A 57,671-nucleotide genomic window follows, 5' to 3' on the forward strand; every position below is an offset into this window, starting at 1 on the left:
CCCTGCTGCTCGCACGTTGCGGCTTTACCTGCGAAGCGTTGTCCGTGGGGCATTACGAATCGCCGGTCTACTCGGACTCGGTGCGCCTCGTCGCCCGCCTGCAGCCTGCGGCTGAGCAACGCGAGCAGCGTCTGCTGCAGCGTTTTCGTGAACAAACCGGCGGCCCGTTCCTGGTGTACGGCATTGGCGGCGACTACCTCAACTATCTGGCACCGATTGCCGAGTCGCTGGATATCCACGCCCTGCTGGACTCATCAGAAACCAAATGGGGGCAGCGCCTGGGTAAACACGTGGTGTGTGCCTACGATCCGCAAGCGCACGCGGAGTTGCCCATCCTCATCTGCTCCATTCGCTTCGCCACGGACATCCGTCAGCACCTGCTTGACCTTGGGATTGCAGCGCAGCGCATCATCGGCCTGGATAGCATCTATGAAAACGCCTGATCCCGTTCTCGCTGCGGATTTGAGCGGGATGCTCACAGCCCCGCTGCCCTGGGAAGCCCTGCACGGCCGTCATATTCTGGTCACTGGCGCTTCGGGCTTCATTGGTGGGCATGTCGTCGAAGCCCTCGTCTGGCTCAATCGGCGTCAGCCTCAGGCGAAGGTGCATGTGTACGCCCTGGCGCGGGACCTGGCAAAACTGCGTCAGCGCATGCCCTGGCTGGATATTCCAGGCGAAGTGACGCCTCTGATCCAGGATGTCACCCAGCCCTGCGGCCTTGCTGCACCGCTGGATTTCATCGTCCATGCCGCCAGCCCTGCCAGCCCCAAGGACTATCTGCGACGGCCGGTCGATACGATCCGTGCCAATACCGATGGCACCCGGGCACTGCTTGAGCTGGCCCGGGACAAGCAGGCACGTTTTCTGTTTCTCAGCAGTGGTGCGGTGTACGGCGACAACCCTTGGCAAACCGATGCGATCGCGGAAGGTGATTTTGGCCGGGAAGACCCGTTGGCTCCACGGGCCTGCTACGGCGAGAGCAAGCGCTTGGCCGAAACGCTGTGCCAGGCCTACCACACCCAATACGGCGTGGATGCCAGGATTGCGCGGATTTCCCATTGCTATGGGCCGGGTATGCGGCTGGACGATGGCCGGGCGATCTCCGATCTGCTTGCCGATGTCCTTCACAACCGGGATATCCAGCTGGATTCCGATGGAAGCGCCTCGCGTCCGTTCTGCTATGTCTCCGATACCGTGCTCGGGCTGTTCCACATCCTGTTCCGGGGCGAAGCGGGCCATGCCTACAACGTCGGTGAAACGCAGGAAACCAGCATCCTGGAATTGGCCGAAAAGTTGATTGCCTCAGCCGGTAAGGCAGGGCAGCTCACGGTCAGGCCGCAGGCGCGCAGTGGCCCGGCACCTGCCGTGAGAAACGCCGGGCATTTCAATATCGACAAAATTCGCGCTTTAGGGTGGGCGCCACAAACCAGTTTGGATGTTGGTTTGTCCAGGCTATTGCAGGCAAATAAATGAACTCTCCCGATTAGCGTCCGACACTCGTGGGTTACTTCCCTCGGCATGAGGGTATTAAGAAGGCGCGGCTGAATGATGGAACACTGTGGAAAGCGATATGAGAGCGTGTGAAATTTGTAGCGGTACCCGCCTGGAGCAACTGCACCTTCAGCATTTTCTGTTCCCAGGGCTTCCCCAGCCAGTCCATTACGATGTGGTGGCCTGTCGCAACTGCGGTTTTGCCTACGCCAGCGACATTCCGGATCAGTCGGCGCTCGATCAGTTCTATCAGAACGTCGAGCATCACCTGCATACCGACCTGCCGCCCGGGTTGGCGCGTATTCATGGGGATTTCTTCCACTTCGTCCAGCAACATGCAGACCTGGCAAGCGACGCTCGCATTCTCGATATCGGTTCGGGCATGGGGCATTTCCTTGCACATTTCAAACAGGCAGGCTTCCAGCGCTTGCTCGGTATGGAGCCCAGCCCGGCTGCAGCCAAGCTGGCGCACGAAATCTACGGGGTGGAGATCAGAAGCGCGACCGTGGATGCTTTCGTTACTGAAGAGCGCTTCCAACTGATCAGCCTTTGCGGCGTGCTGGAGCACATTGCCGACCTGCGCAACAGCATGGCCAAGATTGCGGCGCTGCTGGCGGACGATGGTTATCTGTTCATCGCGGTTCCCGATGCCGAGGCCTTCGGCAAGACGCCGCCGGCTGAGCCCTTCCTCGAGTTTGCGCTGGAGCACATCAACTTCTTCAGTGCCGTCAGCCTGGACAACCTGCTGGCTGCCAGCGGCTTCGAGAAAGTGACGGTCATCTCCCAGCACAACGATTTCTACGACAACCATTACCTGCTGGCCATGTACCGCAAGACGACCAAGGCAGCGAAGCGTTTCACGCTTGATGCTGTGGCGGCTGCCAGCCTGCTCAGTTATGTCGAGCTGTCGCGACAGGTATTGCGCCCGGTGGAAGCGCTGGCCGAGCAACTGGAGGCCAGTGCCGAGCCGGTGCTGATCTGGGGCGCTGGCGCGCTTACCAGCCGGTTGCTCTGCGATACCCGGTTGGGCAAGGCCAATATCTGCGGCATCGTCGACCGGAACAGGAACCTGCAGGGCAAACCCCTGCTCGGTGTGACCATTACCGGCCCCGATGAGCTGGCGCAGCACCAGGGGGCCACGGTGTTCATTGCCAGTACCACTTACGCTGCAGAGATCCGCGACACACTGATCCAGCAACATGACTGGCGCGGCAGAATCCTCAGCCTCGCCACCGGAGCCCGGTAATGCCGATGAACACGCTTAACCACATCCGTGCGGCCTACGAGGCCGGGGAATCTGCCAAGCAGGATTACATCGAGGCCATCCACGCACGGCACGCCAGCCTGTTCGAGTACCCCGAGTTCCTCGCCGGTACCGACGTGGAGTCTCTGCGTATCCTGCCGGAGGGCGTCTTCGTGCGTTCCCGTTCGCAGCAGATCGAGTTGTTTCTCGACCCCCAGGACCAGCACCTGGTGCCCTGCACCCTGATGAACTTCCGTGCCTATGAAACACTGGAGACCGAGTTCCTCAAAGCCATCACCCCGGAAAACGGGGTGGTTCTGGACATCGGCGCCAACTGCGGCTGGTATGCCCTGGCGCTGGCTCGGCACTGCCCCTCGGCGCGGATTCACGCCTTCGAACCGATTCCGCATACCCATGAGATTCTAGAGCGCAACATCCGCCACAACGGCTTGTTAAACATAGAGGCGCACCGGCTGGCCTTTTCGAACCAGCAGGCGACGCTGGAGTTTCTCTACACGCCCAACTGTTCCGGCGCCACTTCCCAGGTGCTGGCCGGGCAACCGGGCAGCCAGGAAAGCCTTCAAAAGGTGTCCTGCCCGGCCACGACGCTGGATAGCTTCTGCGCGCAGCATGAGCTGGCGCCGCAGATCATCAAGTGCGATGTAGAGGGGGCGGAGTTGATGGTGATCCAGGGCGGCGAGGCGATGCTCGCTCGCCATAAGCCGGTGATTCTGATCGAGCTGTTGAGGAAGTGGGCCAGGCAGTTCGACTACCACCCCAACGAGGTGGTGGAGCGGCTTGGGCGTCTTGGCTATCAGGCCTATACCCTGAGCAATGAGGGGCTGCGTCCGTGCCGAGGCATTGACGAGCAGACCCAGGAAACCAACTTTGTCTTTCTTCACGAGCAGAAGCACCGTGAGATCCCTGATCGGGTGCGGTCCTTGTCATGAACCCAGCTATCCCGTCGTTGACAGTTGCTCTGCTGACCTATAACCGACTGCACTACCTTAAACAATCCATCGCTGCCGTCCTTGGCCAGAGCTATGAGGATTTCGAACTGCTGGTACTCGACAATGGCAGCACTGATGGGACTGCCGAGTTCATTCTGCGCCTAGACGATCCCCGAATCCGTTATGTCAGGAACTCTCGCAATATTTCCACCGTGGAGTTCAACTGCCTTTCGGGATACCACCTTGCTCTGGGGCGTCGGGTCATCGTGACCCATGACGACGACATCATGGAGCGCGACATGCTGGAGCGGCAGATGCGTTTCATGGATTCCCATCCCGACGTACGGCTCGTGTGGACTCGCGTCAGCGACATTGATCAGGATGGCCATGCGTTGGTCGACGGCGGCACCGTGCCCGACTCGGAGCGAATCTTCGCTCCCGGGGAATACATCAGCAGTTTCCTCAAGGAGCGGCTGTGGCCGATGCCTAGCGGCGTGATGCTGGAGCGGGCCGTAGTGCCTAGGTCTTATGTAGTGCATGCGTGCCTCGGCGACGCTGCTGCTCGCAAGAAAACGCAGGAGACGGCGGGCATCGAGGACGTGCTGATGCCGGCGCGTGTCAATCGACGGCATGCAATCGGTTACCTTGATCAGCCCTTGTTGCGCCGAAGGGTGCATACCAAGCAGTTCTCCCATGTGGCAAGTCTGTCGCTACCGGGGGTCGCCCTCTATCGAGGGCTGAAGCATATCGCCAGGGGCGTTTCCGGGTTGGAGGCAGAGTCTCTGCATTTCGATGCCTGCACGGCGCGCTTTGAGATTCAGGAGGCAATTACAACCCAGGCTGGCAGGTCGGTCAGCAAAGGTGTTCTGAGAAAGACTGGTAACGCGGCCGTCGCCCTGCAAGCCAGCATGGAGCAAGCCCCTGACGCCTTTCTGGCGGGCTTGCCTGTGTTCTTGCTTGCCCAGCTTCTGTCGTTGGGTCTAAAAGCGAGTCAGCTGGACAAGCTGTCGGTCTCCGGACACGCCAGCGCTACTCAGAAGCTTCTTGCCTGGGCGCGGATAACTGTTGAAAAGCCGTCGTCCAGCATCCTGGCCAGCCTGGAGGGGCGCAGGATCATCATCTTTGGTAGTGCCTTCATCGCCGCGCTACTAATTCTTGAAGCTGAGAAAAGCGGTGCTCAGGTCGCTGCCTGTATCGACTCCAACCTCAATCGCCAGGGTAAAGAAATGCTGGGCGTACCCATTCAGCCCTTGGCCTGGATAAGTGAGCATGTCGGGCCAGAGGATGTCGTGATCATCAGTTCCGAGCGGGATCATGAGCATTACATCGAAGCACTTATTCGCCAACATCTCATGACACCGGCACAGGTCGTGTCCTGGAAAGAGCTGACGCAATCTTCGTGATTCAGGGCATACAGTCTGTGTGCGGAACAGGCGCCGTGTCGCCTGAGGCAAGCGAGCAACAATTTTGGGGAGGGACAGCATGACGAATTGGGCTTTGATCGCTGGTGGTCGATGTGACGGGCAACCTTGGCGAGTACGGGTCGCCGGTTTTTGTCTGGACGATCAGCAGGCATTCCTGTTGTCCGATGCTGATTGGGAGGCATTGCAGGGGCAATTACCGCTGCAGCCCTTGGCAGCCTACGGCTTGGGCAATGGAATGCTGTTCGAGCGGGCTACCGATGCCGTGGGGCAGGCCGATGGCGTTCTGCTAATTGCCCACTCTCGTCAAGCCCAAGCGGTGCTCAAGTTGGAATTACATGCGCAACGATATCTGCTGCTACGTACTTCCGAGCAAGCGGACGCACTGCGAGAAGACGCGTCCTTCAGCAAAGTTCTTGTCCCAGCATGGGAAGGGCGTCTCAGTAAGTCGCGGGTCTACATGGGTTGCGTGGAGCTTTCGGATTCTGACGGATCCGATTCGCAAGAATGGCCAATATCTCGAGGCCCGGAAGATCGTGATTATTCCCGCAATTATCATTGTTCGGCAGACTATTGGCTTTATCAGGTAACTGCCGCAATCGCTGATGATGCGGCTGAAGTACGGAAACTCGAGCCTCTGCTGAGTGTTGCTATCCCGACCTACAACTACGGGCATTATCTTGCCCAGTGTGTCCAGTCGGTACTCGACCAGGGTGTGGACGATATCGAGATCCTGGTGCTGGACAACGCCTCCACGGACGATACGGCCACGGTAATGGCGGCATTCGCGGGCAACCCGAGTGTGCGTTATATCCGTAACCGATACAATTTCGGGCCAGGCTACAACTGGCGCAATGGCCTGCGTATCGCACAGGGGCGGTACTTCACGTTCCTTTCCGCCGACGATTATTTCAACCCAGGCCACCTGTCGCGCCTGTTGCCTACGCTGGAGAGCCAGCCCCACGTGGCGGTTGGTTATACCGGCATTCGCTGGGTCAATGGCGCTGGGCAGGCGTTGAACCAGCCTCGTCATCCCGGTTACCGCAACGGCGATTATGTCGGTGGGCGCAATGAAGTCGCTGACCTGCTGATCTTCGACAGTTACATGACACCGTCGGCAGTGATCTACCGGCGTGAGGCATTTTGTCAGGTCTGGAGTCCAGGCAAGACGTACGGTGCCGGTGACTGGGAAATGGTCGTGCAGATGGCGGAGCGTTACCCCGATTTCGCCTATGTCGATATGCCCGGTGTCAGCTATCGCTGGCACGGTGCGCAGGAGTCGAACCAGTTCTACGCCTCCGTTGAGCCATTGATCGGGCACCTTGCCATTGTCGAAGGCGTATTCGAGCGCAATGCGCAGCATCACCTCTACGGGCGTGAGCGCGAGGTGGCGGCGCACCTCGAGCGGCGTCTGGAGCAATACCCTGGCGAGCAGCATTGCGAGTTGGGTGCCCGAGCGCGCCAGCTCTGCGAGCGCTTGGAAGAACAGGCGCGGCAGCAAGAGACGACGTTGTTCTCGATTATTGTGACGACCTACAACCGCCCGCAATTGCTCAGCGATGCGCTGAACAGCATTGGCCACCAGTCTTTCAAGGACTTCGAGGTCATTCTGGTCAATGACAACGGCGACCCGGTCGAGTCGCTGCTGGCTGATTACGATTTCCCTGTCACGTACATCCGCCAAGGCCGTAATTGCGGCCCCGCCGCTGCCCGTAACACCGCTTTGCACCTGGCCCGTGGTCGGTATGTTGTTTATCTGGACGACGACGACCTGTTCCTGCCTGGCCATCTCGAAACATTGGCCAACGCGCTGGCGGCTCACCCCGACAGCGTGGTGTACACGGATGCGGTGTTCATTCAGGAAACGATCACGGCGGGCGAGAGGGCCGAGGTGGCGCGTGAGCAGCGCTACCCCCACGAGGCATACTCCCGCGAACGGTTGCTGGTCAACAACTACATCCCGGTCAACACCTTTGCCTGCCCACGCGCGCTTGCGCTGGCCGTAGGGGGCTTCGACCAATCACTGAAAGGTCTGGAGGATTGGGACTTCCTCATGCACTTATGTGCTCGAAGCGCTTTCCACCATGTTCGTGCTGAGACGGTGCAAGTGCGCATGCGCCGGGATGACAATGCCCCTGCACGACGTTCGGAGCAGGCACTGCAAGACTACCCTGCGCTGTATCGCGAGTTGTATGCGCGCCACGCCGACTGTGGCAGCGATGAAGTCAAGCGCGGGCGCCAGCAAATGCTGGAGCATCTGGGCGAAAGGCCCAAGTCATTGACACTGCAAGACTGGCTGGCCGAACGCGTTCCGGATGCCATGCAGAGCCGTCTGATCGAACAGCGTCTGCAAGCCCACCAGGGTGGGCCTGTGATCGGGGTCATCGTGGTGGATGCTGATGGCCATGCGGATGCCTTGAAAGCATCGCTGCAAAGCCTGAGCAGCGATAGCTGCCTTTACCCCACAGTGAAAATCATCGCGCTGACGCCGGGGGAGGCACCCGCAACTTCGGCTCAGGGCAAACTGCAGTGCCTGCGTTTGACCGATGCCAGCCTCAGCGACCAGCTCAACCAGGCAGTTCTGGCGGGTGAGTTCGACTGGTTCATGCTGGTAGAGGCGGGCGCTGAGTTCACTGCCAGCGGCCTGCTGATTGCCGCGCTTGATCTGCTGGCAGCGCCTGGCTGTCGGGCCGTTTATGGGGATGAAGGTTTGCGTGGCGATGGCGCGGAAATGGGCGCTGCGCTGCGCCCTGATCTCAACCTTGATCTTCTTCTGAGTTTGCCGGCGAGCCTGTCACGCCACTGGCTGTTCAACCGTCAGGTGTGGCTGGACATGGGCGGCTTCCGTCAGGAGGCAGGCCAGGCGTTCGAGCTGGAGTACATCCTGCGCCTGATCGAGACCGCCGGTTTCGAGGGGCTTGGGCATATCAGCGAGCCGTTGCTGATCAGCGATGCGCAGACGCTGCGCGACTGCCCGGACGAGCGCGAGATCATTCAGCGCCATCTGCACGCACGCGGTTTTGCGCAGGCTCGCGTCGAGTCGCGTCTGCCTGGGCGTTATGACCTCGACTACGGCGCTCCCGGTGATTTGCCGGTCAGCATCCTGATCCTGCTCCAGGGCAACAGCACGGAGCGTGCGCAGCGTTGCATGGAAACCATCCTGGAGAAGACGCCCCATCGAAACTACGAGGTGCTTCTGCTGGCGCGCAATGATGCCGGCCCAGCAGTGAGCAGCTGGCTCGATAGCGTTGCCCAGCTCGGCACCGATGCCATTCGTTGCTTGCGTTTCCCTGCCGGCATGGCGCCTGCACACATGCGCAACCAGGCCGCCGAGCAGGCGCGTGGTGAGTTCCTGCTGTGGCTGGACGAAGGCGCTGCGGTGCTCGATAGCGACTGGTTGCAGCAGATGCTCAACCATGGCGTGCGCCAGGAAGTCGGCGTGGTGGGGGCCAAGCTGGTGGCGGGGGACGCTACCATCAGCCATGCCGGTTTCGTGCTCGGCCTGAATGGTCCGGTTGGCGAAGCCTTTGCCGGGCAGCCGCTGGATGCGCCTGGCTACCTGCAGCGCCTGCAGGTCGACCAGAACTATGTCGCAGTGAGCGGCAAGTGCTTGCTGGTGAACAAGGGCCTGTTTCTGGAGGTGGGTGGTTTCGACGAGACACCCGAGCTGCAGCGCTGGGCAGATGTCGATCTGTGCCTGCGCCTGTCCCGTGCCGGCTACCTGAACGTGTGGACGCCGCGTGTGCAATTGCTGCTCAGCGAAGATGCGGCAACGCCGGCCAGCACCGAGGAAGAAGACGCCTTGTATGCCCGCTGGCTGCCGGCACTGGCACGAGACCCGTTCTACAACCCGAACTTCTCGCTGTCGTCCACCAATGGCTTCGGCCTGGCGCCCACCCAATTGAGCTGGCGGCCGCTGTCGTCCTGGAAACCGCTGCCGACGATCCTGGCCCATGCGGCGGACAGGCAGGGTTGTGGCAACTACCGGGTCATCCAGCCGCTCGATGCGCTCAGCCGCGAGGGGCTGGCCGAGGGGCAGCTGTCGTGGAATCACCTGGCACCAGGCGAACTGGAGCGCTACCAGCCGGACAGCATTGTCCTGCAGCGCCAGGTGGGCGACGAGCAGATTGAGCACATACGCCGGATGCACGCGTTCTCCCAGGCCTTCAAGGTCTTCGAGCTGGACGACTATCTGCCCAACCTGCCGATCAAGAGCGTACACAGGGCGCACATGCCCAAGGACATTCTGCGTTCCATACGTCGCGGCCTGGCCTATGTGGACCGCTTTGTCGTCTCTTCGCAGCCGCTTGCCGAAGCCTTCGCCGGCCTGCATGACGATATCCGGGTGGTACACAACACGCTGGATCCCCGCTACTGGAAAGGCCTCAACGCCCAGCGCCGGCAGTCGCGCAAACCGCGTGTCGGCTGGGCGGGCGGCGCAAGCCACACGGGCGACCTGGAAGTGATCGCGGACGTGGTCAGGGAGCTGGCCAACGAGGTGGAGTGGGTGTTCTTCGGCATGTGCCCGGATAAGCTGCGGCCTTATGTGCATGAGTTCCACCAAGGCATTGCCTTTGAACACTACCCCGCAGCGCTGGCCAGAATGAACCTGGACCTGGCCCTGGCGCCCGTCGAGCAGAACCTGTTCAACGAGTGCAAGAGCAACCTGCGCCTGCTGGAGTACGGCGCCTGTGGTTTCCCGGTGATCGCCAGCGACGTACGTTGCTATCAGGGCTACAGCGACTTGCCGGTCACCCTGGTGAAGAACCGCTTCCGTAGCTGGGTAGAGGCCATCCGCATGCACCTTGCCGACCTGGATGCGACGGCGAAGGCGGGCGATGCACTGCGCGATGCGGTGCAGGGCGGCTGGATGCTCGAAGGCGACAACCTGAGTCACTGGCGCAAGGCCTGGCTGCCGGATTGAGCCTGGCTGGCCTCCCTTGCCCATTGCGGGCGAGGGAGGCAGCGCATCCGAAAATCCCCATCTTCGGCACGGCTATTGCTACACCGCTGGCAACATACCGTTTTTATGACGGTCAGCCACGCGAGAGAGCACGATGCCCCAGGCCGCCCACGTTTCCCGAGCCCCCGATCCGCAGGGGCATGCCCTGATCGAGCAGGAAAGCCGACAGGGTGTCGAGCAAGCCTTCGCCCTGTTCAACCAGGTCTCCAGCCAGCTGAGCCAGTCCTACAGCCTGCTTGAAGCCCGGGTCAGCGAACTGAAGGGCGAGCTGGCGGTGGTCAGTGCCCAGCGCATCGCCGAACTCAGCGAAAAGGAACGCCTGGCCAACCGCCTGCAGAACCTGCTGGACCTGCTGCCCGGCGGGGTGATCGTGATCGATGGTCAGGGCCTGGTGCGCGAAGCCAACCCGGCCGCCTGCGAGCTGCTCGGCGAGCCGCTGATCGGTGAGCTGTGGCGCCAGGTGATTGCCCGCAGCTTCGCCCCGCGCAAGGACGACGGCCATGAAGTCTCGCTGCGCGACGGCCGCCGCCTGTCCATCGCCACCCGCTCGCTGGATGCCGAGCCCGGCCAGTTGGTGCTGCTCAACGACCTGACAGAAACCCGTCGCCTGCAAGATCAGCTGGCTCGCCACGAGCGCTTGTCGTCGCTGGGGCGCATGGTCGCCTCGCTGGCCCATCAGATCCGCACGCCTCTGTCGGCAGCCATGCTCTACGCCAGCCACCTGGCCGATAGCGAGCAAGACCTGAGCGTGGAAACCCGCCAGCGCTTCGCCGGTACCTTGAAGGAGCGCCTGCACGAGCTGGAGCACCAGGTGCGCGACATGTTGGTGTTCGCCCGTGGCGAGCTGCCGCTCGGCGATCGGGTGAGCCCCAAAGGGCTGTTCCAGGCCTTGCAGCAGGCCGCGCAGTCACACGTGCAAGGGCATGCCGTGCGTTGGCAGTGCGACAGCCACCTGGGCGAGCTGCTGTGCAACCGCGACACCTTGGTCGGCGCCATGCTCAACCTGATCGAGAATGCCCTGCAGGCGAGCGAGGCGCCGGCGCGGCTCAAGGTGCACGTGTTCCGTCGCCAGCAGGTGTTGCACCTGTGCGTGAGTGACGCCGGCAGCGGCATCGACGCCGACTTGCTGGGCCGCCTGGGCGAGCCGTTCCTGACCACCAAGGCCACCGGTACCGGCCTGGGCCTGGCCGTGGTCAAGGCCGTGGTGCGGGCGCACCAGGGTACGCTCAGCGTGCGTTCCAAGGTTGGGCGCGGCACCTGCGTGCGGGTCGAGCTGCCGTTGATCGATGGGCAGCTGGCGGAGGCGCGCGGATGACCATCAAGGTGCTGCTGGTCGAGGATGACCGCGTGTTACGCCAGGCGCTCGGCGATACCCTGGAAATCGGCGGTTTCGCCTACCGCGCCGTGGGCAGCGCCGAAGAGGCACTGGAGGCTGTGCTGAGCGAAGCGTTCAGCCTGGTGGTCAGTGACGTGAACATGCCGGGTATGGATGGGCACCAGTTGCTGGCGCAATTGCGCCGCCAGCAGCCGCAACTGCCGGTGTTGCTGATGACCGCGCATGCTGCGGTGGAACGTGCCGTGGAAGCGATGCGCCAGGGCGCAGCCGATTACCTGGTCAAGCCGTTCGAGCCCAAGGCGCTGCTGAGCTTGGTGCAGCGCCATGCTGCCGGGCGCGTGAGTGCGGCGGACGAAGAGGGGCCGGTAGCCTGCGAGCCGGCCAGCCGACAGTTGCTGGTGCTGGCCGCGCGCGTGGCGCGCAGCGACTCGACGGTGCTGATCTCGGGTGAGTCGGGTACCGGCAAGGAAGTGCTGGCACGCTACATTCACCAGCAGTCCCCGCGGGCAGCCCAGCCCTTCGTGGCGATCAACTGCGCGGCGATCCCCGACAACATGCTCGAAGCCACCTTGTTTGGCCATGAGAAGGGCGCTTTCACCGGCGCCATCGCGGCCCAGGCCGGCAAGTTCGAGCAGGCCGAGGGCGGCACCTTGCTGCTCGACGAAATCTCCGAGATGCCGCTGACGTTGCAGGCCAAACTGTTGCGGGTGTTGCAGGAGCGTGAGGTGGAGCGGGTAGGCGGGCGCAAGCCGATCAGCCTGGACATCCGCGTGCTGGCCACCACCAACCGCGATCTGGCGGGCGAAGTGGCGGCCGGGCGGTTCCGTGAAGACCTGTATTACCGATTGTCGGTGTTCCCCCTGGCCTGGTGCCCGTTGCGCGAGCGCAAGGGCGACATCCTGCAACTGGCCGAACGCCTGCTGGCCCGCCATGTCGGCAAGATGAAGCATGCGCCGGTGCGCTTGTCTGCCGATGCGCGGGCCTGCCTGCAGGCGTATGCCTGGCCGGGTAACGTGCGCGAACTGGACAACGCCTTGCAGCGGGCGTTGATCTTGCAGCAGGGCGGGGTGATCGAGGCGGCGGATTTTTGTCTGGCCGGCGCCATTCCATTGTCGGCGGGCGCGGCGCCATCAGTGCCCGAAGTGGCGGTCGAGGGTGGCCTGGGTGATGACCTGCGTCGCCATGAGTACCAGACCATCATCGACACCTTGCGCGCCGAGCGTGGCCGCCGCAAGGAGGCTGCCGAGCGGCTGGGCATCAGCCCGCGCACCTTGCGTTACAAGCTGGCACAAATGCGCGATGCCGGGTTTGACGTCGAGGCCAGCCTCTTCGGCTGATAAGCCCCGTGTGCGTGTTATGTCGCGTGCTGCCTTTGTAGGAGCGGCCTTGTGTCGCGAAAGGGGCGCGTAGCGGCCCCGGCAATTTTTGCTGCGCCACAGAACCTGGGGCCGCTGCGCAGCCCATTCGCGACGCAAGGCCGCTCCTACAACGGCGCGTCAAATCAGAAGGGGTGGCAAGGCTGGCACCTTTGTTGCTTTACACGAGCTATCCGCCGCATGAGTGTCAAAAAAATGCGGCCGCCGGAGAGAGAAGGTCATGAGCCAAGGTGTTGAATTCAATCGTCTGATGCTGGACATGCGGGCCATGCAGGCCGACGCCATGTCGCTGCCCAAGGTGTCCGCCGCGCCTGAACTGGCGCCGGGCCAGAGCAGCTTTGCCGACATGCTCGGCCAGGCCATCGGCAAGGTGCATGAAACCCAGCAGGCCTCCACCCAGCTGGCCAACGCCTTCGAGATTGGCAAAAGCGGCGTCGACCTGACCGACGTGATGATTGCTTCGCAAAAGGCCAGCGTTTCCATGCAGGCGATGACCCAGGTGCGCAACAAGCTGGTCCAGGCGTACCAGGACATCATGCAGATGCCGGTTTGAGGACGGACGTAACCCATGGCTGAAGCAGTCGTCGACAACGCCCCCGCCAAGAGCGGCCAGCCAGCGTCCAAGCCGCCGCTGTTCGGCATGGCGTTTCTGGAAAACATCTCGCAGATGCCCATGCTGCGTCAGGTCGGCCTCATGGTCGGCTTGGCCGCGAGCGTGGCCATCGGCTTTGCCGTGGTGCTGTGGTCGCAACAGCCCGACTACCGGCCGCTGTACGGCAGCCTGTCGGGCATGGACACCAAGCAGGTCATGGAAACCCTGGCCGCTGCAGACATCCCCTACAACGTCGAGCCCAATTCCGGCGCTCTGCTGGTCAAGGCCGACGACCTCTCCCGTGCGCGCCTGAAACTGGCGGCCGCAGGTGTGGCACCGAGCGATGGCAATGTCGGTTTCGAACTGCTCGACAAGGAGCAGGGCCTGGGCACCAGCCAGTTCATGGAGGCCACCCGCTATCGCCGCAGCCTCGAAGGTGAACTGGCGCGCACGGTGTCCAGCCTGAACAACGTCAAGGGCGCACGCGTGCACCTGGCGATCCCGAAAAGCTCGGTGTTCGTGCGTGACGAACGCAAGCCCAGCGCCTCGGTACTGGTCGAGCTGTACCCGGGCCGCGCGCTGGAAGCCGGGCAGGTGATGGCGATCGTCAACCTGGTCGCCACCAGCGTGCCAGAGCTCGACAAGTCGCAGGTCACCGTCGTCGACCAGAAGGGCAACCTGCTGTCGGAGCAGTTGCAGGACACCGCCCTGACCATGGCGGGCAAGCAGTTCGACTACAGCCGCCGCATGGAAAGCATGCTCACCCAGCGCGTGCACAATATCCTGCAGCCGGTGTTGGGCAATGACCGCTACAAGGCCGAAGTGTCCGCCGACCTGGACTTCAGTGCGGTGGAATCGACGTCCGAGCAGTTCAACCCGGACCAGCCGGCGCTGCGCAGCGAGCAGTCGGTCGACGAGCAGCGCGCCAGCAGCCAGGGCCCGCAAGGCGTGCCGGGTGCACTGAGCAACCAGCCGCCGGGTGCTGCCTCCGCGCCGCAAACCACTGCCGCAGCCGCCACCCCGGCCCCTGCCATCCAGCCTGGCCAGCCGCTGGTGGATGCCAACGGCCAGCAGATCATGGACCCGGCCACCGGCCAGCCAATGCTCGCGCCGTACCCGTCGGACAAGCGTCAGCAGAGCACCAAGAACTTCGAGCTGGACCGCTCCATCAGCCACACCCGTCAGCAGCAAGGCCGCATGACCCGCCTGTCGGTAGCGGTGGTGGTCGACGACCAGCTCAAGGTCGACCCTACCAGCGGCGAAGCCACCCGTGCCCCGTGGGGCGCCGAGGACCTGGCGCGCTTTACCCGCCTGGTGCAGGACGCGGTCGGCTTCGATGCCAGCCGCGGCGACAGCGTGACGGTGATCAACGTGCCGTTCGCCGCCGACCGTGGCGAAGAGATTGCCGACATCGCCTTCTATCAGCAGCCGTGGTTCTGGGACATCGTCAAGCAAGTGCTGGGCGTGGTGTTCATCCTGGTGCTGGTGTTCGGCGTACTGCGGCCGGTGCTCAACAACATCACCGGGGGCGGCAAGCAGGCTGCCTCGGATAGCGACATGGAGCTGGGCGGCATGATCGGTCTGGATGGCGAACTGGCCAACGACCGCGTCAGTCTGGGTGGCCCGACAAGCATTCTGTTGCCAAGCCCGAGCGAGGGTTACGAGGCACAGCTCAACGCAATCAAAGGCCTGGTGGCCGAAGACCCGGGCCGCGTGGCCCAGGTCGTGAAAGACTGGATCAACGCCGATGAGTGATAACCGAGCCGTTACCGCCAAGCTGAGCCGCGTCGACAAAGCGGCGATCCTCCTGCTCTCGCTGGGCGAAACCGATGCTGCCCAGGTTCTGCGGCACATGGGGCCCAAGGAAGTGCAGCGGGTGGGTGTGGCCATGGCGCAGATGGGCAACGTGCACCGCGACCAGGTCGAGCAGGTGATGAGCGAGTTCGTCGACATCGTTGGCGACCAGACCAGCCTGGGCGTGGGCTCCGACGGTTATATCCGCAAGATGCTCAACCAGGCCCTGGGCGAAGACAAGGCCAACGGCCTGATCGACCGCATCCTGCTGGGCGGCAACACCAGCGGCCTGGACAGCCTCAAGTGGATGGAGCCGCGTGCCGTGGCCGATGTGATCCGCTACGAGCACCCGCAGATCCAGGCCATCGTGGTCGCCTACCTGGACCCTGACCAGGCCGGTGAAGTGTTGAGCAACTTCGACCACAAGGTGCGCCTGGACATCATCCTGCGCGTATCGTCGCTCAACACCGTGCAACCGGCAGCGCTCAAGGAGCTGAACCAGATTCTCGAGAAGCAGTTCTCGGGCAACTCCAATGCCGCGCGGACCACCTTGGGCGGTATCAAGCGTGCCGCCGACATCATGAACTTCCTCGACAGCTCGGTGGAAGGTGCGCTGATGGACTCGATCCGCGAGGTCGACAACGACCTGTCGGAGCAGATCGAAGACCTGATGTTCGTCTTCAACAACCTGGCCGATGTCGACGACCGCGGTATCCAGGCGCTGTTGCGCGAGGTGTCCTCCGACGTGCTGGTGGTGTCGCTCAAGGGCGCCGACGAGCGGGTCAAGGACAAGATCTTCAAGAACATGTCCAAGCGTGCCTCGGAACTGCTGCGCGACGACCTGGAGGCCAAGGGGCCGGTGCGGGTCAGCGACGTGGAAACGGCGCAGAAGGAAATCCTCACCATCGCGCGCCGCATGGCCGAGGCTGGCGAGATCGTGCTCGGTGGCAAGGGCGCCGAGGAAATGATCTGATCCATCCTCGTGTAGGAGCGGCCTTGCGTCGCGAAAGGGCTGCGAAGCAGCCCCTGGATTTCAGCGTCGCAACCTGTATCGCCGGGTCCGCTCTGCGGCCCTTTCGCGACGCAAGGCCGCTCCTACAAGGGGCCGCGTTGCTTGCAGATGGTTTTTGAGTACCTGAGAACATGTCCAGCAAAGAGCACCACCCCAGCGACCTGATTCGCGCCCGCGACCTAGAGGGCGTCGACGTCTGGACGCTTCCCAGCTTCGACCCGCAGCCTGAGCCGCAACCCGAGCCTGAGCCGGAACCGGTAGCCATCGAGGAAGAAGTCGAGGAAGTGCCGCTGGAAGAAGTCCAGCCGCTGACCCTCGAAGAACTCGAAGCGATTCGCCAGGAGGCCTACAACGAAGGCTTCGCTACCGGTGAGCGCGAGGGCTTTCACAGCACCCAGCTGAAGGTGCGTCAGGAGGCCGAACAGGCCCTGGCAGCCAAGCTGGGCAGCCTCGAACAGTTGATGGCGAACCTGATGGAGCCCATTGCCGAACAGGACACGCAGATCGAGAAAACCCTGGTGCACCTGGTCGCGCACATGACCCGCCAGGTGATCGGCCGCGAGTTGCGCAATGACTCCAGCCAGATCACCCAGGTGCTGCGCGAAGCCCTCAAGCTGCTGCCGATGGGCGCCGACAACATCCGCATCCACCTCAACCCCCAGGATTTCGAACTGGCCAAGGCCTTGCGCGAACGCCATGAAGAAAACTGGCGCCTGCTTGAAGACGAAGCCCTGCTGCCGGGTGGCTGCCGCATCGAGACGGCGCACAGCCGCATCGACGCCAGCATGGAGACGCGTATCGAGAAGGCCGTGGCGCAGTTGTTCGACCAGCTTCACGACCATTCCCTGCACCCGGCGCCAGCGGATGTGTCCATCGACCTGGACCAGCCCGATGCGCCTTGATCGCACCAGTTTCGGCAAGCGCCTGGGCAGTTACGCCGAGGCGATCGAACTGCCGGCGCAACCCATCGTCGAAGGCCGCCTGCTGCGCATGGTCGGCCTCACCCTGGAGGCTGAAGGCCTGCGCGCCGCAGTGGGCAGCCGCTGCCTGGTGATCAACGACGACAGCTACCACCCGGTGCAGGTCGAAGCCGAAGTCATGGGCTTTTCCGGTTCCAAGGTGTTCCTCATGCCGGTTGGCAGCATCGTCGGTATCGCCCCCGGCGCACGGGTGGTGCCGCTGGATGACGGCGGCCGCCTGCCGATGGGCATGAGTATGCTCGGGCGGGTGCTGGACGGCGCCGGGCGCGCCCTCGATGGCAAAGGCGGCATGAAGGCCGAAGACTGGGTGCCGATGGACGGCCCGGTCATCAACCCGCTCAACCGCGACCCCATCAGCGTGCCGCTGGATGTGGGCATTCGCAGCATCAATGGCCTGCTCACCGTCGGTCGTGGCCAGCGCCTGGGCCTGTTCGCCGGTACCGGCGTGGGTAAGTCGGTGTTGCTGGGCATGATGACGCGCTTCACCGAAGCCGAGATCATCGTCGTCGGGCTGATCGGCGAGCGGGGCCGCGAGGTGAAGGAATTCATCGAGCATATTCTCGGTGAAGAAGGCCTCAAGCGCTCGGTGGTGGTCGCATCGCCTGCCGATGATGCGCCGCTGATGCGCCTGCGTGCTGCCATGTATTGCACGCGTATCGCCGAGTACTTCCGCGACAAGGGCAAGAATGTGCTGCTGTTGATGGATTCGCTGACCCGTTTTGCCCAGGCCCAGCGTGAAATCGCCCTGGCCATTGGTGAGCCGCCAGCCACCCGCGGTTACCCGCCGTCGGTGTTCGCCAAGCTGCCCAAGCTGGTGGAGCGCGCCGGTAATGGCGAGGCCGGTGGTGGTTCGATTACCGCGTTCTACACGGTCTTGTCGGAAGGCGATGACCAGCAGGACCCGATCGCCGACTCGGCGCGGGGTGTGCTCGACGGCCACTTTGTGTTGTCGCGCCGCCTGGCCGAGGAAGGCCACTACCCGGCGATCGACATCGAAGCCTCGATCAGCCGGGTCATGCCCCAGGTGGTCGATAGCGACCATTTGCGCCAGGCGCAAAAATTCAAGCAACTGTGGTCGCGCCTGTCGCAGAGCCGCGACCTGATCAGCGTGGGTGCCTATGTGCCAGGTGGCGACCCGGAGACGGACCTGGCCATCGCCCTGCAATCGCGGCTGGTGGACTTTTTGCGCCAAGGCCTGGACGAGAACGTCGGCATGGCGCAGAGCCGCGAGCAGCTGGGGGCGATCTTCATGCCTCCGGCGGCGGGCTGATAGGCCATGGCGCTGCCTGGACGTGCTGCGCGCCTGGCGCCGGTGGTGACCATGGCCGAAGAGGCCGAGCGCAAGGCTGCCCAGCGCCTTGGGCATTTCCAGCAGCAGGTGGCCCAGGCGCAGGTCAAGCTGGCCGAGCTCGAGCGCTTTCGCGAAGACTACCAACTGCAGTGGATCAACCGCGGCGGGCAGGGCGTCAATGGCAACTGGCTGGTCAACTACCAGCGTTTCCTCGGGCAATTGGAAACGGCCATGACCCAGCAGCGCCAGAGCCTTACCTGGCACCAGAACAACCTGAACAACGCCCGCGGCACCTGGCAACAGGCCTATGCCCGGGTGGAGGGGTTGCGCAAGTTGGTGCAACGTTACCTGGACGAAGCACGGCGGGCCGAAGACAAGCGCGAACAGCGACTGCTCGACGAGCTGTCTCAGCGTCTGCCGCGGCAAAGCCACTTTTAACCTGCACCGGCCTGCGCGCCGCAGGCGGGGCCATGTGCTTGCCACCCATGCCATCGCCTGCTAAACCTTAAAAGAGTTGCATCCGCCATCATCGAAGGAATCGCTAGCATGGCAGTCGAAACTGATTTTTCGCAGGACGGGAAAAAGCTGACGATCAAGATCACAGGGCGCTTCGATTTCGGCAAGCATCAGGAGTTTCGTGATGCCTACGAGCGCCAGAACGACCAGCCTGACTCGGTGGTGGTCGACCTGAAAGACGCCACCTACCTCGATAGCTCCGCGCTCGGCATGCTGTTGCTGTTGCGTGACCACGCAGGCGGCGACGAGGCCGACGTGCGCGTCATTCATGCCAGCTCCGACGTCCGCAAGATCCTCGCCATCTCCAATTTCGACAAACTGTTCGATATCAGTTGAGCCGTGTGATGGCTGCCGAACAGGCATTGACCGTGCTGGTTGCCGAAGACGGGGCGGCCGACCGCCTGCTGCTGGCGCAGATCGTCCGGCGCCAGGGGCATCAGGTGTTCACGGCCGAAAACGGCGAGCAGGCGGTGGCGCTGTTTGTCGAGCGGCGGCCGCAACTGGTGCTTCTCGATGCGTTGATGCCGGTGATGGACGGGTTCGAGGCGGCTCGGCAGATCAAGGCCCTGGCCGGCGAAGCGCTGGTGCCGATCATTTTCCTGACCTCGCTGAACGAGGAAGACGCCCTGGTGCGCTGCCTGGAGGCTGGCGGCGATGATTTCATGGCCAAGCCTTACCGTGCGGTGATCCTCGCCGCCAAGATACGCGCCATGGACCGCCTGCGCCGGTTGCAGGCGACCGTGCTGGCCCAGCGCGACGAGATCACTCGCCACCATCACTACTTGCTCAACGAGCAGCGGGTGGCCAAGGCCGTGTTCGACAAGGTGGCCCATGCCGGTTGCCTGGCCGCGCCCAATATCCGCTACCTGCAATCGCCCTATGCGCTGTTCAACGGTGACCTGCTGCTGGCAGCGTTCACGCCCTCTGGGGACATGCAGGTGCTACTGGGCGATTTCACCGGCCACGGCCTGCCTGCCGCCGTCGGCGCCATGCCCCTGGCCGAGGTGTTCTACGGCATGACGGCCAAGGGCTATGGCCTGGCGCAGACCCTGCGCGAGATGAACGCCAAGCTCAAGCGCATCCTGCCGGTGGACATGTTCTGCTGTGCGTTGATGCTCAACCTCAGCGTGCAGCGCGGTTCGGTGGAGGTGTGGAACGGCGGCATGCCTGACGGCTATCGCTTGTCGGCGGGCGGTGAGGTGCTGTCGGCGTTGGTCTCGCGCCATCTGCCGCTGGGCATTCTTGCGCCCGAGCGCTTCGATGACAGCACCGAAGTGCTGCCGCTGGCGGCAGGGGAGCGCTTGCTGTTGTTGTCTGACGGGGTGCTCGACACGGCCGATGACCAAGAACGCTTGTTCGGCGTCGAGCGCCTGCATGAGGTGTTGGCCGGCAACCGAGACTCGGTGCGCCTGTTCGATGAGGTGATGCAGGCCCTTGAGCGTTTCGGTGGGCGGCCTCGGGACGACATCAGCTTGTGTGACATCCGCATGTTCACGGCGGATGAGCGGGTGCCGGCGCCAATGATCTACGCTGAACGCGGCCGGCCCAGCCCGCTCGACTGGTCGCTCGGCTTCGAGCTGCGCGGCGAAAGCCTGAAGCGCTTCAACCCTGTGCCGTACCTGGTGCAGCTGTTGCAGGAGATCCACCCGCTGCGCTCGCGCACCGGTAGCCTGCACAGTGTGCTCAGCGAGCTGTTTTCCAATGCCCTGGAGCATGGGGTGCTGGGCCTGGATTCGCGGCTCAAGCGCGATGTTGAGGGCTTTGCCGACTACTATCGGGAGCGTGCCCGGCGCCTGGAGGCTTTGACTGAGGGTTTCGTGCGCATCGACCTCAAGGTTGAACCCTATGCCCAGGGCGGGCGTCTGATGATCGAGGTGCGTGACAGTGGCGCAGGGTTCGATGTGCAGCAGGTATTGTCGCGGCCAGCGCAGGATCAGGGTTTGAGTGGCCGAGGTGTGAACCTGGTACGGCGCCTCGGCAGCGACGCTCAGTGGTGCGAAGGTGGCCGCTGCGCGCGGGTCGAGTTCGTCTGGTGAGTGCTTGGGGTGAGCGCTTTTGTAGAGGGCCACGCCCTGGCTCGGGCATAATCTGGCTTGATCAAGGAGTGAACAAGTGACTGAGATTCATATCGACCACAAGGTGCTCAGTGATCTGCGTGAGGTCATGGAGGATGGCTACCTGCATCTGGTGCAGACATTCCTGGATGACTCCGAGCGGCGCCTGAGCGAATTGCACGCCGCCAAGAGTGCCGACGAGCTGGGTTCGGCCGCGCATAGTTTCAAGGGCAGCAGCAGCAACATGGGGGCTGTCGCCCTGGCCGGCTTGTGTCAGCAACTGGAAGACCGCGTACGGCAGCCACCCTTGTATGGTATCGAGGACCTGATCAACCGCATCGACCTTGAATATGTGGAGGTTCGGCGCTTCTACCGCGGTGAGGAGCACCGCATCTCGGCAGGCTGATGCACACTTGGCCTGAGTCTTGCCTGTCTTTGCCCGGATGATTACTCAGTTTCTGGCGCGGAGACCGCTCAATGCCTGTCGCACCCAATCCTTTGTTGCAAGCAAACGCCGTAGGCAAGTCGTCGCGAGCGGCCAGCTCGATGGCGGACAAGCCGTTGCAGGCGCTGGGCGACGCGGGCGGCGGCTTCGATCAAGTCATGGCCAAACAGAAAACCTTCGGGCAGGACGACAAGGTCGCCCAGGCCAAGCCCAAGGACAAGCCAGAGCCGGCGCAAGGCGGCAAAAAAGAGGCTGCCGACAAGCCAGCGGTTGCCGATGACGGCAACAAATTGCCAAGCGATGATCAGGCCGATACGGGGCTGAGCGACGCCAACCTGGTGGCCGGCCAGGTCACCGATGCGCAACCCGGTGCGCAACTGATTCAAGCCCAGGCCGAGGCGGTCGCGCCGGTGCTGCAAGCTGCCGCTGCGCAGTCGCTGGCGAGCGCTGCGCTGCCAGAAGAGGCGCCCGCCGAAGAAGCCTTTGACCCTGACGCCGACCCCTTGGCCAACCTGCCGACCTTGCGCCTGGCGCTGGAGCAGAGCGCCCAGGCCAAGGGCACCACCTCGGCACACGCTGTGGACCCTTCCCAGGCCCAGGCCGACGAGGCTAGCGTCAATACCTTGGCGAACCTGATCGACAACGCCGAGGGTGAGCCGGGCGAGCCGGGTGACAAAGCGTTCGGCGCGCTGCTCGAAGATGGCTTGAAAGACACCAAGGCAGCCAGCAGCGACACGCGCATCGACGATTTCGCCGATCGCCTGGCCAGCCTGACCCAAGCGGCCACGCCAAAGACCGCCAATGCCGTGCCGGCGAATGCCAGCCCATTGCACCAGCCGCTGCCGATGAACCAGAGCGCCTGGACCGAGGGCCTGGTCAATCGGGTCATGTACTTGTCCAGCCAGAACCTCAAATCGGCGGATATCCAGTTGGAACCGGCGGAGTTGGGGCGGCTGGACATTCGCGTCAATGTTGCGACGGACCAGTCGACCCAAGTGACGTTCATCAGCGGCCACGCTGGGGTGCGTGATGCGCTCGATAGCCAGCTGCACCGCCTGCGGGAGCTGTTTGCCCAGCAGGGGTTGGCGCAGCCGGATGTCAACGTTGCTGACCAGTCGCGGGGGCAGCAGCAACACCAGCAGGCGCAGGAGCAGGGTAGTAATCTGTCGGGGGTTGCGGCGCGGCAGCGGGCCGCGCAGGGCGGCGTAGAACAGGGCGAGAGCGCTGGCGCGGTTGAGCAGCAGGTGGTGATTGGCGACAGTGCGGTTGATTATTACGCGTGAGGCGAGGGTGTAGGGCTTTAGGGTTTTAGCGCCTGTGAGATCGAGCGCCGCCCGCGCGGCGCATCGCGAGCGAAGCTCGCTCCTACATTTGTTTCGGCCAGTAACGCCTGTACCTGCGCGCGCGACCGCCTTGTTTGTACGGCGCGATATCGAGGCGGGCACCAAGGGGCCGCGCGCAAATGCCTCAGGAATAACTGGCCCGAAACAAATGTTGGAGCGAGCTTCGCTCGCGATGCGCCGCGCGGGCGGCGCTCGATCTCACAGGCGCTGCACATCCAACGACAAACCCAACGACAAACCCCTCCGAACCTCATTCCATCCCCTCCCCAAAACCTGGCATAACACTTGCTCAAGCCACGTCATCCTCCTGTGAACCCCCGATGGACGACGGATTATTGGCATGGCGAAAACCGAAGCAGTAAAAGACCCCGCCACTAAAGGCAAACTCAAGCTGATCCTGCTGTTGGTGCTGGGCCTGGTACTGGCAATCGGCCTTTCGGTGGGCGCCACCTGGTTCATCATGCACAAGAGCGAGCCGGCCCCCGCAACCGACCCGGCCGCTGCCAACGCCAAGCCCGCGGCCCTCTACGAAGCCCTCACCCCAGCCTTCGTGGTCAATTTCAACCAGAACGGTCGCCAGCGCTACATGCAACTGAGCATCACCTTGCAAGGCCGCAACCAGGCCGACCTGGACGCCCTCAAGGTGCACATGCCGGTGATTCGCAACAACCTGGTGATGATGTTCTCCGGGCAAGGCTTCGATACCTTGGCCAGCAGCCCGGTCGGGCAGGAAATGCTGCGTCAGAAAGCCACCGCGGTGGTCCAGGAAGTCGCCCAGAAGGAAGTCGGCAAGCCGGTCATCGACCAGTTGCTGTTCACCAATTTCGTATTGCAGTAGGAGTCCGCAATGGCCGTACAGGACCTGCTGTCCCAGGATGAAATCGATGCGCTGTTGCACGGTGTCGACGACGGTCTGGTGCAGACCGAAAGCGCTTCCGAGCCAGGCAGTATCAAAAGCTACGACCTGACCAGCCAGGATCGGATCGTGCGCGGTCGCATGCCGACCCTGGAAATGATCAACGAGCGCTTTGCCCGCTACACCCGCATCAGCATGTTCAACCTGCTGCGCCGCTCCGCCGACGTGGCGGTGGGCGGCGTGCAGGTGATGAAGTTCGGCGAGTACGTGCATTCGCTGTATGTGCCGACCAGCCTCAACCTGGTCAAAATCAAGCCGCTGCGTGGCACTTCGCTGTTCATCCTCGACGCCAAGCTGGTGTTCAAGCTGGTGGACAACTTCTTCGGGGGTGACGGCCGTCACGCCAAGATCGAAGGCCGAGAGTTCACCCCGACCGAGCTGCGGGTGGTGCGCATGGTCCTTGACCAGTGCTTCGTCGACCTCAAGGAAGCCTGGCAGGCGATCATGCCGGTCAACTTCGAGTACATGAACTCCGAGGTCAACCCGGCCATGGCCAACATCGTCGGCCCCAGTGAGGCGGTGGTGGTGTCGACCTTCCACATCGAGCTGGACGGCGGTGGCGGCGACCTGCACGTGACCATGCCGTACTCGATGATCGAGCCGGTGCGCGAGATGCTCGATGCCGGCTTCCAGTCCGACCTGGACGACCAGGACGAGCGCTGGGTCAAGGCCCTGCGCGAGGACGTGCTGGACGTTGCCGTGCCCTTGACCGCCACCGTTGCCCGCCGCCAGCTGAAGCTGCGCGACATCCTGCACATGCAGCCGGGCGATGTGATCCCGGTGGAGCTGCCCGAGCACCTGGTGCTGCGCGCCAACGGCGTGCCGTCATTCAAGGCGCGCCTGGGCTCGCACAAGGGTAACCTGGCGCTGCAGATCATCGACCCGATCGAACGCCGCTGACGGCGTGCCGGTCGCTCACTACGAATTGAATGCCTGTCGAGGAAATCATGGCTAACGAAAACGAGATCACCTCCCCAGAGGACCAGGCCCTGGCCGACGAATGGGCCGCGGCGCTGGAGGAAACCGGTGACGCCGGCCAGGCCGATATCGATGCGCTGCTGGGCGGCGACACCGGCAACAGCGGCGCGGGCCGCCTGCCGATGGAAGAGTTCGCCAGCTCGCCGCGGCCGAACGAAAACGTCAGCCTTGAAGGCCCCAACCTGGACGTGATCCTGGATATCCCGGTGAACATTTCCATGGAAGTGGGCAGCACCGAGATCAACATCCGCAACCTGCTGCAGCTCAACCAGGGATCGGTGATCGAGCTCGATCGCCTCGCCGGTGAGCCGCTCGACGTGCTGGTCAACGGCACCTTGATCGCCCATGGCGAAGTGGTGGTGGTCAACGAGAAGTTCGGCATCCGCCTGACCGACGTGATCAGCCCCAGCGAACGTATCAAGAAGCTGCGCTGAGTGAAGGGCTCGATGCGCGCCGGCGCAGCCTTTGCCGGGCTGTTCGCCAGCCAGTTGGTCTGTGCGGCGGCCAGCCCTGCGGCGACCACCGCCGCCGCACCCGGCAGCCTGAGTGGGCAACTGGCGCAGATGGTCTTTGGCCTGCTGCTGGTGGTGGGCCTGATCTTCTTCCTGGCCTGGTTGTTGCGCCGTATGCAAGGCACGGCGGTCAAGGGTGGGCAGGTGATCGAGATCGTCGGCAGCCGGGCCATTGGCCCGCGTGACCGGCTGTTGCTGGTGCAGGTCGGCAAGGAGCAGATCCTGATCGGCCATACCCCAGGCAGTATCGAGGCTTTGCATGTGCTGGCCGAACCCGTGGAAGTGCCCGCCACTGCGCGTCAGGCGACGCCGGAGTTCGCCCAGCGGCTGATGGAGCTGATGGGCAAGGACCCTAAGGACAACAAGTGATGATCGGCGTGCTGCGCATGATGTTGACTCTGGCGCTGCTGCTGGCCGCGCCATTGGCCCTGGCCGCCGACCCGCTGTCGATCCCGGCCATTACCCTGTCCAATGGGGCGGACGGGCAGCAGGAGTATTCGGTCAGCCTGCAGATCCTACTGATCATGACGGCGCTGAGTTTCATCCCGGCGTTCGTCATCCTGATGACCAGCTTCACCCGCATCATCATCGTCTTCTCGATTTTGCGTCAGGCCCTGGGTTTGCAGCAGACGCCTTCGAACCAGATTCTGACCGGCATGGCGCTGTTCTTGACCATGTTCATCATGGCGCCGGTGTTCGACCGGGTGAACCAGGATGCCCTGCAGCCGTACTTGAAGGAACAGATGACCGCCCAGCAGGCCATCGACAAGGCCCAGGGGCCGCTGAAGGACTTCATGCTGGCGCAAACCCGGCAGAGCGACCTGGACCTGTTCATGCGCCTGTCCAAGCGCACCGATATCGCCGGCCCCGACCAGGTGCCGCTGACCATCCTGGTGCCGGCCTTCGTCACTTCCGAGCTCAAAACCGCGTTCCAGATCGGTTTCATGATCTTCATCCCGTTCCTGATCATCGACATGGTGGTCGCCAGCGTGCTGATGGCGATGGGTATGATGATGCTGTCACCGCTGATCATTTCGTTGCCGTTCAAGATCATGCTGTTCGTCCTGGTCGATGGCTGGGCGCTGATCATGGGCACCCTGGCCAGTAGTTTCGGCGGCGTCTGACGCTGCCAAGGAGAGCCACGCATGACACCTGAAGTTGCTGTCGACCTGTTCCGCGATGCCCTCTGGATGACCACGCTGATGGTCGCCATCCTGGTGGTGCCGAGCCTGCTGGTGGGCCTGATGGTGGCGATGTTCCAGGCTGCCACGCAGATCAACGAACAGACCCTGAGCTTTCTGCCGCGCCTGCTGGTGATGCTGGTTACGCTGATCGTCGCCGGGCCGTGGCTGGTGCAGAAGTTCATGGAGTACATCACCACCCTCTACACCAGCATCCCGCAGCTGATCGGTTGACACGGCCATGCTGGAGCTGACCGACGCGCAGATCGGCACCTGGGTCGCCACCTTCATCCTGCCGTTGTTCCGGGTGACGGCGGTGCTGATGACCATGCCGATCTTCGGCACGCGCATGCTGCCGGCGCGGGTGCGCCTGTACGTGGCGGTGGCCATCACCGTGGTGATCGTGCCCGCGCTGCCGCCGTTACCCGAATTCGACCCGTTGAGCCTGCGGGGGCTGCTGCTGTGTGGTGAGCAGGTCATCGTCGGGGCGTTGTTCGGTTTCTCGCTGCAGTTGCTGTTCCAGGCCTTCGTCATCGCCGGCCAGATCGTCGCGGTGCAGATGGGCATGGCCTTCGCCTCGATGGTCGACCCGGCCAACGGTGTCAACGTCACGGTGATCAGCCAGTTCATGACCATGCTGATCAGCGTGCTGTTTCTGTTGATGAACGGGCACCTGGTGGTGTTCGAGGTGCTCACCGAAAGCTTCACCACCTTGCCAGTGGGCAATGCGCTGGTGGTCAATCAGTTCTGGGAAATGGCCGGGCGCCTGGGCTGGGTGTTCGGCGCCGGGCTGTTGCTGATCTTGCCGGTGATCGCAGCCTTGCTGGTGGTGAACATCGCCTTTGGCGTGATGACGCGGGCGGCGCCGCAGCTGAACATCTTCTCTATCGGCTTCCCGCTGACCCTGGTCATGGGCATGGGGATTTTCTGGGTCGGCCTGGCCGATATTCTTTCCCACTACCAGGCATTGGCCAGCGATGCGCTGCAATGGCTGCGTGATCTGGCGAGGGCGCGCTGAGCATGGCTGAAAGCGAGAGCGGTCAGGACAAGACAGAAGACCCCACCGAAAAGCGCAAACGCGACGCGCGTGAAAAAGGCGAGGTTGCCCGCTCCAAGGAGCTGAACACCGTGGCGGTGACCCTGGCCGGCGCCGGTGGCCTGCTGATGTTTGGCGGGCACCTGGCCGAGACGCTGCTGAACCTGATGCGCATGAACTTCAGCCTGACCCGCGAGATCATCGTCGACGAGCGGTCGATGGGCGCATTCCTGCTGGCCTCCGGCAAGATGGCGATCTGGGCGGTGCAGCCGGTGCTGATCTTGCTGTTCGTGATCTCGTTCGTTGCCCCGATCGCGCTGGGCGGTTTTGTATTTTCCGGCAGCCTGCTGCAGCCGAAATTCAGCCGCATGAGCCCGCTGTCGGGGATCAAGCGGATGTTCTCGATGAATTCCCTGACCGAACTGCTCAAGGCGCTGGTCAAGTTCTTCGCGATCCTGATCGTGGCGGTGGTGGTGCTGGTCAGTGACCGCCAGGCGTTGTTGTCGATTGCCAACGAGCCGCTGGAGCAGGCGATCATCCACAGTTTGCAGGTGGTGGGTTGGAGTGCGTTGTGGATGTCGGCGGGGTTGCTGTTGATCGCGGCAGCGGACGTGCCGTTCCAGCTGTGGCAGACGCACAAGAAAATGAAGATGACCAAGCAGGAAGTGCGCGACGAGTACAAGGACTCGGAGGGCAAGCCTGAGGTCAAGCAGCGTATTCGCCAGTTGCAGCGCGAAGCATCGCAACGGCGCATGATGGCCGCGGTGCCGCAGGCGGACGTGATCATCACCAACCCGACGCACTATGCGGTGGCGCTGCAATACGACCCGGAGAAGGGCGGGGCGGCGCCGCTGTTGCTGGCCAAGGGTACTGATTTCATGGCACTGAAGATTCGCGAAATCGGCGTTGCGCACAAGGTGCAGATTCTTGAGTCGCCGGCCCTGGCGCGGGCGATCTATTACTCCACCGAGCTTGAGCATGAGATCCCTGCCGGGTTGTACCTGGCGGTGGCGCAGGTGTTGGCGTATGTGTTCCAGATTCGTCAGTACCGGTCGGGCAAGGGCAAGCGGCCGGAGCCTTTGAAAGACGATCTGCCGATTCCGCCGGATTTGCGGCGTGATGGCTGACAGGCGCCGGGCGATAGGGTTTTGGCGCCTGTGAGATCGAGCGCCGCCCGCGCGGCGCATCGCGAGCGAAGCTCGCTCCTACATTTGTTTCGGGCCAGTTATTCCTGAGGTATTGGCGCGCGGCCTCTTGGTGCCCACCTCGCTATCGCGTCGTACAAACAAGGCGGTCGCGCGCGTAGGTTCAGGTGTTACTGGCCCGAAACAAATGTAGGAGCGAGCTTCGCTCGCGATGCGCCGCGCGGGCGGCGCTCGATCTAACTGCATTCGAAAATCCCACGGCATACATCCAAATCCCACGGCGTACATCCAAATAGCAAAGTTGGAAGGCTTCTTGCAGAGCCACGCCCAGGCGCCCCCTGGGCGTCAAAGTTTTGCATCAAGAGGACTCGCGGTGGATCGCACTCAGTTAATCAGCAACGCCCGCCACAACCTGGCCGGTCTCGGCCGGGGCAACCTGGGCGTGCCGCTGCTGCTGCTGGTGATGTTGGCAATGATGATGTTGCCAATACCGCCGTTCTTGCTCGACGTGTTCTTCACCTTCAACATCGCCCTGTCGATCGTGGTACTGCTGGTCTGCGTGTACGCCCTGCGCCCGCTCGACTTCGCCGCATTCCCCACCATCCTGCTGGTGGCGACCTTGCTGCGCCTGGCGCTGAACGTGGCGTCCACCCGGGTGGTCATGCTCCACGGCCAGGAGGGCCATGGCGCCGCAGGCAAGGTGATCCAGGCCTTCGGTGAAGTGGTCATCGGCGGCAATTACGTGGTCGGTGCGGTGGTGTTCGCCATCCTCATGATCATCAACTTCGTGGTGGTCACCAAGGGCGCCGGGCGTATTTCCGAGGTGAGTGCACGCTTTACCCTCGATGCGATGCCGGGCAAACAGATGGCCATCGACGCCGACCTCAACGCCGGCCTGATCGACCAGGCCCAGGCCAAGGCGCGCCGTACCGAGGTGGCCCAGGAGGCCGAGTTCTACGGCTCGATGGACGGTGCCAGCAAGTTCGTGCGCGGCGATGCTATCGCCGGCCTGTTGATCCTGTTCATCAACCTCATCGGCGGCATGCTCATCGGCATGCTCCAGCATGGCATGCCGTTCAGCGAAGCCGGCAAGGTGTACGCCCTGCTGACCATCGGTGACGGTTTGGTGGCGCAATTGCCATCACTGCTGTTGTCCACCGCCGCGGCCATCATGGTCACCCGCGCCTCGGGCTCGGAAGACATGGGCAAGCTTATCAACCGGCAGATGTTCGATTCGCCCAAGGCGCTGGCGGTGTCCGGCGGCCTGATGATCGTCATGGGTCTGGTGCCGGGCATGCCGCACGTGGCCTTCCTCAGCCTCGGCCTGATGGCCTGCGGCGGCGCCTACCTGGTGTGGAAGAAACAGCAGCAGGTCAAGGCCAAGGCCCAGGCAGAGGTGCAGCGCCAGCAGGACCTGCTGCCCTCGCCGCAGCGTGCGCTGGAGACCAAGGAGCTGGGCTGGGACGACGTTACCCCGATCGACATGATCGGCCTGGAAGTGGGCTATCGGCTGATCCCGCTGGTCGACCGTAACCAAGGTGGCCAGTTGCTGGCGCGGATCAAGGGCGTGCGCAAGAAGCTGTCCCAGGACCTGGGCTTCCTCATGCCCACCGTGCACATTCGCGACAACCTCGACCTGCAGCCCAGTGCCTACCGCCTGACCTTGATGGGGGTGATTCTGGCCGAAGCGGAGATCTACCCGGACCGCGAGTTGGCGATCAACCCAGGCCAGGTATTTGGCACCCTCAACGGCATTGCCGCGCGCGACCCGGCGTTTGGCCTGGAGGCGGTGTGGATCGACGTTGGCCAGCGCTCCCAGGCGCAGTCGCTGGGCTACACCGTGGTGGACGCCAGTACCGTGGTGGCCACCCACCTCAACCAGATCCTGCAAAAGCACTGTCACGAGCTGATCGGCCACGAAGAGGTCCAGCAACTGCTGCAGGTGCTGGGCAAGGCTTCGCCTAAACTTGCAGAAGAGCTGGTGCCGGGTGTCATTTCCTTGTCGGGCTTGCTCAAGGTCTTGCAAGCGTTGTTGTCCGAGCAGGTGCCGGTGCGCGATATCCGCAGCATCGCCGAGGCTATCGCCAACAACGCCGGCAAGAGTCAAGATACCGCCGCGCTGGTCGCGGCGGTGCGCGTCGGATTGTGTCGCGCCATCGTGCAAAGCATTGTCGGCGTTGAGTCGGAGCTGCCGGTGATCACCCTGGAGCCAAGGTTGGAACAGATTTTGCTCAATAGTCTGCAAAGGGCCGGGCAGGGTCAGGAAGACGGTGTTCTTCTGGAGCCGAGCATGGCCGAAAAGCTGCAGCGTTCGCTGATTGACGCGGCCCAGCGCCAAGAGATGCAGGGCCAGCCGGCCATTCTTCTGGTCGCCGGCCCGATCCGCGCCATGCTGTCGCGCTTCGGTCGCCTGGCTGTACCGAATTTGCATGTTCTGGCGTATCAGGAAATACCTGACAACAAGCAAGTCACCATCGTTGCCACCGTGGGCCCTAACGGCTGAGGTAGTGGATAATGCAAGTTAAGCGATTTTTCGCCGCCGATATGCGTCAGGCCATGAAGCTGGTCCGGGATGAGCTTGGCTCCGATGCCGCCATCATCGGTAACCGCCGCATCGCCGGTGGTGTCGAATTGACGGCGGCGCTGGACTACAAGCTGTCCGCACTGGCCCCGCGCGTACCCAACGCCGAGCTTGAAGAAGAGCTGCGCAAGACCCACACGCGCATCGCCACGGCCCAGGCCGAACTGGACCAGCGCAGCGACAGCAGCGACAACAACCGCCAATTGTTCGCCGGGCAGTCGCTGACCGCCTCGGAACCGTTGATCGAGCCGCACGTGGATGCGCCGGCGCCTACCGCAGCGCCCACCCCGGCCCCGGTCGACCCACGGCTGTTCGATGCCATGCGCTCGGAGCTGTCGGGCCTGCGCGAGCTGCTGGAAGTGCAACTCGGCTCGCTGGCCTGGAGCCAGTTGCAAGGCAGCAAGCCCCAGCAGGCCAACCTCTGGCGCCGCCTGCAGCGCATCGGCCTGTCCGGCCCGATTGCCCGCGAGCTGCTCGAACTCACCACCGAGATCGAAGAGCCGCGCCAGGCCTGGCGCATGCTGCTGGCGCACCTGGCGCGGATGATCGAGATTCCCGAGGTCGAGCCGATCGAAGAGGGCGGTGTGATCGCCATGGTCGGCCCGGCCGGCATGGGCAAGACCACCACCCTGGCCAAGCTGGCTGCGCGTTACGTGCTCAAGTACGGCGCCCCGCAGCTGGCGCTGGTGAGCATGGACAGCTTCCGCATCGGTGCCCAGGAGCAGCTCAAGACCCTGGGGCGTATCCTCAACGTGCCGGTGACCTACGTCGACCCGGGCCAGTCGCTGGCCCAGGCGCTGGAGCCGCTGCTGCGCAAGCGCGTGGTGCTGATCGATACCGCCGGCCTGCAGGCCAGCGATCCGGCCCTGCGCATGCAGCTCGAAACCCTGGCGAGCCGGGGCATCGCCTCGAAGAACTACCTGGTGCTGGCAACCACCAGCCAGAAGCAGGTGCTGACCGCCGCCTACCACAGCTACAAGCGGTGTGGCCTGGCCGGTTGCATCCTGACCAAACTCGATGAAACGGCAAGCCTCGGCGATGTGCTGAGCCTTGCCATCAGTCATGAATTGCCGGTGGCCTACCTGACCGATGGGCCACGTATTCCTGACGATTTGCACTTGCCACGGGCGCACCAACTGGTAACGCGCGCGGTCAATGTGCAACAGCAGGATGAGCCCAGCGAAGAGGCCATGGCCGACATGTTCGCTGATCTCTACCACAACCCCCGGCGAGCGGGTTGATGATGAAGCGTGTGCAAAGTAGCTATGCCAAGGGGCACGCAGAATTGCCTCACGTGTGGCCTGAGTCCCAGCGAGACAAGGTAAAGAACAGACATGGGTAGCATGCATCCCGTACAGGTGATCGCCGTGACCGGTGGCAAAGGTGGCGTCGGCAAAACTAACGTTTCAGTGAACCTGTCTCTGGCGCTGGCCGAGCTTGGCCGCAGGGTCATGTTGCTGGACGCCGACCTGGGCCTGGCCAATGTCGACGTATTGCTTGGGCTTACCCCCAAACGCACCCTGGCCGATGTCATCGAAGGGCGCTGCGAGCTGCGCGATGTGATGCTGCAGGGGCCGGGCGGTGTGCGCATCGTACCGGCGGCCTCCGGCACCCAGAGCATGGTGCACCTGGCGCCGGCCCAGCACGCCGGCCTGATCCAGGCTTTCAGCGATGTCGGCGACAACCTCGACGTGCTGGTGATCGACACCGCTGCAGGTATTGGTGACTCGGTGGTCAGCTTCGTTCGCGCGGCCCAGGAAGTGCTGCTGGTGGTCTGCGACGAGCCCACCTCGATCACCGACGCCTATGCGCTGATCAAGCTGCTCAACCGCGATTACGGCATGAACCGCTTCCGCGTGCTGGCCAACATGGCCCAGAGCCCGCAGGAAGGGCGCAACCTGTTCGCCAAGTTGACCAAGGTCACCGACCGCTTCCTCGACGTAGCCTTGCAGTACGTCGGCGCCGTGCCGTACGACGAGTGCGTGCGCAAGGCGGTGCAGAAGCAGCGCGCGGTGTACGAAGCGTTCCCGCGCTCCAAGTGCGCGCTGGCCTTCAAGGCCATTGCGCAGAAGGTCGACAGCTGGCCGTTGCCGGCCAACCCGCGCGGGCACCTGGAGTTCTTCGTCGAGCGTCTGGTGCAGCCCACCAGCGCAGGACCGGTGCTATGAGTGCGAGCGGCTTCAAGATGTACAGCAGGGCGTCGAAAGACGCCCAGTACGAGCTGATCGAACGCTACGCCCCGCTGGTCAAGCGCATTGCCTATCACCTGCTGGCGCGGCTGCCGGCCAACGTCCAGGTCGAAGACCTGATCCAGGCCGGCATGATCGGCCTGCTGGAAGTGGCCAACAAGTACGACGCCAGCAAGGGCGCCAGCTTCGAAACCTACGCCGGTATCCGCATCCGCGGCGCGATGCTCGATGAGGTCCGCAAAGGCGATTGGGCGCCGCGTTCGGTACACCGCAACACACGCATGGTCAGTGACGCAATGCGCGCTGTTGAAGCAAGAACCGGTCGCGACGCTAAAGATCACGAGGTTGCGGCCGAACTCCAATTGAGTCTCGACGATTACTACGGGATTTTGAACGATACCTTGGGCAGCCGGCTGTTCAGCTTCGACGACCTGTTGCAGGACGGCGAGCACGAAGGGCTGCACGAGGACGGCGCCAGTGGCCAGGTCGAGCCGTCGCGCGACCTTGAAGACGAGCGCTTCCAGGCTGCCCTGACCGATGCCATCGCCAACCTGCCAGAGCGCGAGCGGCTGGTGCTGGCGCTGTACTACGACGAAGAGCTGAACCTCAAGGAAATCGGTGAGGTGCTGGGGGTCAGCGAGTCGCGCGTAAGCCAGCTGCACAGCCAGTGCGCCGCACGTTTGCGCAGCCGTCTGGGTGAATGGCGGGCGCGCTGAGTGCCAACCGTTCGCCGTTGAAGACGCTGCAGCCGTTTCACGTTGTGCCGAATTGAATGAATGCGTGCTCGGGGGCCGAGCGCGTTTGAGACTGCTTGGAGGTCTAATTGGACAAGAACATGAAAATCCTCATCGTTGACGACTTTTCGACGATGCGGCGGATCATCAAGAACCTGCTACGTGATCTGGGCTTCACCAACACCGACGAAGCCGATGACGGCACCACGGCGTTGCCGATGCTGGAAAACGGCCACTACGACTTCCTGGTGACCGACTGGAACATGCCGGGCATGTCCGGTATCGACCTGCTGCGTAAAGTCCGCGCCAGCGAGAAGCTGAAAACCATGCCGGTACTGATGGTGACCGCCGAAGCCAAGCGTGACCAGATCATCGAAGCGGCCCAGGCCGGCGTCAATGGTTACGTGGTCAAGCCGTTCACCGCTCAGGTGCTCAAAGAAAAGATCGAGAAGATCTTCGAACGCGTCAACGGCTGAGTCACGTCAGGGGGCGCGCCATGGATTCATCACAAACGTCTTTGGGGGAGTTCGAAACGACCCTGAAGAAACATGCCCAGGAATTGGTCGAGAGCCTGGAGCGTGGTCGCTTCGGCGAGGCGGTGCAGCTGATTCATCAGCTGAACCAGACCCGCGACCGTGGCCTGTACCAGGAAGTCGGCAAGCTGACCCGAGAGCTGCACAGCGCCATCGTCAGCTTCCAGATCGACCCGAACATGCCGCAGGCCGAGGAAGTCTCGCAGATCACCGACGCCACCGAGCGCCTGTCCTATGTGGTCAAGCTGACCGAGGGTGCGGCCAACCGCACCATGGACCTGGTCGAGGAAAGCACGCCGGTGCTCAACGACCTGGCAGGTGAGGCCAAGGCCCTGAGCGTCGACTGGCAGCGCTTCATGCGCCGCGAAGTCGCTGCGCCAGAATTCCGTGACCTGGTCAAACGTGTCGACAGTTTCCTGACGCACAGCGCCGCAGGCAACCGCAAGGTTTCCGGCCATCTCAACGACATTCTGCTGGCTCAGGACTACCAAGACCTGACCGGCCAGGTGATCAAGCGGGTCACCGCGTTGGTCACCGAGGTGGAAAGCAACCTGCTCAAGCTCGTGCTGATGGCCAGTCAGGTCGACCGTTTTGCCGGTATCGAACATGACCACCAGCAGCTTCGCGCTGAAAAAGATCAAGAAAAACATCCGACTCGGGGTGAAGGTCCGCAGATTCATGCCGATAAGCGTGAAGACGTCGTGTCCGGTCAGGACGATGTCGATGATCTGCTGTCCAGTCTGGGTTTTTAAGGAGCACGTTTAATGAGCTTCGGCGCCGATGAAGAAATCCTTCAGGATTTCCTGGTAGAAGCCGGCGAAATTCTTGAGCAACTGTCCGAGCAATTGGTCGAGCTGGAAAGCCGACCGGATGATGCCGACCTGCTCAATGCCATTTTTCGCGGTTTCCACACTGTAAAAGGGGGCGCCGGCTTCCTCCAGCTCAACGAGCTGGTGGAGTGCTGCCATATCGCCGAGAACGTGTTCGACATCCTGCGCAAAGGTGAGCGCCGGGTCGACGCCGAGTTGATGGACGTGGTGCTCGAAGCGCTGGACACGGTCAACAACATGTTTGGCCAGGTCCGCGAGCGCAGCGAAGTCATCCCGGCCACCCCGGAGCTGCTGGCCGCGTTGTCGCGCCTGGCCGAGCCTGCCGCTGCTGACGAAGTCGCCGCTGCCGAGCCTGCGGCCGCTGAACCGCTGGCCGCAGCGCCTGCCGAAGAGCCGGACATCACCGACAGCGAATTCGAGCAGTTGCTCGACTCGCTTGACGCGGTCAAGGCTCAGGCCGCTGCCGATGAGCAGCTGCAAGGCGAGAGCGTCAGCGGCGCCAGTGACGAGATCACCGACGCCGAGTTCGAATCGCTGCTCGACCAGTTGCATGGCAAAGGCCAGTTCAGCGCCGAAGTCGTCGCTGAGCCGGTGGCCAGCGCCCCCGTGCCGGTCAGCGATGAAATCACCGATGAAGAATTCGAGTCGCTGCTCGATCAGCTGCATGGCAAGGGCACCTTCCAGGCCGATGCCTTGCCCGCCGCCGCTGCAGTTGCGCCCGTGAGCACTGCACCGGCCGCCACGGCCAGTGACGCTATCAGCGAGCACGAATTCGAAGCCTTGCTCGACCAGTTGCACGGCAAGGGCAAGTTCTCTGGCGACGCCGTCGCGGTCGAAGCAACTGTCGCTGCCAAGGTCGAAAGCAAGCCAGTGGCCAAGCCCGCACCGGCGCCTGTCAGCAAGCCTGCGCCTGCACCACGGGCGCCGGCCCCTGCGGCAGAAAAGCATGCCGTCAGCGAGGCAGAAACCACCGTGCGCGTCGACACCGCGCGCCTGGACGAGATCATGAACATGGTCGGCGAACTGGTGCTGGTGCGTAACCGCCTGGTGCGCCTGGGCCTGAACAGCGGCGACGAGGCCATGTCCAAGGCCGTGTCGAACCTCGACGTGGTCACCGCCGACCTGCAGACCGCAGTCATGAAGACCCGCATGCAGCCGATCAAGAAAGTCTTCGGCCGCTTCCCGCGCCTGGTTCGCGACCTGGCCCGCCAGCTCAAGAAAGAGATCAACCTGGAGCTGGTCGGTGAAGAGACCGACCTCGACAAGAACCTCGTCGAGGCCCTGGCCGACCCGTTGGTGCACTTGGTGCGCAATGCGGTCGACCATGGCGTGGAAATGCCCGACGAGCGTGAAGCGTCCGGCAAGGCGCGGACCGGCCGGGTGGTGTTGTCGGCCGAGCAGGAAGGCGACCATATCCTGCTGTCGATCTCCGATGACGGCAAGGGCATGGACCCCAACATCTTGCGCGCCAAGGCGGTGGAGAAGGGCCTGATGGACAAGGACGCCGCCGAGCGTCTGAGCGAGTCGGACTGCTACAACCTGATCTTCGCCCCGGGCTTCTCGACCAAGACCGAGATCTCCGACGTGTCCGGCCGTGGTGTCGGCATGGACGTGGTGAAGACCAAGATTTCCCAGCTCAATGGCTCGATCAACATCTACTCGGCCAAGGGCCAGGGCTCGAAGATCGTCATCAAGGTGCCGCTGACCCTGGCGATCATGCCGACCCTGATGGTGATGCTGGCCAACCAGGCCTTCGCCTTCCCGCTGGTCAACGTCAACGAGATCTTCCACCTCGACCTGTCGCGCACCAATGTGGTCGATGGCCAGGAAGTGGTGATCGTGCGCGACAAGGCGCTGCCACTGTTCTACCTCAAGCGCTGGCTGGTGCAGGGCCAGGTGCACGAAGAGCAGCATGAGGGCCACGTGGTGATCCTCTCGGTCGGTACCCAACGCATTGGCTTTGTCGTCGATCAACTGGTGGGCCAGGAAGAAGTGGTAATCAAGCCGCTGGGCAAGATGCTGCAGGGCACGCCGGGCATGTCCGGGGCCACTATCACCGGCGACGGTCGCATCGCGTTGATCCTCGACGTCCCGAGCATGCTCAAGCGTTACGCCGCGCGGCGTATTTGATTTCGGTGGCGCACCCTGGCGGGTTGCGCCGCCTAATGGAGTGTTTATGGCAGTCAAGGTCCTGGTGGTGGATGATTCCGGTTTCTTCCGCCGCCGCGTCTCGGAAATCCTCTCGGCGGACCCGACGATCCAGGTAGTGGGTACCGCGACCAATGGCAAGGAAGCAATCGACCAGGCGCTGGCGCTCAAGCCCGATGTCATCACCATGGACTACGAGATGCCCATGATGGACGGCATCACGGCGGTGCGGCACATCATGCAGCGCTGCCCGACGCCGGTACTGATGTTCTCTTCGCTGACCCACGAAGGCGCCCGGGTGACCCTGGACGCACTGGATGCCGGTGCGGTGGATTACCTGCCGAAGAACTTCGAGGACATCTCGCGCAACCCGGAGAAGGTCAAGCAACTGCTGTGCGAGAAGGTGCACACCCTGTCGCGCAGCAACCGCCGTTTCGGCAGCTACAGCCCCGCGCCAGCCGCCGCACCGGCCGCCAGCAGCGCTGCGCCAACCAGCAGCTTCGCCAGCCCCGCACCGGTGCGCACTGCCGCGCCGGTGCGTGCGGCGGCAGCGCCAGCGGCACATGCCCCGGCACCCAAGCGCAAACCCTACAAGCTGGTGGCCATCGGTACCTCCACGGGCGGCCCGGTGGCGCTGCAGCGGGTACTGACGCAACTGCCTGGCAACTTCCCGGCGCCCATCGTGCTGATCCAGCACATGCCGGCGGCCTTCACCAAGGCCTTTGCCGAGCGCCTGGACAAGCTGTGCAAGATCAGCGTGAAGGAAGCCGAGGACGGTGACGTGCTGCGCCCAGGCCTGGCGCTGCTGGCCCCAGGTGGCAAGCAGATGATGATCGATGGCCGCGGCACGGTGAAGATCCTGCCCGGCGACGAGCGCCTGAACTACAAACCGTGCGTGGACATCACCTTCGGCTCGGCGGCCAAGTCGTACGGCGACAAGGTGCTGTCGGTGGTGCTGACCGGCATGGGCGCCGATGGCCGTGAAGGCGCGCGCCTGCTCAAGCAGGGTGGCAGTACCGTGTGGGCCCAGGATGAAGCCAGCTGCGTGATCTATGGCATGCCCATGGCCATCGTCAAGGCCAACCTGGCCGACGCGGTGTACAGCCTGGACGAAATCGGCAAGCACCTGGTCGAGGCCTGCGTCTGATGGACGTGCTAAGCCTGATTGGCCTGATCCTGGCGTTCGTCGCGATTGTCGGCGGCAACTTCCTCGAAGGCGGGCATGTCGGCGCGCTGCTCAACGGCCCGGCGGGCTTGATCGTGTTGGGCGGTACCTTGGCGGCGGCCTTGCTGCAGTCGCCATTGCCGGCTTTCAAACGGGCCTTGCAGATCCTGCGCTGGATCCTCTTTCCACCGCGCGTCGACCTGGCCGGTGGTATCGACCGGGTGGTCAACTGGAGCCTGACGGCGCGCAAGGAAGGCCTGCTGGGCCTGGAAGGGGTGGCCGATGCCGAACCTGACCCGTATGCGCGCAAGGGCCTGCAGCTGTTGGTCGACGGCGCCGAGCCCGAAGCCATCCGCAGCATCCTTGAAGTCGACTTCCTGACCCAGGAGGGCCGTGACATCCAGGCTGCCAAGGTGTTCGAGAGCATGGGCGGCTATGCGCCAACCATCGGTATCATCGGTGCGGTCATGGGCCTGATCCACGTCATGGGCAACCTGGCCGACCCGTCGCAGCTGGGTAACGGCATCGCCGTGGCGTTCGTCGCCACCATCTACGGTGTGGCCAGCGCCAACCTGATCCTGTTGCCGATTGCCAACAAGCTCAAGGCCATCGTCATGCGCCAGTCGCGCTACCGCGAGATGCTGCTCGAAGGCCTGTTGTCGATTGCCGAGGGTGAGAATCCGCGCTCGATCGAACTGAAGCTGCAAGGCTTCATGGAGTAACCCATGCGTCGCCGTCGTCATACCGAGGAACACGAGAATCACGAACGCTGGCTGGTGTCGTACGCCGACTTCATTACCTTGCTGTTCGCGTTTTTCGTGGTCATGTACTCGATTTCCTCGATCAACGAGGGCAAGTACAAGGTCATCTCGCAGGCCTTGATCGGGGTGTTCAACGACCCTGAACGGAGCATGAAACCAATCCCGATCGGGGATGAGCAACCCCTGAGCGTGCGCCCGGCCGAGCCCTTGGTGAGGGAAAGCGAGCAGACCGAGGCGGGCCTTGCGCAAACCAATGTCGACCCGCTGAAGACCATCAGTGACGATGTGCGCGACGCCTTTGGCGACCTGATCAAGACCGACCAGATGACCGTGCGCGGCAATGAGCTGTGGATCGAAATCGAGCTCAACTCCTCGCTGCTGTTCGGCAGCGGCGATGCCATGCCCAGCGACAAGGCGTTCGCGATCATCGAGAAGGTGGCTAACATTCTCGAGCCGTTCGCCAACCCGGTGCATGTTGAAGGCTTTACCGACAACCTGCCGATTCGCACCGCGCAGTACCCGACCAACTGGGAGTTGTCCTCGGCACGGGCGGCCAGCATCGTCCGTTTGCTGGCCATGGAAGGGGTGAACCCGGCGCGCATGGCGTCGGTGGGCTATGGCGAGTACCAGCCGGTCGCCAGCAACGACAGCGCCGAAGGCCGTGCCCGCAACCGCCGCGTGGTACTGGTGATTTCCCGTAACCTCGAAGTGCGCCGCAGCCTGACCGGCTCTGGCAGCGCCCATGCCACGCCTGATGCTGCGTTGCGCCGGGCTGGCACACAAAGTGCACCGGCTACGCCAGCAATGGCGGCGGGGCAGTAACTCGTCAATTCTCCGTCACCGAATACCATACCGTTCCCGGCAGGGCAGGCGGCCACACCGGGAGGAAGCAACGAACGATGAGAGTCTGGGCAGTAGCCAATCAAAAAGGTGGCGTCGGCAAGACCACCACGACCATCGCCCTGGCTGGGCTGCTGGCTGAGGCGGGCAAGCGCGTGGTCGTCGTCGACCTCGATCCGCACGGTTCGATGACCAGTTACTTCGGGCACAACCCCGATGCGCTGGAGCACAGCTGCTATGACCTGTTCCTGCATCAGGGCAGCGTGCCCGAGGGTTTGCCTGGGCAGCTGCTGCTGCCGACCAGCGATGAGCGTATCTCGCTGCTGCCTTCGAGCACCGCGCTGGCGGTGCTGGAGCGCCAGTCGCCGGGCAAGAACGGCCTGGGCCTGGTGATCGCCAAGAGTCTGGCGCAGTTGTGGCAGGACTTCGACTTCGCGTTGATCGACAGCCCGCCCTTGCTGGGCGTGCTGATGGTCAATGCCCTGGCCGCGAGCCAGCAGCTGGTGATCCCGGTACAGACCGAGTTCCTGGCGGTGAAGGGCCTGGAGCGCATGGTCGGGACCTTGGCCATGGTCAACCGTTCGCGTAAACAGGCCTTGCCTTACCAGATCGTGCCGACCCTGTTCGACCGCCGTACCCAGGCTTCCCTGGGCACGCTCAAACTGTTGCGCGACACCTATGAGCAGAATGTCTGGCAGGGTTACATCCCGGTCGATACCCGCTTGCGCGATGCCAGCCGCAAGGGCGTCACGCCGTCGCAGTTCGATGGCAAGAGCCGTGGCCTGATTGCCTACCGGGCGCTGCTCAAGCACTTGCTCACTTACAAAAACGCAGTGCAGGTGGCCTGATGACCCAGACCCGGCAAACCGGCACGCGGCCGCAGATGGCCCTGCAATCCTACCTCGATGGCCTGTTGCAGGAGGCCACCGAGGCCGACGAGCTGATCGAGCCGCCGGCAGACGTCGCCGATACGGTGCGCGAGGAACAGGCACCTGAAGCACGCCAGCCCGCCCAGCCCGCCGCTGTCGCGCCGCGGCCCTTTGCCGAGCCGCGGCTGAAGGTGTTGCCCAGCGTGCTGCCGGTGGAAGAACCGGTGGTCACGGTAGTCGAGAGCGAAGTGCTGGCCGAGGCCAGAATCCCGGTCCTGACCGAAGAACAGACCGTGGAACCGGCAGTGCCGTTGGTGGATGTGCACCTGCCCGCGCCGAACCTGCCGGTGCCCCCGGCAAGTATCGACGGCCGCCCGGCCTGGGCTGCGGAGCCGTTCGAGTGCCTGCTGTTCGATGTCGCCGGCTTGACCCTGGCGGTGCCCTTGGTATGCCTGGGCTCGATTTACAACCTGGCCGGTCAGGAACTGACGCCGCTGTTCGGCCAACCTGACTGGTTTCTCGGCATCCTGACCTGCCAGGCCGGCAACCTCAAAGTCCTCGACACCGCGCGCTGGGTGATGCCCGACCGCTACCGTGACGACTTCCGCCAGGGCCTGCAGTATGTGATTTCCGTGCAGGGCTACGAATGGGGGCTGGCCGTGCACCAGGTCAGCCGCTCGTTGCGCCTGGACCCGTCCGAGATCAAGTGGCGCAGCCAGCGTGGCCAACGCCCGTGGCTGGCCGGCACGGTGATCGAACACATGTGTGCCCTGCTCGACGTCGCCGAACTGGCCGAGCTGATCGCCAGTGGCGCGGTCAAGCAGATGCACGCCAAACACAAATGACACCGCACACACCGCCTATGGCGGACTTTAAGGGGTAGGGGAATGAAAAAGTCGTCTGCACAAGGTTCCGAAGATCCGATTCTGCAGTGGGTAACCTTCCGTCTGGACAATGAATCCTACGGGATCAATGTCATGCAGGTGCAGGAAGTGCTGCGCTACACCGAGATCGCCCCGGTACCGGGCGCACCGAGCTACGTGCTGGGCATCATCAACCTGCGCGGCAACGTGGTGACGGTGATCGACACCCGTCAGCGTTTTGGCCTGATGCCGACCGAGGTGACCGACAACACCCGTATCGTCATCATCGAGGCGGACAAGCAAGTGGTCGGCATCCTGGTCGACAGCGTCGCCGAGGTGGTCTACCTGCGTCAGTCCGAGATCGAGACGGCGCCGAACGTGGGTAACGAAGAGTCGGCCAAGTTCATCCAGGGCGTGTGCAACAAGAACGGCGAACTGCTGATCCTGGTCGAGCTGGACAAGATGATGACCGAGGAAGAGTGGTCCGAGCTTGAGAACATCTGAGTTGATCTTCGAGGTTGCTGTCATCTTCCTGGCGCTGCTGTGGGCGCTGAGCTTGTGGATGTTCCTCAACCACAGCAAGCGCCAGCGCGAGCTGGCCGCGCAACAGGCCGAGGGCGATGCCCTGCGCGATCAACGCATCAAAGACCTGAGCAAGCGCCTGGACGACTACCAGAATGGTACGGTGCGCATGGGGGAGGCCATCCATGACCTGCGCGAAACCTTGGCCACCCTGCCTGACCGGCTGGAGCGGCTGGAACAGCGCGACCCCAGCAGCGTCACCTTCAGCCAGGCGGCCAAGCTGGTCGGCATGGGCGCGAGCGTGTCGGAACTGACCGAAACCTGCGGCCTGACCCGGGCCGAGGCGGAGTTGATGAGCAAGCTGCACCGCAGCGAGTGATGCAGCGCTTCACCGCCTTGCTCAAGGGAGGTTCACGGGGCTAGCCAGCTATGGGCGTGACCCATTTTGGCTACCTGGTCCAGCGGTATCTGGTCACGGATGACCCGATGCAAGTTACTCAACTCAAGGGTCGCATGCAGGTCGTACAGCGGCGACACCAGCAGGGTGCAGAGTTCGCGCAGTTGCTTGAGCCAGGGCAGGCGCTCGTCGATCACATGGTTGAGCACACCTGGGCCTGTCAACAGGTTGAGCCGCCGCGCGTAGGCCTGAAAGGGCAGCGGCGCCTGGCGTGGGTCTGGGCGGCTGTTGTAGAAGTCGGGTTCCAGCTGATAGCGGCGCACGATTTCGTCCGATATCGCGTCCAGTGTTGGGTTGCCTGGGTGGCTGCCAATGATGCTGCTGTTGAACTGGATGTACATGCCCAATGGGTCATTGGAAACCGGCGGTGACAACAACAGCCCATCCGGGGTGGTCTGCAATTCCAGCCTGGCCAGCGGCGCTGTATCCGCCACGCTGCTGGCGGCCAGCAGGCGGTCATCGGCATCCAGATACAGGCCGCCGTAGTGTTCGAGCAGTCGGTAGCGCAGGATGTCGCAGGCTGAAGCAAAGTTGCTCCCCTGGCCATGATTGCCCTCGATCGCGGCGCGGTACTGCGGGAAATAGGGCGACTGGCTGAAATCCTGGTAAAACCCTTGGTCTTCGAGCGGCAAGAGCATGGCATTTTCGGCTCGTGCGCGCAGCGTTCCAAGATTCTGCAGGTAGGCCACTTCGTTCTGTCGCGACAACAGGATCCGGAATTGATAATCGCTGTTGCCTATCACCTGCGCGTTATGCACCAGCGCCTCGAGGAATTCGCCTTGCAGGACCTTGTCACCCAGCCAGACACTAGTGACTACCTTGGGAATCGCCGAACGCTGTAGTGCAGCGTAAGGTTCGTAGTCGATCGGCAGCTCAAGATCGATACCCAAGGTGCGCAGCGTCGCCATTCGTTGGGGGTGGGTGGCCCTGCGCGGCTGCAGGGAGCGCACCAGGGCAGCGTCACCTTCGGCGGCGCGCACCCACCGGGGTGGGCTGACCATTTGCGTATCCCGCGTGCGGATGAAACTGTCGCTGACGAACTCATATTCGACCCATTCATTGACGATGCCCCGTGGCGTATCAAGCCTGGCGATGAAATGGTGTTGCAGCTTTTCGTCGACCGTGGTCACCACCGCGGCGTCCGGCGTCGGCGAGATGACGGCTTGCTCGCGGAAGGCCAGTTCGGCTGGCTCCAGCTCCAGGCTCTCCAGCACGGGCGTCACGCCCTGGCGGTCGTTGAGCAAGTTGACCAAGCGTTCGGGGCGCAAGAAACCGCGGCGGGTAGAGCGGAACAGCTCGGCGAATCTGACGACCCCATCCCCCCCGACGGGCACTGCGTTCAACAGGCCGTACGTTTGATCCGCCACGCCTTGCGCCTTTGCCTCCAGGGTCTTGCCATGCAGGGTGGCATCCAGGCCAAGGCCAAATTGTGTGAGGCCGCCAACCACCAACAGCGGCGTCAGCTCGGGGAGCACCACCACCAGGGGCAGTAGCAAGTGGGTGGCAAGGGTGAGGTAGCTGGCCCACCTGGCCTTGTCGATGGCATTGTTGCTGGTGATCTGGTTGTCGGCATCGGTGTAGGAGCGGCGCATCTGCATCAGCGTCAGGTACTCGAACAGCTCGCCTGTGATGGTGCTGTCGTATTTGTCCGGACGATAATTGATGACGTGTTGCGGATCCCAGAAGCCGCTGGTGGCAAAACCTGGATGATCATTGCTCAGGCGGTGCGCCTTGGGGTACAGCCCAAGGCCCTGCAGTGCGGTGCGCAGGCCGCTGAATTCGAGGCCGTCGGGCCAGTCGGTACGGGCAAAACAGGCCATCAGCGCATCGCGCGTAGGGGGGCTTTGGCATTGCCTGGCCAGCCAGCTCTTCATCGTCTGCTGGTCGGCGAATTCGTGCAGCGGCGATGCATTGCCTGGGATGTACAGTACGACCAACGGCAGGCTTGTGTGTTGGAGCTGCACGATGCTGGTGGAGAGATAACCATAGATATTGAGCATGCTAGCGTGGTGGTTCTTTTCTGCCAGCAGCCCTGCTGCTTCCCATATCAGCTTGCGTGCTGCGCTGGACAGGCTGTTGTCCAGCACTTGCTTGTTGCAGGCGGCGATGAAGGCAATCTTGATGGCCCGTCGATATTGCTCCTTACGTTTGGCCCAGAAGTCATCCAGGCAGGTTTTGTAACTGTTGTGAAAATGCAGGCTCCACAGGTAACTCTGGAATGCTTCGGCACGGATCGGCAGGCGGTTGTCCGGTGCGTAGCGGCTGGGCTCCATGCGTCGGTACAGGCCGTTGAAAACAAGATAGGGCGAGGCATTGGAGAAAATGCTCAGCGGTGCCAGACGCTTGACCAAGGACACTTGCCCGGCGGGCTCGAGCCCAGCCCAGTCGCCGTAATGAAAGCCGCCATAGCCAGTCGCGGGTTCGCCTTGCCAGTTGGCCAGCAATGCTTCGACCAGGTTCATTCTTTGGCTAATCACCGCAGGGTTGGCAAGGGTCTCGTCGCCCTCGGTAAGAGGCGCGGCCTGGTAGTGAAGGGTCACCACGTCGATCAGCAGGGGCGAATCCGTGATGCCGCGTTGGCCCAGCCAGGTGGTCAGCAGCTCCATGGCCAGGGTGTCGGGGCGAGGGAAGTCCTGCAGTGCCTGGCGTACCATGCCGAGGTTGCAAGGAGGGATGGCGTGCATGCGGTGCTCCTGGGGTAGATGAGAAGCGCAGGATGACGAAGGGTTGTTCATGCAGGTGTTAGATAGTGCTGCGCCAGACGCCGTGAGGCAGTCGCATCGCTCCCCTCCTGGCGCATGGCTTTCAGGTGGTGTACCAGGAGTGAGTAGCACCGACCTTGGCGAAGCGGTTCAATGGCGTCATTTTGAGCAGGGCTTGGTAAGCGCCATCCACGTCGATGAATTGCGCCAGTTTCAGTTTTGGCACATTGGCAAGGTTTAGCAGCTGCCGCAGTTGGTACAACTCGGGCAGTCGACTGTCGATCACATCGGTCAGCAGCCTTGGCCCCGTCAGGTAGCTCAGCCGTTTGCAGTAGCGGTCGAACGCGGCAGGGTCCTGCTTGAAATTGGGTTTGCTCCAGTAGAAATCGTTGTTTTCCAGGTACCGTTGGTGCATCAATTCGGAGATGGCGTCGAGTGTCGGGTTACCCGGATGGCTGCCAATCATGCTGTTGTTGAAGTCGCAGCGCATGCCCAGTTGCTCATTGGCCATGGGCGGCTGCAGCACCAGCCCTTGGGGGGTAGCAGCCAGTTCAACCTCGCTGATCGGTTCACCGGGCGGGCCCGTGGGCGTGCCATCAGCCCTCATGGGTGGGGTGCCGGGGGCCAGCAGGACATCATCGATATCCATGTAGAAACCGCCTTCATGGTGCAGCAGCCGATAGCGCAGCACGTCGGAAGCAGACGCATAGTTGCGGCCCACCCCACCATTACCTTGCAGCGCGTCCTCGTATTGACGGAAAGATTTGCTCTCGCGGAATGTGGCGAAAAAAGGCTGTTCCTCCAATGGCAATACCTGCAAGCCAGGCACTTGTTCGGTCAGCCGGGCCAGGTTCTCGGTGTAGACCTGGGGCTCGCTGTTGGAAAGGTACAGCCGAAATTCGAAACCGGTGCCAGCCAGGCGCTGCGCGTTGTGGTCCAGATTGGCGATGAGGTCGGCGTTGATGTGTTGGTCTCCCACCCAGATGCAGGCAATCTTTTTCGGTAGCGGGGCCAGGGATTCAGGGGGTAACGAAGACAGCTCGAACGGTAACTTCAGGTCTACCCCCAGTGCACGCAGGCTGTTCATGCGCATGGTGTCGGTAACGTGCCGTGTGCGGGGGTCGATCTGGACCAGGTCCCTGCTGCCCGAGCGGGCAATGAAGTAGTCCGGATCGACCTCGTTGATGTTGCCCACTAGAATGAACGCATCGTGCTCCATGTCGTAGAGCACGTCGGCGTTATAACCGAAAAGGTTGGCCTGGAGCAGGTCACGGCTACCGTCGAAGCGCGGCACTCGGATGACAGAGTTGACGATGGCAGGGTCGCCGCCGGGCACCGCTGGCACGCTATCGGTCAGGTGGAAGTACGCCGCCACATCGATGTCAGGCAGCCTGGGTGGGTCGATCGGACTCAGCGGGTAACCCCACTGATCGTTCACCAGGCGGGGGAATACGAAGTTCCGGCTTTTGGTGCGAAACAGTGCCGGCACTTCGGTCAGCCCGGATGCCAACAGGGGTACAGCGTTGAAGGCGCCGAATTCCGCTGTAGCGACGCCATCGGCTTTTGCTTGCAGGCTCTTGCCGTTGATTGCCTGACTCACCCCCTCGCCGAACAAGGCGACCCCACCGAGCGCGAAGAGTGGCGCTAGCTCCGGCACCACCAGCGCCAACGGGGCCAACAGGTTCAGCGCGCTGACAAGGTAGCCGCGCCACTTGGCCTCGGTCACATCGCTGTTGCGGGTAATGAGAAAGTCCCCGTCCTGGTAGCAGCGCTCGCGTTGACGGTTGCTCAGAGCCAGGAACAGGTCATCGTGCAAGGGGGGGCTGTACTTGCTCGCGCGGTAGTTGACGTACTGCCTGGGTGGCCAGGTGCCGTCAGTGGTGAACCCTGAGCGATCGGGCGATAGGCGATGTACCTTGGGGTAAACCCCCAAGCCTTCCAAGGCGCTGTCCAGGCCGCTGAAATCCAGGCCGTCCGGCAGGTCGGCCAGGGCAAAATGCTGGCGCAGCAGTTGACGTTTTTCGCCACTTTGGCATTGCTGGCCGACCCAGTCCTGCAGGGCGCCGTGGGTGGCAAACTCATGCAAGGGTGAACTGTTGCCAGGGAAATACAGCAGCGTCAAGTCACTGCCTTTGGCGCGGATGCACAGCAGGTCGGTGGCGGCATAGCCATAGATGTTCAGGGCTCTGACACGTAGTTCCTGGGTTGGCTGCATGAGCCCGGCCGCCTGCCAGGCGAGCTTGCGCCCGGCGTCGCTCAGGCTGCCTTCCTCGACTTGTTTGTTGCAGGCGCTGATGAAGTTGATCTTGGCCGCCAGACGATGATCTTGCAGGTAGTGCGCCCAGTAGTCATCGAGGAGGGCCTTGTAGCGGTCATGGAAGTCCATGTGCCAGATGAACGTCTGCAGCGCTTCGGCGTGCACGGGTATGTGCGTGGTCGCATCGAAGCGAGGCGGGTCGGTCCTGCGAAACAGGCCATTGAACACCGAAAATCCCGCGCTGTTGTCCAGCAGGCCTGGTTTTGGCAGGCACTGGACGATGTTCACCGGGCCTTCGGGGAAGGTTCCGGCCCAAGGCTCCGAGAACAGCGCGCCAATCAGGTTGCGGTTGGATTCGCCTTGCCAGTCCGACAATACCGCCATGGTGAGGGACATTCGCTCTGCGATGACAGCTTGATGCCCGCGGTAATGCAGGGTCACGACGTCGGTTTGGTCAGGGTCCAGGGTTATTCCCTGGCTTTGGTACCAGTCGCGGATGGCACGCGATGCTTCCTGGTCGGGGCGGGGGAAATGCTTTAGATGGTCGCGAACGTACTGGGTGCCCGCAGCACTCACAAAGGGTATCGACATGGTAGGAACCTGTGATCGGCAAGGTGGAACCCAAGGGTCTTGCAGGCACAGGGGGGCAGGGTGGTAGATACTGCAGCGGCTGTTACGGCCGGCGTTACTCGATGCTGTTGCCAAACGGCAGGCGCGCGGGGTCGGGGGTGATGTCCCGTTCGCCAGCCGCTGCGTCGTTGAAGCCGACGGGCACCTTGCCACGCAGTTGCCAGGCAAAGGCAATGATTTCGGCAATGGTCAGGTACAGCGCCTCGGGTATCTGGTCGCCCAGCTCCAGCCGTGCCAGCAGGCGCACCAGCTCGGCGTTTTCGTAGATCGGCACCTCGTGTTCGCGGGCCAGGGCCAGAATCGCCTCGGCCAGGGCATCGTCGCCCTTGGCGCTGAGGGTGGGGGCCTGCTGGCCGTCGTAGCTCAGGGCAATGGCCTGGCGCGGTGTTTTGCCACTCATGCGTTTTCGTCCACCCAGCGTTGTTCGACTCGCGTGCGGGGGCCTTGGGGTGGGGTGCCGGGGTGGCATTCCAGGTCGCCGACGTCCAGGCCCCTGGCCAGCAGGCGCTCGCGCAGGGTGCCGAGCTGGCTGTCGATCAGCCGCGCGGTCTGTTCCCGCTCCGCCCACAGTTGCCCGTTCAGGCGGCCCTGGCTCAGTTGTGCCTGCACTTGCAAAGGGCCAAGCGGAGCGAGGTCGAAGGCCAACTCGATACGCCACAGCGCTTGTAGCGGGTCTTGCTCTTGGTGCTGGCGGTCAGCTTGCTGTTGCGGCGTTTCTTCGCGTTGCAGCTTGACTTGCAGCGGGATGAATTCCTGGCCATGGCGGATCGGCACTTCAGTCTGCCAGGTGGTCTGCAGGTTGCCGTTTTCAAGGTTGCCGCTCTGTTGCAGGCTGCTCATGGCATGGCTCTGCAGGCGTGAAACGGCCGCAGCAGCCAGGCGCAACAATTGTTGCAGGTCGCCTTCGTCTTCCATGGCCTTGAGTAGCCGCGAAGGCAGCGGAAACGCCCCTGGTTGCGGTTTCGGGCTGACCCGGTCGAGCATGCCCAAGGCGCCACGGGCGAGGGCCGGCAGGGTCAGGGCCAAGGTGCTTGGCATCAGGGCCGGTGCCCCGGGCGCGGTGACCGAGGCCTGGGTGATCAACCTGAGCAGATGGGCCTTGAGGTCGGTGGCCACGCTGGCTGGGAAGCCGCCCAGCAGCTTCGCTTCGAGGAAGGTACCGCTGTTGTTCAGGGCCTGGGCGACGGCTTTGGCATCGCCGAGCTGGCGCACGTCCGGCAACCCCGCCAGCAAACGCTCGGCACTGCTGCGCAGGCTACCGTCGGCGCCGGGGTCGCGGGCGACCTGCTGCAATGCACTGAGCAGGCCGGTTAACGAGGCTTGGCGATTTTGCTGGGTGAGCAGTTGCTGGGCGATGCTGAGCTGGTCTTGCCGGCCGCTGAGCGGTACGAATTGCAGCGACTGGTCGCCTTGCACCCGCGCGCTGAGCAGGCTGCCTACGGGCAGCGGGCGCGGGCTGTCGATGGTCAGGGTGGCACCGGCCTGCGCGCTGTTGAGCAGGCTCACCAGTGCCCGGTAACCGGCCGCCTGGCCAGGCGCTTGTAGGATGGGCTGGTTGGTCAGGACCTTGCCCTGCAACAGGGTGCCTACCGGTACTTTGGCCGTGTCCAGGCGGGTGAGGGTGGCGATGTTGCTGGCGCTGGCCTGTTGCAGCATGATCGCCAGGCGATTGCCCTCGGTCTGGCTGACGGTGACTTGGCTGCCGGGGGGTAGCGGCTGGCTGGCGCTGGCCTGCAATTGGGTCTGGGCGCCGTTGGCCTGGATCAGCCGCAGCACGACCTGGAATTCCCGGCCCAGCTGGCGTAGCGACACGACCTCGGCTTGCGCCGTTTCGCCGGGGGCGATCAAGCCGGGCTGTGCTTGGGTCAGGCGCAGCAGTTCGCCTGTCATGCCCGCCTTGATGGCCTGGGCGCTGATCGCGGTTTGTGCGCCGAGACTATTGATTTCAGTCATGATTGTATACAACCTGTCGAACCCGCCTCTTGGCAGCGAGGCCGTGCATGTAATAATGCCGCCCGCCCGCCACTGCCAGTATAACGGCAGCGAGGGGGGCGACTTGAGCCGTAAACTGGATAAGGCGAAACCGTGACCCTTCATCTCCAAGCCGCAGGCCTGGCCTGCGAGCGCGACTGGCGCCTGCTGTTCGAGCAGCTCGATTTCGAGCTGCGGCCCGGCGACATGCTGCAGATCAGCGGCCCCAACGGCAGCGGCAAGACCAGCTTGCTACGCCTGTTGGCCGGGTTGATGCAGCCGACCGCCGGGCAGATCCTGCTGGGCGGCAAGCCGCTGGCCAACCAGCGCCATGCCTTGGCCAGCATCCTGCTGTGGATCGGCCACGCTGCGGGCATCAAGGACCTGCTCACCGCCGAAGAGAACCTCACCTGGCTCTGTGCCCTGCATCAGCCCGCCAGCGCCGAGCGCATCTGGGCGGCGCTGGCGGCGGTCGGCCTGCGCGGCTTCGAAGACGTGCCTTGCCATACCTTGTCGGCTGGCCAGCAGCGCCGTGTGGCCCTGGCCCGGCTGTACCTGGACAGCCCGCCTTTGTGGATTCTCGACGAACCGTTCACCGCCCTCGACAAACAAGGTGTGGCGCAGCTCGAAGCGCACCTGGCGGCGCATTGCGAGCAGGGTGGCACGGTGGTGCTGACCACCCACCACAGCCTTGACCGCAAGCCGTCGGGCTACCGTGAACTGAACCTGGGGCAATGGGCGGCATGAGCGTATTCATCCTGTTGCTGCGCCGCGAAGCGCGTCTGTTGTTCCGCCGCCCCGCAGAACTGGCCAACCCACTGGTGTTCTTCGCCATCGTGGTTGCCCTGTTCCCGCTGGCAGTCGGCCCTGAAAGCCAATTGTTGCAAACCTTGTCACCTGGCCTGGTGTGGGTCGCGGCCTTGCTGGCCGTGCTGTTATCGCTGGACGGCCTGTTCCGCAGCGATTTCGAGGACGGCTCGCTGGAGCAGTGGGTGCTGTCGCCCCACCCGCTGGCGCTGCTGGTGCTGGCCAAGGTGCTGGCGCACTGGATCTTTTCCGGCCTGGCGCTGGTATTGTTGGCGCCACTGCTGGCGCTGATGCTGGGGTTGCCCAGCCATTGCCTGCCGGTGCTGCTCGCTTCCTTGCTGCTGGGCACGCCGGTGCTGAGCCTGTTGGGTGCAGTGGGTGCGGCGCTGACGGTCGGCCTCAAACGTGGCGGGTTGCTGCTGGCGTTGCTGATTCTGCCGTTGTATATCCCTGTATTGATCCTGGGCAGTGGTGCGTTGCAGGCGGCGTTGCAGAATATGCCCGCCACTGGCCACCTGCTCTGGCTTGCCAGCCTCACGGCCCTGGCGGTGACACTGGCACCCTTTGCGATAGCGGCCGGCCTGAAGATCAGCGTCGGCGAATAACGAGTCCTGGGCTCTCAAGCCCGGCTAATACCCTGGATGTACCCTGATGAAAATGAGTTGGACGTGGTTCCACAAACTCGGTTCTCCCAAATGGTTCTATGCCATCAGCGGCCGCATGCTGCCATGGCTGACCGTCTGCGCCATCGTGCTGTTGCTGGTGGGCGTCACCTGGGGCCTGGCGTTCGCGCCCCAGGATTACCAGCAGGGCAACAGTTTCCGCATCATCTACATCCATGTGCCGGCGGCGATGCTGGCGCAATCGTGCTACGTGCTGCTGGCGGTGGCCGGGGTGGTGGGGCTGGTGTGGAAGATGAAACTGGCCGACGTCGCCCTGCAATGCGCCGCGCCCATCGGCGCCTGGATGACCGCCGTGGCGCTGGTCACCGGCGCCATCTGGGGCAAGCCGACCTGGGGTAGCTGGTGGGTGTGGGATGCGCGGCTGACGTCGATGCTGATCTTGCTGTTCTTGTACTTCGGCATTATTGCGCTGGGCCAGGCAATCAGTAATCGTGACAGCGCGGCCAAGGCCTGCGCGGTGCTGGCCATCGTCGGGGTGATCAACATACCGATCATCAAGTATTCGGTGGAGTGGTGGAACACCCTGCATCAGGGCGCCACCTTCACCCTCACCGAAAAACCTGCGATGCCCGCCGAGATGTGGCTGCCGCTGCTGTGCACGGCACTGGGCTTCTACTGCTTCTTCGGCGTGGTGCTGTTGTTGCGCATGCGCCTTGAGGTGCTCAAGCGCGAGGCACGCGCCAGTTGGGTCAAGGAGGAAGTGTTGAACAGCCTGGGGCGGAGGGCCGCGCAATGAGTTTTGCCTCGTTCGGTGATTTCCTCGCCATGGGCCACCACGGCCTGTACGTGTGGACGGCCTATGGCATTTGCCTGGCGGTACTGGCGCTGAATGTCGCCACCCCACTGCTGGCCCGCCGTCGCTACCTGCAAGATGAGGCGCGCCGCTTGCGCCGGGAGAACAACCAGTGAATCCGCAGCGCAAGAAACGCCTGTTGCTCATCGCCGGCCTGCTGGTCGGTGTCGGGATTGCCGTCGGCTTTGCCCTGAGCGCATTGCAGCAGAACATCAACCTGTTCTACACGCCAACCCAGATCGCCAATGGCGAAGCCCCCCTGGATACCCGTATTCGGGCTGGCGGCATGGTCGAAAAAGGTTCGGTGCAGCGCTCGGCTGACTCGCTCGACGTGCGCTTCGTGGTCACTGACTTCAACAAGTCGGTGCCGATCACCTACCGCGGCATCCTCCCCGACCTGTTCCGTGAAGGACAGGGCATCGTTGCCCTGGGCAAGCTCAATGGTGAAGGTGTGGTGGTGGCCGATGAAGTGCTGGCCAAGCACGACGAGAAGTACATGCCGCCCGAGGTCACCAAGGCCTTGAAGGAAAGCGGCCAGGCCGCTGCGGGCGCGGAGGCCAAGCCATGAACGCGGCGCTGGTGATTCCCGAACTCGGCCAGTTGGCGATGATCCTGGCCATCTGTTTTGCCGCCGTGCAGGCCAGCGTGCCGCTGCTCGGCGCGTGGCGCGGTGACAGCCTGTGGATGAGCCTGGCGCGGCCGGCGGCCTGGGGGCAATTTGCCTTCCTCAGCTTTGCCTTCGCCTGCCTCACCCATGCCTTCATGACCGACAACTTCTCGGTTGCCTATGTGGCCAGCAACTCCAACAGCGCCTTGCCCTGGTACTTCAAGTTCAGTGCCGTGTGGGGCGCGCACGAGGGCTCGCTGCTGCTCTGGGCGTTGATCCTGGGGGGCTGGACCTTCGCCGTGTCGGTGTTCTCGCGCCAGCTGCCGCAAGTGATGCTGGCCCGTGTGCTGGCGGTGATGGGCATGATCAGCGTGGGCTTCCTGAGCTTCCTGATCATCACCTCCAACCCGTTCCAGCGCCTGCTGCCGCAAGTGCCGACCGACGGTCGCGACCTCAATCCGCTGCTGCAGGACATCGGCCTGATCGTCCACCCGCCGATGCTGTACATGGGCTATGTCGGTTTTTCGGTGGCTTTCGCCTTCGCCATCGCCGCCTTGCTCGGCGGGCGCCTTGACGCGGCCTGGGCGCGCTGGTCGCGGCCGTGGACCATTGTCGCCTGGGCCTTCCTCGGTGTGGGCATCACCCTGGGCTCCTGGTGGGCTTACTACGAGCTGGGCTGGGGTGGCTGGTGGTTCTGGGACCCGGTGGAAAACGCCTCGTTCATGCCTTGGCTGGTGGGCACGGCATTGATCCACTCGCTGGCGGTGACCGAGAAACGCGGGGTGTTCAAGAGCTGGACCGTGCTGTTGGCGATCGCAGCCTTCTCGTTGAGCCTGTTGGGCACCTTCCTGGTGCGATCCGGGGTGCTGACCTCGGTGCATGCGTTCGCCGCCGACCCGTCACGCGGCGTGTTCATCCTGATCTTCCTGCTGTTTGTGGTGGGCGGCTCGCTGACCCTGTTCGCCCTGCGCGCGCCGGTGGTCAAGAGCCAGGTCGGCTTTGCCCTGTGGTCGCGCGAGACGCTGTTGCTGGCCAACAACCTGGTGCTGGTGGTGGCGGCGTCGATGATTCTGCTCGGCACCCTGTACCCGCTGGTGCTCGATGCCCTGACCGGGGCCAAGCTGTCGGTCGGCCCGCCGTACTTCGATGCGTTGTTCCTGCCGCTGATGGCACTGTTGATGGTCGTGCTCGGCTTCGGTGTGGTGGTGCGCTGGAAGGACACCCCCGGCAAGTGGCTGGCGAGCATGATGACCCCGGTGCTGATCGGCAGTGCGGTACTGGCCCCGGTCGCCGGTTTTATCGTCGACGACTTCGACTGGCCCACGCTGACCGCCTTTGCCCTCGCGGCCTGGGTGGTGCTCAGCGGGCTGCGTGATGTGCTCGAAAAAACCCGTCACAAGGGCCTGGCCAAGGGCATGCGCGGCCTCACCCGCAGCTACTGGGGCATGCAGCTGGCGCACTTTGGCCTGGCAGTGTGCGCACTGGGCGTGGTGCTGTCGAGCAACAACAGTGCCGAGCGCGACCTGCGCATGGCGCCGGGTGAAAGTGTCGAGCTGGGTGGTTATCACTTCCTGTTCCAGGGCGCCAAGCACTTCGAGGGGCCGAACTTCATCTCCGACAAAGGCACCGTGGTGGTGTCCCGCGATGGCCGTGAAGTGACCACGCTGCACCCCGAGAAGCGGCTGTACACCGTGCAGCAGTCGATGATGACCGAAGCTGGCATCGACGCAGGCTTCACCCGCGACCTGTACGTCGCCCTGGGCGAGCCGCTGGAAAACGGTGCCTGGGCGGTGCGCGTGCATATCAAGCCATACGTCCGCTGGATCTGGCTGGGCGGTCTGCTGACCGGCCTGGGCGGGTTGCTGGCGGCCCTCGACCGGCGTTACCGCGTCAAGGTCAAGACCCGGGTGCGTGATGTCCTGGGCGTGTCTGGAGCAGCTGCATGAAGCGTTGGATCATGGTGGTGCCACTGGCGGTGTTTCTGCTGGTGGCGGTTTTCCTTTACAAGGGGCTGTTCCTCAAGCCCGACGAGCTGCCCTCGGCGATGATCGGCAAGCCCTTCCCGGCGTTTGCCCTGGCCTCGGTGCAGGGTGACCGCAACCTGACCCAGGCCGACCTGCTGGGCCGCCCGGCGTTGGTCAATGTGTGGGGCACCTGGTGCCCGTCGTGCAAGGTCGAGCACCCGTACCTGAACCAGCTGGCCGAGCAAGGCGTGGTGATTCATGGGGTCAACTACAAGGACGACAATGGCGCCGCGTTGAAGTGGTTGGCCGAATACCACAACCCGTACCAGCTGGACATCCGCGACGAGCAGGGCACCCTGGGCCTGGACCTGGGCGTGTATGGCGCGCCGGAAACCTTCCTGATCGACGCCAAGGGCATCATCCGCTACAAGCACGTGGGTATCGTCGATGCCAGCGTCTGGCGCGAACAGCTGGCGCCGCTGTACCAGGGCCTGGTCGATGAGGCCAAGCCATGAGGCGGGGGCTGGCAGCCGTGGTGCTGGGGTTGGCCCTTGGCCTGGGCCTGGCCGGTGTGGCCAGGGCGGCCATCGATACCTACCAGTTTCGCGACGACGCCGAACGTGAGCGTTATCAGCAACTGACCAAGGAACTGCGCTGCCCCAAGTGCCAGAACCAGGACATCGCCGACTCCAACGCGCCGATTGCCGCCGACCTGCGCCGCGAGATCTTCCGCATGCTGGGCGAAGGCAAGAACAACGCGCAGATCGTCGACTTCATGGTCGACCGCTACGGCGATTTCGTGCGGTACAAGCCGGCGCTCAGCGCGCGTACCTGGCTGTTGTGGTTCGGCCCGGGGGTCTTGCTGGCCGGCGGCTTCGTGGTGCTGGTGGTGATTGTGCGTCGCCGCCGCGCCACGGTGGCCCACGGTGCCAATGAGCTGTCCGTCGAAGAACGCGAACGTCTCGCCAAACTGCTGGAAAAAGAACAGACCCATGATTGAATTCTGGCTTAGCGCGGGCCTCCTGCTGCTCGCTGCCCTCAGCTTTCTGCTGATCCCGATCCTGCGTGGCCGTCGCCGTCAGCAAGAGGAAGACCGCACCGCCCTGAACGTTGCCCTGTACCAGGAACGCGTTGCCGAACTGGCGGCCCAGCAGGCCGCTGGCGTGCTCGACGAGGCGCAGCTGGCCAAGGGCCGTGACGAGGCGGCCCGCGAGCTGCTGGCCGACACCGAAGGCAGCGAGCCCCCACGCCAGGGCCATCTGGGTAAAACCCTGCCGCTGTTGGCGGCGGTGCTGGTGCCGCTGATGGCCTTGGGGCTGTACCTGCATTTTGGCGCGGCCGACAAGGTTGAGCTGACCCAGGAGTTTGCCCAGGCGCCGAAGACCATGGAGGAGATGACCACACGCCTTGAACGGGTCGTGAAGGCCCAGCCAGATTCGGCCGAGGCCCTGTATTTCCTGGGCCGTGCCTACATGGCCGAGCAGCGTCCAGCCGATGCGGCGCGTACGTTCGAGCGTGCGGTGGCCTTGGCCGGGCGCCAGCCCGAGTTGCTAGGGCAGTGGGCCCAGGCGCAGTACTTCGCTGCCGACAAGCAATGGAACCCGCAGCTGCAGGGACTGACCGACGAAGCCCTCAAGGCCGACCCCAACGAAGTGACCAGCCTGGGGCTGCGCGGTATTGCCGCTTTCGAGGGGGAGCGCTACCAGGAAGCCATCGACTACTGGAAGCGCCTGCTGGCGCAACTGCCCGAAGGCGATGCATCGCGTGCCGCCTTGCAGGGGGGTATCGACCGTGCTGCCGAGCGCCTGGGAAGTGAGCCTGGCCCGTCCGTGGCGCCGGTGGCTGCCCGCCTGACGGTGCGGGTGGAGCTGGCTGCGGCGCTCAAGGACAAGGTCAAGCCAGACGACACGGTGTTCATCTTCGCCCGTGCCAGTAACGGCCCGCCGATGCCGCTGGCGGCAAAGCGGGTGACCGTGGCGCAGTTGCCGATCGAGGTGGAGTTGTCCGATGCCGACGCGATGATGCCGCAGATGAAACTGTCGGACTTTACCGAAGTCCAACTGGTTGCCCGTGTCTCGCGTGCCGGCCAACCGACCCACGGCGAGTGGATCGGCCAGGGTTCGCCATTGGCCACTGCCACCCAGGCCACGCAGCACCTCACCATCGACAGCCCTGACCCGTAAGAGAGCA

53 protein-coding genes (1 of these 53 running past the window's edge) are annotated in these 57,671 nt (G+C 63.3%); 49 read left to right on the forward strand and 4 right to left on the reverse strand.

The genetic code is table 11. The features are described 5' to 3' along the window. From DJ563_RS01520 to DJ563_RS01715, 40 genes are all read left to right on the forward strand, one after another. Positions 1–443, forward strand: partial view of a class I SAM-dependent methyltransferase gene (locus tag DJ563_RS01520; protein ID WP_434518698.1) — the 3' portion only. It extends 478 nt beyond the left edge of the window; 443 of the gene's 921 nt are visible here — the last part of the coding sequence; the start codon falls outside the window, past its left edge; the stop codon is at positions 441–443. Next, positions 430–1,473, forward strand: coding sequence for an NAD-dependent epimerase/dehydratase family protein (locus tag DJ563_RS01525; RefSeq protein ID WP_434518699.1), 1,044 nt, complete (start codon positions 430–432; stop codon positions 1,471–1,473). The genes DJ563_RS01520 and DJ563_RS01525 overlap by 14 nt, the downstream gene beginning before the upstream one ends. Before the next feature lie 97 nt (positions 1,474–1,570). Further along, positions 1,571–2,737, forward strand: a complete 1,167-nt coding sequence (locus DJ563_RS01530) for a class I SAM-dependent methyltransferase (protein ID WP_434518700.1) — start codon at positions 1,571–1,573, stop codon at positions 2,735–2,737. Positions 2,738–2,742: 5 nt separating this feature from the next. Then, positions 2,743–3,684: an FkbM family methyltransferase gene (locus DJ563_RS01535; protein ID WP_434518701.1), complete on the forward strand. Its 942-nt coding sequence runs from the start codon at positions 2,743–2,745 to the stop codon at positions 3,682–3,684. Continuing rightward, positions 3,681–5,087 carry a glycosyltransferase family 2 protein gene (locus DJ563_RS01540; protein WP_434518702.1) on the forward strand — a complete coding sequence of 469 codons (1,407 nt, stop codon included), beginning with the start codon at positions 3,681–3,683 and terminating at the stop codon, positions 5,085–5,087. Before DJ563_RS01535 ends, DJ563_RS01540 begins: the two co-directional genes overlap by 4 nt. A 79-nt stretch (positions 5,088–5,166) precedes the next feature. After that, positions 5,167–10,029, forward strand: a complete 4,863-nt coding sequence (locus tag DJ563_RS01545; protein ID WP_434518703.1) for a glycosyltransferase — start codon at positions 5,167–5,169, stop codon at positions 10,027–10,029. Between the two features lie 133 nt (positions 10,030–10,162). Beyond that, on the forward strand, positions 10,163–11,383 hold the full coding sequence (locus tag DJ563_RS01550) for a sensor histidine kinase (protein ID WP_274098961.1): 1,221 nt from the start codon (positions 10,163–10,165) through the stop codon (positions 11,381–11,383). Continuing rightward, a complete protein-coding gene (locus tag DJ563_RS01555; protein ID WP_434518704.1) occupies positions 11,380–12,741 on the forward strand; it encodes a sigma-54-dependent transcriptional regulator in 1,362 nt (453 codons plus the stop codon). The genes DJ563_RS01550 and DJ563_RS01555 overlap by 4 nt, the downstream gene beginning before the upstream one ends. A gap of 259 nt (positions 12,742–13,000) precedes the next feature. Continuing rightward, positions 13,001–13,333, forward strand: coding sequence for a flagellar hook-basal body complex protein FliE (fliE, locus tag DJ563_RS01560; protein ID WP_033699469.1), 333 nt, complete (start codon positions 13,001–13,003; stop codon positions 13,331–13,333). A gap of 15 nt (positions 13,334–13,348) precedes the next feature. Then, the gene (fliF, locus tag DJ563_RS01565) at positions 13,349–15,127 is read left to right on the forward strand and encodes a flagellar basal-body MS-ring/collar protein FliF (RefSeq protein ID WP_186656322.1); all 1,779 of its coding nucleotides are present in this window, start codon (positions 13,349–13,351) and stop codon (positions 15,125–15,127) included. Further along, positions 15,120–16,139 carry a flagellar motor switch protein FliG gene (gene fliG / locus DJ563_RS01570; RefSeq protein ID WP_027593031.1) on the forward strand — a complete coding sequence of 340 codons (1,020 nt, stop codon included), beginning with the start codon at positions 15,120–15,122 and terminating at the stop codon, positions 16,137–16,139. Before fliF ends, fliG begins: the two co-directional genes overlap by 8 nt. Before the next feature lie 170 nt (positions 16,140–16,309). Beyond that, positions 16,310–17,080, forward strand: a complete 771-nt coding sequence (fliH, locus tag DJ563_RS01575) for a flagellar assembly protein FliH (protein ID WP_434518705.1) — start codon at positions 16,310–16,312, stop codon at positions 17,078–17,080. Then, on the forward strand, positions 17,070–18,428 hold the full coding sequence (fliI, locus tag DJ563_RS01580; RefSeq protein ID WP_274098964.1) for a flagellar protein export ATPase FliI: 1,359 nt from the start codon (positions 17,070–17,072) through the stop codon (positions 18,426–18,428). The genes fliH and fliI overlap by 11 nt, the downstream gene beginning before the upstream one ends. Positions 18,429–18,434: 6 nt before the next feature. Beyond that, positions 18,435–18,887, forward strand: coding sequence for a flagellar export protein FliJ (gene fliJ / locus DJ563_RS01585; RefSeq protein WP_274098965.1), 453 nt, complete (start codon positions 18,435–18,437; stop codon positions 18,885–18,887). Between the two features lie 108 nt (positions 18,888–18,995). Beyond that, on the forward strand, positions 18,996–19,301 hold the full coding sequence (locus tag DJ563_RS01590; RefSeq protein WP_047583663.1) for an STAS domain-containing protein: 306 nt from the start codon (positions 18,996–18,998) through the stop codon (positions 19,299–19,301). Positions 19,302–19,309: 8 nt separating this feature from the next. Further along, positions 19,310–21,001 (forward strand): fused response regulator/phosphatase, encoded by a 1,692-nt coding sequence (locus DJ563_RS01595; RefSeq protein WP_274098966.1) that lies wholly within the window; start codon positions 19,310–19,312, stop codon positions 20,999–21,001. 76 nt (positions 21,002–21,077) lie between these two features. Continuing rightward, on the forward strand, positions 21,078–21,425 hold the full coding sequence (locus tag DJ563_RS01600) for an Hpt domain-containing protein (protein ID WP_186656334.1): 348 nt from the start codon (positions 21,078–21,080) through the stop codon (positions 21,423–21,425). A gap of 71 nt (positions 21,426–21,496) precedes the next feature. Then, entirely contained in the window at positions 21,497–22,747 is a 1,251-nt protein-coding gene (locus DJ563_RS01605) for a flagellar hook-length control protein FliK (RefSeq protein WP_274098968.1), read from the forward strand. A gap of 400 nt (positions 22,748–23,147) precedes the next feature. Then, a complete protein-coding gene (gene fliL, locus DJ563_RS01610) occupies positions 23,148–23,645 on the forward strand; it encodes a flagellar basal body-associated protein FliL (protein WP_274098969.1) in 498 nt (165 codons plus the stop codon). A 9-nt stretch (positions 23,646–23,654) separates the two neighbouring features. Beyond that, positions 23,655–24,623: a flagellar motor switch protein FliM gene (fliM, locus tag DJ563_RS01615; RefSeq protein WP_027593022.1), complete on the forward strand. Its 969-nt coding sequence runs from the start codon at positions 23,655–23,657 to the stop codon at positions 24,621–24,623. Between the two features lie 47 nt (positions 24,624–24,670). Beyond that, positions 24,671–25,135 carry a flagellar motor switch protein FliN gene (gene fliN / locus DJ563_RS01620; RefSeq protein WP_027593021.1) on the forward strand — a complete coding sequence of 155 codons (465 nt, stop codon included), beginning with the start codon at positions 24,671–24,673 and terminating at the stop codon, positions 25,133–25,135. Between the two features lie 12 nt (positions 25,136–25,147). Beyond that, a complete protein-coding gene (gene fliO / locus DJ563_RS01625) occupies positions 25,148–25,582 on the forward strand; it encodes a flagellar biosynthetic protein FliO (RefSeq protein ID WP_274098970.1) in 435 nt (144 codons plus the stop codon). Beyond that, complete coding sequence (fliP, locus tag DJ563_RS01630; RefSeq protein WP_077068491.1) at positions 25,582–26,337, forward strand: flagellar type III secretion system pore protein FliP; 756 nt, start codon at positions 25,582–25,584, stop codon at positions 26,335–26,337. The genes fliO and fliP overlap by 1 nt, the downstream gene beginning before the upstream one ends. A gap of 21 nt (positions 26,338–26,358) precedes the next feature. Further along, positions 26,359–26,628: a flagellar biosynthesis protein FliQ gene (fliQ, locus tag DJ563_RS01635; RefSeq protein ID WP_033699456.1), complete on the forward strand. Its 270-nt coding sequence runs from the start codon at positions 26,359–26,361 to the stop codon at positions 26,626–26,628. 7 nt (positions 26,629–26,635) lie between these two features. Further along, positions 26,636–27,412, forward strand: a complete 777-nt coding sequence (fliR, locus tag DJ563_RS01640; RefSeq protein ID WP_274098971.1) for a flagellar biosynthetic protein FliR — start codon at positions 26,636–26,638, stop codon at positions 27,410–27,412. Between the two features lie 2 nt (positions 27,413–27,414). After that, positions 27,415–28,557, forward strand: coding sequence for a flagellar biosynthesis protein FlhB (gene flhB, locus DJ563_RS01645; RefSeq protein WP_033699452.1), 1,143 nt, complete (start codon positions 27,415–27,417; stop codon positions 28,555–28,557). 391 nt (positions 28,558–28,948) lie between these two features. Then, on the forward strand, positions 28,949–31,078 hold the full coding sequence (flhA, locus tag DJ563_RS01650) for a flagellar biosynthesis protein FlhA (protein WP_033699451.1): 2,130 nt from the start codon (positions 28,949–28,951) through the stop codon (positions 31,076–31,078). 11 nt (positions 31,079–31,089) lie between these two features. Next, positions 31,090–32,397: a flagellar biosynthesis protein FlhF gene (gene flhF / locus DJ563_RS01655; RefSeq protein WP_274099622.1), complete on the forward strand. Its 1,308-nt coding sequence runs from the start codon at positions 31,090–31,092 to the stop codon at positions 32,395–32,397. 93 nt (positions 32,398–32,490) lie between these two features. Beyond that, positions 32,491–33,324 carry a flagellar synthesis regulator FleN gene (fleN, locus tag DJ563_RS01660; RefSeq protein ID WP_027593013.1) on the forward strand — a complete coding sequence of 278 codons (834 nt, stop codon included), beginning with the start codon at positions 32,491–32,493 and terminating at the stop codon, positions 33,322–33,324. Then, positions 33,321–34,061 (forward strand): RNA polymerase sigma factor FliA, encoded by a 741-nt coding sequence (gene fliA / locus DJ563_RS01665; protein WP_033699449.1) that lies wholly within the window; start codon positions 33,321–33,323, stop codon positions 34,059–34,061. Before fleN ends, fliA begins: the two co-directional genes overlap by 4 nt. A 119-nt stretch (positions 34,062–34,180) precedes the next feature. Beyond that, positions 34,181–34,555, forward strand: coding sequence for a chemotaxis response regulator CheY (locus DJ563_RS01670; RefSeq protein WP_077068541.1), 375 nt, complete (start codon positions 34,181–34,183; stop codon positions 34,553–34,555). Between the two features lie 20 nt (positions 34,556–34,575). Then, the gene (locus DJ563_RS01675) at positions 34,576–35,364 is read left to right on the forward strand and encodes a protein phosphatase CheZ (RefSeq protein WP_274099623.1); all 789 of its coding nucleotides are present in this window, start codon (positions 34,576–34,578) and stop codon (positions 35,362–35,364) included. A 12-nt stretch (positions 35,365–35,376) separates the two neighbouring features. Beyond that, on the forward strand, positions 35,377–37,572 hold the full coding sequence (locus tag DJ563_RS01680; protein WP_274099624.1) for a chemotaxis protein CheA: 2,196 nt from the start codon (positions 35,377–35,379) through the stop codon (positions 37,570–37,572). A gap of 46 nt (positions 37,573–37,618) precedes the next feature. Next, entirely contained in the window at positions 37,619–38,737 is a 1,119-nt protein-coding gene (locus DJ563_RS01685; protein ID WP_274099625.1) for a protein-glutamate methylesterase/protein-glutamine glutaminase, read from the forward strand. Further along, complete coding sequence (locus tag DJ563_RS01690) at positions 38,737–39,477, forward strand: flagellar motor protein (protein WP_274099626.1); 741 nt, start codon at positions 38,737–38,739, stop codon at positions 39,475–39,477. Before DJ563_RS01685 ends, DJ563_RS01690 begins: the two co-directional genes overlap by 1 nt. Positions 39,478–39,480: 3 nt before the next feature. Continuing rightward, entirely contained in the window at positions 39,481–40,338 is an 858-nt protein-coding gene (gene motD / locus DJ563_RS01695) for a flagellar motor protein MotD (protein ID WP_434518706.1), read from the forward strand. A 77-nt stretch (positions 40,339–40,415) separates the two neighbouring features. Next, a complete protein-coding gene (locus DJ563_RS01700) occupies positions 40,416–41,204 on the forward strand; it encodes a ParA family protein (RefSeq protein WP_033699440.1) in 789 nt (262 codons plus the stop codon). Next, positions 41,204–42,070, forward strand: coding sequence for a CheW domain-containing protein (locus tag DJ563_RS01705; protein ID WP_434518707.1), 867 nt, complete (start codon positions 41,204–41,206; stop codon positions 42,068–42,070). Before DJ563_RS01700 ends, DJ563_RS01705 begins: the two co-directional genes overlap by 1 nt. Positions 42,071–42,112: 42 nt before the next feature. Further along, positions 42,113–42,592, forward strand: a complete 480-nt coding sequence (locus DJ563_RS01710; protein ID WP_003254393.1) for a chemotaxis protein CheW — start codon at positions 42,113–42,115, stop codon at positions 42,590–42,592. 1 nt (position 42,593) lies between these two features. After that, positions 42,594–42,989, forward strand: coding sequence for a DUF2802 domain-containing protein (locus DJ563_RS01715; RefSeq protein WP_033699438.1), 396 nt, complete (start codon positions 42,594–42,596; stop codon positions 42,987–42,989). 32 nt (positions 42,990–43,021) lie between these two features. Here DJ563_RS01715 and DJ563_RS01720 read toward each other — a convergent pair whose 3' ends face one another. The 4 genes from DJ563_RS01720 to DJ563_RS01735 all read right to left on the reverse strand — a co-directional run bounded on the left by DJ563_RS01720 (position 43,022) and on the right by DJ563_RS01735 (position 50,609). Further along, the gene (locus tag DJ563_RS01720; RefSeq protein WP_434518708.1) at positions 43,022–45,751 is read right to left on the reverse strand and encodes a dermonecrotic toxin domain-containing protein; all 2,730 of its coding nucleotides are present in this window, start codon (positions 45,749–45,751) and stop codon (positions 43,022–43,024) included. Positions 45,752–45,872: 121 nt separating this feature from the next. After that, a complete protein-coding gene (locus DJ563_RS01725) occupies positions 45,873–48,617 on the reverse strand; it encodes a dermonecrotic toxin domain-containing protein (RefSeq protein ID WP_434518709.1) in 2,745 nt (914 codons plus the stop codon). A 94-nt stretch (positions 48,618–48,711) separates the two neighbouring features. Beyond that, on the reverse strand, positions 48,712–49,056 hold the full coding sequence (locus DJ563_RS01730; protein WP_434518710.1) for an EscU/YscU/HrcU family type III secretion system export apparatus switch protein: 345 nt from the start codon (positions 49,054–49,056) through the stop codon (positions 48,712–48,714). Beyond that, positions 49,053–50,609 carry a flagellar hook-length control protein FliK gene (locus DJ563_RS01735; RefSeq protein ID WP_274099872.1) on the reverse strand — a complete coding sequence of 519 codons (1,557 nt, stop codon included), beginning with the start codon at positions 50,607–50,609 and terminating at the stop codon, positions 49,053–49,055. Before DJ563_RS01735 ends, DJ563_RS01730 begins: the two co-directional genes overlap by 4 nt. Positions 50,610–50,741: 132 nt before the next feature. Here DJ563_RS01735 and ccmA point away from each other — a divergent pair, with 132 nt between their 5' ends. From ccmA to ccmI, 9 genes are read left to right on the forward strand one after another with little or no spacing between them, the layout of a single operon-like run. Then, positions 50,742–51,374, forward strand: a complete 633-nt coding sequence (ccmA, locus tag DJ563_RS01740) for a cytochrome c biogenesis heme-transporting ATPase CcmA (protein WP_434518711.1) — start codon at positions 50,742–50,744, stop codon at positions 51,372–51,374. Then, on the forward strand, positions 51,362–52,039 hold the full coding sequence (gene ccmB / locus DJ563_RS01745) for a heme exporter protein CcmB (protein WP_371097214.1): 678 nt from the start codon (positions 51,362–51,364) through the stop codon (positions 52,037–52,039). Before ccmA ends, ccmB begins: the two co-directional genes overlap by 13 nt. A 46-nt stretch (positions 52,040–52,085) precedes the next feature. Next, entirely contained in the window at positions 52,086–52,853 is a 768-nt protein-coding gene (locus DJ563_RS01750) for a heme ABC transporter permease (protein ID WP_033699432.1), read from the forward strand. Continuing rightward, the gene (gene ccmD / locus DJ563_RS01755) at positions 52,850–53,026 is read left to right on the forward strand and encodes a heme exporter protein CcmD (RefSeq protein WP_033699430.1); all 177 of its coding nucleotides are present in this window, start codon (positions 52,850–52,852) and stop codon (positions 53,024–53,026) included. Before DJ563_RS01750 ends, ccmD begins: the two co-directional genes overlap by 4 nt. Continuing rightward, on the forward strand, positions 53,023–53,478 hold the full coding sequence (ccmE, locus tag DJ563_RS01760; RefSeq protein ID WP_274099870.1) for a cytochrome c maturation protein CcmE: 456 nt from the start codon (positions 53,023–53,025) through the stop codon (positions 53,476–53,478). Before ccmD ends, ccmE begins: the two co-directional genes overlap by 4 nt. 11 nt (positions 53,479–53,489) lie before the next feature. Further along, a complete protein-coding gene (locus tag DJ563_RS01765) occupies positions 53,490–55,463 on the forward strand; it encodes a heme lyase CcmF/NrfE family subunit (protein WP_186656528.1) in 1,974 nt (657 codons plus the stop codon). Then, positions 55,460–55,996 carry a DsbE family thiol:disulfide interchange protein gene (locus DJ563_RS01770; RefSeq protein WP_095063717.1) on the forward strand — a complete coding sequence of 179 codons (537 nt, stop codon included), beginning with the start codon at positions 55,460–55,462 and terminating at the stop codon, positions 55,994–55,996. The genes DJ563_RS01765 and DJ563_RS01770 overlap by 4 nt, the downstream gene beginning before the upstream one ends. Beyond that, positions 55,993–56,481 (forward strand): cytochrome c-type biogenesis protein, encoded by a 489-nt coding sequence (locus tag DJ563_RS01775; protein WP_274099869.1) that lies wholly within the window; start codon positions 55,993–55,995, stop codon positions 56,479–56,481. The genes DJ563_RS01770 and DJ563_RS01775 overlap by 4 nt, the downstream gene beginning before the upstream one ends. Then, positions 56,474–57,664 carry a c-type cytochrome biogenesis protein CcmI gene (gene ccmI, locus DJ563_RS01780; protein WP_274099868.1) on the forward strand — a complete coding sequence of 397 codons (1,191 nt, stop codon included), beginning with the start codon at positions 56,474–56,476 and terminating at the stop codon, positions 57,662–57,664. The genes DJ563_RS01775 and ccmI overlap by 8 nt, the downstream gene beginning before the upstream one ends. Positions 57,665–57,671 lie beyond the last annotated feature (7 nt).

The organism is Pseudomonas sp. NFX1 (assembly GCF_051123555.1).
Lineage (GTDB): Bacteria > Pseudomonadota > Gammaproteobacteria > Pseudomonadales > Pseudomonadaceae > Aquipseudomonas > Aquipseudomonas capeferrum.

Coding starts and splice junctions, on each gene's coding strand:
- DJ563_RS01525 (WP_434518699.1), top strand. CDS start 430: ATGAAAACGCCTGATCCCGTTCTCGCTGCGGATTTGAGCGGGATGCTC.
- DJ563_RS01530 (WP_434518700.1), top strand. CDS start 1,571: ATGAGAGCGTGTGAAATTTGTAGCGGTACCCGCCTGGAGCAACTGCAC.
- DJ563_RS01535 (WP_434518701.1), top strand. CDS start 2,743: ATGAACACGCTTAACCACATCCGTGCGGCCTACGAGGCCGGGGAATCT.
- DJ563_RS01540 (WP_434518702.1), top strand. CDS start 3,681: ATGAACCCAGCTATCCCGTCGTTGACAGTTGCTCTGCTGACCTATAAC.
- DJ563_RS01545 (WP_434518703.1), top strand. CDS start 5,167: ATGACGAATTGGGCTTTGATCGCTGGTGGTCGATGTGACGGGCAACCT.
- DJ563_RS01550 (WP_274098961.1), top strand. CDS start 10,163: ATGCCCCAGGCCGCCCACGTTTCCCGAGCCCCCGATCCGCAGGGGCAT.
- DJ563_RS01555 (WP_434518704.1), top strand. CDS start 11,380: ATGACCATCAAGGTGCTGCTGGTCGAGGATGACCGCGTGTTACGCCAG.
- fliE (WP_033699469.1), top strand. CDS start 13,001: ATGAGCCAAGGTGTTGAATTCAATCGTCTGATGCTGGACATGCGGGCC.
- fliF (WP_186656322.1), top strand. CDS start 13,349: ATGGCTGAAGCAGTCGTCGACAACGCCCCCGCCAAGAGCGGCCAGCCA.
- fliG (WP_027593031.1), top strand. CDS start 15,120: ATGAGTGATAACCGAGCCGTTACCGCCAAGCTGAGCCGCGTCGACAAA.
- fliH (WP_434518705.1), top strand. CDS start 16,310: ATGTCCAGCAAAGAGCACCACCCCAGCGACCTGATTCGCGCCCGCGAC.
- fliI (WP_274098964.1), top strand. CDS start 17,070: ATGCGCCTTGATCGCACCAGTTTCGGCAAGCGCCTGGGCAGTTACGCC.
- fliJ (WP_274098965.1), top strand. CDS start 18,435: ATGGCGCTGCCTGGACGTGCTGCGCGCCTGGCGCCGGTGGTGACCATG.
- DJ563_RS01590 (WP_047583663.1), top strand. CDS start 18,996: ATGGCAGTCGAAACTGATTTTTCGCAGGACGGGAAAAAGCTGACGATC.
- DJ563_RS01595 (WP_274098966.1), top strand. CDS start 19,310: ATGGCTGCCGAACAGGCATTGACCGTGCTGGTTGCCGAAGACGGGGCG.
- DJ563_RS01605 (WP_274098968.1), top strand. CDS start 21,497: ATGCCTGTCGCACCCAATCCTTTGTTGCAAGCAAACGCCGTAGGCAAG.
- fliL (WP_274098969.1), top strand. CDS start 23,148: ATGGCGAAAACCGAAGCAGTAAAAGACCCCGCCACTAAAGGCAAACTC.
- fliM (WP_027593022.1), top strand. CDS start 23,655: ATGGCCGTACAGGACCTGCTGTCCCAGGATGAAATCGATGCGCTGTTG.
- fliN (WP_027593021.1), top strand. CDS start 24,671: ATGGCTAACGAAAACGAGATCACCTCCCCAGAGGACCAGGCCCTGGCC.
- fliO (WP_274098970.1), top strand. CDS start 25,148: ATGCGCGCCGGCGCAGCCTTTGCCGGGCTGTTCGCCAGCCAGTTGGTC.
- fliP (WP_077068491.1), top strand. CDS start 25,582: ATGATCGGCGTGCTGCGCATGATGTTGACTCTGGCGCTGCTGCTGGCC.
- fliQ (WP_033699456.1), top strand. CDS start 26,359: ATGACACCTGAAGTTGCTGTCGACCTGTTCCGCGATGCCCTCTGGATG.
- fliR (WP_274098971.1), top strand. CDS start 26,636: ATGCTGGAGCTGACCGACGCGCAGATCGGCACCTGGGTCGCCACCTTC.
- flhB (WP_033699452.1), top strand. CDS start 27,415: ATGGCTGAAAGCGAGAGCGGTCAGGACAAGACAGAAGACCCCACCGAA.
- flhF (WP_274099622.1), top strand. CDS start 31,090: ATGCAAGTTAAGCGATTTTTCGCCGCCGATATGCGTCAGGCCATGAAG.
- fleN (WP_027593013.1), top strand. CDS start 32,491: ATGGGTAGCATGCATCCCGTACAGGTGATCGCCGTGACCGGTGGCAAA.
- fliA (WP_033699449.1), top strand. CDS start 33,321: ATGAGTGCGAGCGGCTTCAAGATGTACAGCAGGGCGTCGAAAGACGCC.
- DJ563_RS01670 (WP_077068541.1), top strand. CDS start 34,181: ATGAAAATCCTCATCGTTGACGACTTTTCGACGATGCGGCGGATCATC.
- DJ563_RS01675 (WP_274099623.1), top strand. CDS start 34,576: ATGGATTCATCACAAACGTCTTTGGGGGAGTTCGAAACGACCCTGAAG.
- DJ563_RS01680 (WP_274099624.1), top strand. CDS start 35,377: ATGAGCTTCGGCGCCGATGAAGAAATCCTTCAGGATTTCCTGGTAGAA.
- DJ563_RS01685 (WP_274099625.1), top strand. CDS start 37,619: ATGGCAGTCAAGGTCCTGGTGGTGGATGATTCCGGTTTCTTCCGCCGC.
- DJ563_RS01690 (WP_274099626.1), top strand. CDS start 38,737: ATGGACGTGCTAAGCCTGATTGGCCTGATCCTGGCGTTCGTCGCGATT.
- motD (WP_434518706.1), top strand. CDS start 39,481: ATGCGTCGCCGTCGTCATACCGAGGAACACGAGAATCACGAACGCTGG.
- DJ563_RS01700 (WP_033699440.1), top strand. CDS start 40,416: ATGAGAGTCTGGGCAGTAGCCAATCAAAAAGGTGGCGTCGGCAAGACC.
- DJ563_RS01705 (WP_434518707.1), top strand. CDS start 41,204: ATGACCCAGACCCGGCAAACCGGCACGCGGCCGCAGATGGCCCTGCAA.
- DJ563_RS01710 (WP_003254393.1), top strand. CDS start 42,113: ATGAAAAAGTCGTCTGCACAAGGTTCCGAAGATCCGATTCTGCAGTGG.
- DJ563_RS01720 (WP_434518708.1), bottom strand. CDS start 45,751: ATGCACGCCATCCCTCCTTGCAACCTCGGCATGGTACGCCAGGCACTG.
- DJ563_RS01725 (WP_434518709.1), bottom strand. CDS start 48,617: ATGTCGATACCCTTTGTGAGTGCTGCGGGCACCCAGTACGTTCGCGAC.
- DJ563_RS01730 (WP_434518710.1), bottom strand. CDS start 49,056: ATGAGTGGCAAAACACCGCGCCAGGCCATTGCCCTGAGCTACGACGGC.
- DJ563_RS01735 (WP_274099872.1), bottom strand. CDS start 50,609: ATGACTGAAATCAATAGTCTCGGCGCACAAACCGCGATCAGCGCCCAG.
- ccmB (WP_371097214.1), top strand. CDS start 51,362: ATGGGCGGCATGAGCGTATTCATCCTGTTGCTGCGCCGCGAAGCGCGT.
- DJ563_RS01750 (WP_033699432.1), top strand. CDS start 52,086: ATGAAAATGAGTTGGACGTGGTTCCACAAACTCGGTTCTCCCAAATGG.
- ccmD (WP_033699430.1), top strand. CDS start 52,850: ATGAGTTTTGCCTCGTTCGGTGATTTCCTCGCCATGGGCCACCACGGC.
- DJ563_RS01770 (WP_095063717.1), top strand. CDS start 55,460: ATGAAGCGTTGGATCATGGTGGTGCCACTGGCGGTGTTTCTGCTGGTG.
- DJ563_RS01775 (WP_274099869.1), top strand. CDS start 55,993: ATGAGGCGGGGGCTGGCAGCCGTGGTGCTGGGGTTGGCCCTTGGCCTG.
- ccmI (WP_274099868.1), top strand. CDS start 56,474: ATGATTGAATTCTGGCTTAGCGCGGGCCTCCTGCTGCTCGCTGCCCTC.